Annotated in this window: 50 protein-coding genes (1 of these 50 cut by a window edge); 28 read left to right on the top strand and 22 right to left on the bottom strand. The window is 49.6% G+C overall.

Going from position 1 to position 57,671, the window contains the following annotated elements; translation table 11 throughout:
* Positions 1-219: the 3' portion of a thymidylate synthase gene (locus CRO57_RS09470; protein ID WP_097153007.1), read on the top strand. The gene continues 576 nt to the left of window position 1, outside the view; 219 of the gene's 795 nt are visible here — the last part of the coding sequence; its start codon lies off the left edge, out of view; it ends in the stop codon at positions 217-219.
* On the top strand, positions 219-743 hold the full coding sequence (locus CRO57_RS09465) for a dihydrofolate reductase (protein WP_097153006.1): 525 nt from the start codon (positions 219-221) through the stop codon (positions 741-743). The genes CRO57_RS09470 and CRO57_RS09465 overlap by 1 nt, the downstream gene beginning before the upstream one ends.
* Before the next feature lie 16 nt (positions 744-759).
* Here CRO57_RS09465 and CRO57_RS09460 read toward each other — a convergent pair whose 3' ends face one another.
* Entirely contained in the window at positions 760-999 is a 240-nt protein-coding gene (locus CRO57_RS09460) for a TfoX/Sxy family DNA transformation protein (protein WP_170956008.1), read from the bottom strand.
* A 332-nt stretch (positions 1,000-1,331) separates the two neighbouring features.
* Between CRO57_RS09460 and hflK the strand changes: the two genes are divergently transcribed.
* The 4 genes from hflK (at position 1,332) to CRO57_RS09440 (ending at position 5,242) form a co-directional block, all read left to right on the top strand.
* Positions 1,332-2,456 (top strand): FtsH protease activity modulator HflK, encoded by a 1,125-nt coding sequence (gene hflK, locus CRO57_RS09455; RefSeq protein ID WP_097153004.1) that lies wholly within the window; start codon positions 1,332-1,334, stop codon positions 2,454-2,456.
* Between the two features lie 2 nt (positions 2,457-2,458).
* A complete protein-coding gene (gene hflC, locus CRO57_RS09450; RefSeq protein ID WP_097153003.1) occupies positions 2,459-3,343 on the top strand; it encodes a protease modulator HflC in 885 nt (294 codons plus the stop codon).
* A 22-nt stretch (positions 3,344-3,365) separates the two neighbouring features.
* Positions 3,366-3,554 carry a DUF2065 domain-containing protein gene (locus CRO57_RS09445; RefSeq protein WP_097153002.1) on the top strand — a complete coding sequence of 63 codons (189 nt, stop codon included), beginning with the start codon at positions 3,366-3,368 and terminating at the stop codon, positions 3,552-3,554.
* A 176-nt stretch (positions 3,555-3,730) separates the two neighbouring features.
* On the top strand, positions 3,731-5,242 hold the full coding sequence (locus tag CRO57_RS09440) for a Do family serine endopeptidase (RefSeq protein ID WP_097153001.1): 1,512 nt from the start codon (positions 3,731-3,733) through the stop codon (positions 5,240-5,242).
* 72 nt (positions 5,243-5,314) lie between these two features.
* Here CRO57_RS09440 and serB read toward each other — a convergent pair whose 3' ends face one another.
* Complete coding sequence (gene serB, locus CRO57_RS09435; RefSeq protein ID WP_097153000.1) at positions 5,315-6,208, bottom strand: phosphoserine phosphatase SerB; 894 nt, start codon at positions 6,206-6,208, stop codon at positions 5,315-5,317.
* A 71-nt stretch (positions 6,209-6,279) separates the two neighbouring features.
* Here serB and miaA point away from each other — a divergent pair, with 71 nt between their 5' ends.
* The 6 genes from miaA (at position 6,280) to CRO57_RS09405 (ending at position 12,995) form a co-directional block, all read left to right on the top strand.
* Entirely contained in the window at positions 6,280-7,230 is a 951-nt protein-coding gene (gene miaA, locus CRO57_RS09430; protein ID WP_342068276.1) for a tRNA (adenosine(37)-N6)-dimethylallyltransferase MiaA, read from the top strand.
* Positions 7,231-7,498: 268 nt separating this feature from the next.
* The gene (locus tag CRO57_RS09425) at positions 7,499-9,268 is read left to right on the top strand and encodes an acetolactate synthase 3 large subunit (RefSeq protein ID WP_244580042.1); all 1,770 of its coding nucleotides are present in this window, start codon (positions 7,499-7,501) and stop codon (positions 9,266-9,268) included.
* 39 nt (positions 9,269-9,307) lie between these two features.
* Positions 9,308-9,850: an acetolactate synthase small subunit gene (gene ilvN, locus CRO57_RS09420; RefSeq protein WP_097152998.1), complete on the top strand. Its 543-nt coding sequence runs from the start codon at positions 9,308-9,310 to the stop codon at positions 9,848-9,850.
* A 39-nt stretch (positions 9,851-9,889) separates the two neighbouring features.
* Entirely contained in the window at positions 9,890-10,645 is a 756-nt protein-coding gene (locus CRO57_RS09415) for a pyridoxine 5'-phosphate synthase (RefSeq protein ID WP_097152997.1), read from the top strand.
* A 170-nt stretch (positions 10,646-10,815) separates the two neighbouring features.
* Entirely contained in the window at positions 10,816-11,835 is a 1,020-nt protein-coding gene (ilvC, locus tag CRO57_RS09410; RefSeq protein WP_097152996.1) for a ketol-acid reductoisomerase, read from the top strand.
* Positions 11,836-12,077: 242 nt separating this feature from the next.
* Complete coding sequence (locus CRO57_RS09405; RefSeq protein WP_097152995.1) at positions 12,078-12,995, top strand: PhzF family phenazine biosynthesis protein; 918 nt, start codon at positions 12,078-12,080, stop codon at positions 12,993-12,995.
* A gap of 83 nt (positions 12,996-13,078) precedes the next feature.
* Here the strand turns inward: CRO57_RS09405 and CRO57_RS09400 are convergent, their stop codons facing one another.
* The gene (locus CRO57_RS09400; RefSeq protein WP_097152994.1) at positions 13,079-13,609 is read right to left on the bottom strand and encodes a hypothetical protein; all 531 of its coding nucleotides are present in this window, start codon (positions 13,607-13,609) and stop codon (positions 13,079-13,081) included.
* Positions 13,610-13,731: 122 nt separating this feature from the next.
* On the opposite strand from CRO57_RS09400, the gene CRO57_RS09395 reads away from it, so the two are divergent.
* Complete coding sequence (locus CRO57_RS09395; RefSeq protein WP_097152993.1) at positions 13,732-14,403, top strand: hypothetical protein; 672 nt, start codon at positions 13,732-13,734, stop codon at positions 14,401-14,403.
* Between the two features lie 364 nt (positions 14,404-14,767).
* Positions 14,768-16,309, top strand: coding sequence for a 2-isopropylmalate synthase (locus CRO57_RS09390; protein WP_097152992.1), 1,542 nt, complete (start codon positions 14,768-14,770; stop codon positions 16,307-16,309).
* A 296-nt stretch (positions 16,310-16,605) separates the two neighbouring features.
* Here the strand turns inward: CRO57_RS09390 and CRO57_RS09380 are convergent, their stop codons facing one another.
* Entirely contained in the window at positions 16,606-18,318 is a 1,713-nt protein-coding gene (locus CRO57_RS09380; protein WP_097152990.1) for a methyl-accepting chemotaxis protein, read from the bottom strand.
* 397 nt (positions 18,319-18,715) lie between these two features.
* Positions 18,716-19,186, bottom strand: coding sequence for a GIY-YIG nuclease family protein (locus tag CRO57_RS25365; RefSeq protein WP_170956007.1), 471 nt, complete (start codon positions 19,184-19,186; stop codon positions 18,716-18,718).
* Positions 19,187-19,320: 134 nt separating this feature from the next.
* On the opposite strand from CRO57_RS25365, the gene CRO57_RS09370 reads away from it, so the two are divergent.
* Entirely contained in the window at positions 19,321-19,557 is a 237-nt protein-coding gene (locus CRO57_RS09370; protein WP_097152988.1) for an HP1242/YdcH family protein, read from the top strand.
* Between the two features lie 34 nt (positions 19,558-19,591).
* On the opposite strand, the gene CRO57_RS09365 is transcribed toward CRO57_RS09370, so the two are convergent.
* Positions 19,592-20,539, bottom strand: a complete 948-nt coding sequence (locus CRO57_RS09365; RefSeq protein ID WP_141401211.1) for a DMT family transporter — start codon at positions 20,537-20,539, stop codon at positions 19,592-19,594.
* 153 nt (positions 20,540-20,692) lie between these two features.
* Between CRO57_RS09365 and CRO57_RS09360 the strand changes: the two genes are divergently transcribed.
* From CRO57_RS09360 to CRO57_RS09340, 5 genes are all read left to right on the top strand, one after another.
* Entirely contained in the window at positions 20,693-21,622 is a 930-nt protein-coding gene (locus CRO57_RS09360; protein WP_097152986.1) for a DMT family transporter, read from the top strand.
* A gap of 409 nt (positions 21,623-22,031) precedes the next feature.
* On the top strand, positions 22,032-23,327 hold the full coding sequence (locus CRO57_RS09355; protein WP_097152985.1) for an OmpP1/FadL family transporter: 1,296 nt from the start codon (positions 22,032-22,034) through the stop codon (positions 23,325-23,327).
* Between the two features lie 176 nt (positions 23,328-23,503).
* On the top strand, positions 23,504-24,313 hold the full coding sequence (locus tag CRO57_RS09350) for a UDP-2,3-diacylglucosamine diphosphatase (protein WP_097152984.1): 810 nt from the start codon (positions 23,504-23,506) through the stop codon (positions 24,311-24,313).
* On the top strand, positions 24,313-25,311 hold the full coding sequence (locus CRO57_RS09345) for a glycosyltransferase family 4 protein (RefSeq protein ID WP_097152983.1): 999 nt from the start codon (positions 24,313-24,315) through the stop codon (positions 25,309-25,311). Before CRO57_RS09350 ends, CRO57_RS09345 begins: the two co-directional genes overlap by 1 nt.
* Before the next feature lie 101 nt (positions 25,312-25,412).
* A complete protein-coding gene (locus tag CRO57_RS09340) occupies positions 25,413-26,393 on the top strand; it encodes a threonine ammonia-lyase (protein WP_097152982.1) in 981 nt (326 codons plus the stop codon).
* Positions 26,394-26,450: 57 nt separating this feature from the next.
* On the opposite strand, the gene CRO57_RS09335 is transcribed toward CRO57_RS09340, so the two are convergent.
* The 5 genes from CRO57_RS09335 to CRO57_RS09315 form a co-directional block, all read right to left on the bottom strand.
* Positions 26,451-27,053, bottom strand: a complete 603-nt coding sequence (locus CRO57_RS09335; protein ID WP_097152981.1) for an ABC-type transport auxiliary lipoprotein family protein — start codon at positions 27,051-27,053, stop codon at positions 26,451-26,453.
* Positions 27,054-27,156: 103 nt separating this feature from the next.
* Complete coding sequence (locus CRO57_RS09330; RefSeq protein ID WP_097152980.1) at positions 27,157-28,554, bottom strand: MlaD family protein; 1,398 nt, start codon at positions 28,552-28,554, stop codon at positions 27,157-27,159.
* On the bottom strand, positions 28,555-29,379 hold the full coding sequence (locus tag CRO57_RS09325; RefSeq protein WP_425291277.1) for an ABC transporter ATP-binding protein: 825 nt from the start codon (positions 29,377-29,379) through the stop codon (positions 28,555-28,557).
* Positions 29,369-30,544, bottom strand: coding sequence for an MlaE family lipid ABC transporter permease subunit (locus CRO57_RS09320; RefSeq protein ID WP_097152978.1), 1,176 nt, complete (start codon positions 30,542-30,544; stop codon positions 29,369-29,371). The genes CRO57_RS09325 and CRO57_RS09320 overlap by 11 nt, the downstream gene beginning before the upstream one ends.
* A gap of 182 nt (positions 30,545-30,726) precedes the next feature.
* Positions 30,727-31,932: an MFS transporter gene (locus tag CRO57_RS09315; RefSeq protein WP_170956006.1), complete on the bottom strand. Its 1,206-nt coding sequence runs from the start codon at positions 31,930-31,932 to the stop codon at positions 30,727-30,729.
* A 116-nt stretch (positions 31,933-32,048) separates the two neighbouring features.
* Between CRO57_RS09315 and CRO57_RS09310 the strand changes: the two genes are divergently transcribed.
* Positions 32,049-33,797, top strand: a complete 1,749-nt coding sequence (locus CRO57_RS09310; protein WP_097152976.1) for a protein phosphatase CheZ — start codon at positions 32,049-32,051, stop codon at positions 33,795-33,797.
* A gap of 202 nt (positions 33,798-33,999) precedes the next feature.
* Here the strand turns inward: CRO57_RS09310 and CRO57_RS09305 are convergent, their stop codons facing one another.
* A complete protein-coding gene (locus CRO57_RS09305) occupies positions 34,000-38,850 on the bottom strand; it encodes an apolipoprotein A-IV repeat region-like domain-containing protein (RefSeq protein ID WP_097152975.1) in 4,851 nt (1,616 codons plus the stop codon).
* A gap of 644 nt (positions 38,851-39,494) precedes the next feature.
* Between CRO57_RS09305 and CRO57_RS09300 the strand changes: the two genes are divergently transcribed.
* From CRO57_RS09300 to CRO57_RS09290, 3 genes are all read left to right on the top strand, one after another.
* Entirely contained in the window at positions 39,495-39,818 is a 324-nt protein-coding gene (locus CRO57_RS09300; RefSeq protein WP_097152974.1) for an Hpt domain-containing protein, read from the top strand.
* 186 nt (positions 39,819-40,004) lie between these two features.
* Positions 40,005-40,325, top strand: a complete 321-nt coding sequence (locus tag CRO57_RS09295; RefSeq protein ID WP_097152973.1) for a 2Fe-2S iron-sulfur cluster-binding protein — start codon at positions 40,005-40,007, stop codon at positions 40,323-40,325.
* A 148-nt stretch (positions 40,326-40,473) separates the two neighbouring features.
* Positions 40,474-41,136 (top strand): class I SAM-dependent methyltransferase, encoded by a 663-nt coding sequence (locus CRO57_RS09290; protein ID WP_244580067.1) that lies wholly within the window; start codon positions 40,474-40,476, stop codon positions 41,134-41,136.
* 11 nt (positions 41,137-41,147) lie between these two features.
* Here CRO57_RS09290 and CRO57_RS09285 read toward each other — a convergent pair whose 3' ends face one another.
* The 6 genes from CRO57_RS09285 to CRO57_RS09255 form a co-directional block, all read right to left on the bottom strand.
* Positions 41,148-42,293 carry an MFS transporter gene (locus tag CRO57_RS09285; RefSeq protein ID WP_342068279.1) on the bottom strand — a complete coding sequence of 382 codons (1,146 nt, stop codon included), beginning with the start codon at positions 42,291-42,293 and terminating at the stop codon, positions 41,148-41,150.
* Between the two features lie 167 nt (positions 42,294-42,460).
* The gene (locus tag CRO57_RS09280) at positions 42,461-43,573 is read right to left on the bottom strand and encodes a DmpA family aminopeptidase (protein ID WP_097152970.1); all 1,113 of its coding nucleotides are present in this window, start codon (positions 43,571-43,573) and stop codon (positions 42,461-42,463) included.
* A 44-nt stretch (positions 43,574-43,617) separates the two neighbouring features.
* Complete coding sequence (locus CRO57_RS09275; RefSeq protein ID WP_097152969.1) at positions 43,618-44,796, bottom strand: vWA domain-containing protein; 1,179 nt, start codon at positions 44,794-44,796, stop codon at positions 43,618-43,620.
* A 287-nt stretch (positions 44,797-45,083) separates the two neighbouring features.
* Positions 45,084-46,178, bottom strand: coding sequence for a YcjF family protein (locus tag CRO57_RS09265; RefSeq protein WP_097152967.1), 1,095 nt, complete (start codon positions 46,176-46,178; stop codon positions 45,084-45,086).
* Complete coding sequence (locus CRO57_RS09260; protein WP_097152966.1) at positions 46,175-47,728, bottom strand: YcjX family GTP-binding protein; 1,554 nt, start codon at positions 47,726-47,728, stop codon at positions 46,175-46,177. Before CRO57_RS09260 ends, CRO57_RS09265 begins: the two co-directional genes overlap by 4 nt.
* A 93-nt stretch (positions 47,729-47,821) precedes the next feature.
* Complete coding sequence (locus tag CRO57_RS09255) at positions 47,822-48,397, bottom strand: SixA phosphatase family protein (protein WP_097152965.1); 576 nt, start codon at positions 48,395-48,397, stop codon at positions 47,822-47,824.
* Between the two features lie 176 nt (positions 48,398-48,573).
* On the opposite strand from CRO57_RS09255, the gene CRO57_RS09250 reads away from it, so the two are divergent.
* Positions 48,574-49,869 (top strand): NAD(P)/FAD-dependent oxidoreductase, encoded by a 1,296-nt coding sequence (locus CRO57_RS09250; protein WP_170956004.1) that lies wholly within the window; start codon positions 48,574-48,576, stop codon positions 49,867-49,869.
* 82 nt (positions 49,870-49,951) lie between these two features.
* On the opposite strand, the gene CRO57_RS09245 is transcribed toward CRO57_RS09250, so the two are convergent.
* Positions 49,952-50,794: an AAA family ATPase gene (locus CRO57_RS09245; RefSeq protein ID WP_097152963.1), complete on the bottom strand. Its 843-nt coding sequence runs from the start codon at positions 50,792-50,794 to the stop codon at positions 49,952-49,954.
* A gap of 290 nt (positions 50,795-51,084) precedes the next feature.
* On the opposite strand from CRO57_RS09245, the gene CRO57_RS09240 reads away from it, so the two are divergent.
* From CRO57_RS09240 to CRO57_RS09230, 3 genes are all read left to right on the top strand, one after another.
* The gene (locus tag CRO57_RS09240) at positions 51,085-52,449 is read left to right on the top strand and encodes a flagellar hook protein FlgE (protein ID WP_097152962.1); all 1,365 of its coding nucleotides are present in this window, start codon (positions 51,085-51,087) and stop codon (positions 52,447-52,449) included.
* Positions 52,450-52,572: 123 nt separating this feature from the next.
* Complete coding sequence (gene flgK / locus CRO57_RS09235; RefSeq protein WP_097152961.1) at positions 52,573-54,441, top strand: flagellar hook-associated protein FlgK; 1,869 nt, start codon at positions 52,573-52,575, stop codon at positions 54,439-54,441.
* A gap of 32 nt (positions 54,442-54,473) precedes the next feature.
* Positions 54,474-55,976 (top strand): flagellin, encoded by a 1,503-nt coding sequence (locus tag CRO57_RS09230; RefSeq protein WP_141401209.1) that lies wholly within the window; start codon positions 54,474-54,476, stop codon positions 55,974-55,976.
* A 233-nt stretch (positions 55,977-56,209) separates the two neighbouring features.
* On the opposite strand, the gene flaF is transcribed toward CRO57_RS09230, so the two are convergent.
* The 3 genes from flaF to CRO57_RS09215 all read right to left on the bottom strand — a co-directional run.
* Positions 56,210-56,584, bottom strand: a complete 375-nt coding sequence (gene flaF, locus CRO57_RS09225) for a flagellar biosynthesis regulator FlaF (protein WP_097152959.1) — start codon at positions 56,582-56,584, stop codon at positions 56,210-56,212.
* Positions 56,526-56,960 (bottom strand): flagellar biosynthesis repressor FlbT, encoded by a 435-nt coding sequence (gene flbT, locus CRO57_RS09220; protein ID WP_097152958.1) that lies wholly within the window; start codon positions 56,958-56,960, stop codon positions 56,526-56,528. Before flbT ends, flaF begins: the two co-directional genes overlap by 59 nt.
* A 122-nt stretch (positions 56,961-57,082) precedes the next feature.
* Positions 57,083-57,671: flagellin (locus CRO57_RS09215; protein WP_280176168.1), on the bottom strand; the 589-nt coding region annotated here is incomplete at its 5' end.

The raw sequence follows: 57,671 nt of genomic DNA, 5'->3' as shown, positions 1-57,671 counted from the left end.
GACCTGAAACCTGGTGACTTCGTTCATACTCTGGGGGATGCACATCTCTATTCCAATCATTTCGAGCAAACGCGTTTGCAATTGACCCGTGATACCCGCTCTTTACCGAAAATGAGGCTCAATCCAGAGCGAAAAGATCTGTTTTCTTTCGTATATGAGGATTTTGAGTTGAGCGATTATGACCCGCATCCGCATATTGCCGGTGAGGTGGCCGTGTAATGGTGCAGGAAAATAGCCAGCCCAAAATAGTATTTCATTTTGCCGTGGCCGATAACGGGGTGATTGGCAAGGATAATGACATGCCCTGGCATGTCTCATCCGATTTGAAACGCTTCAAGGCTCTGACTATGGGAAAGCCGTTGTTGATGGGACGGCGTACTTTTGAAAGCATTGGGCGACCCTTGCCGGGGCGTGCGAATGTGGTCATTACCCGTGATGAGACTTTCTCTGCCAAAGGAATTCTGATTGCCTCATCCATTGAGAATGCGATGGAAATTTGTGAACAAGATGCCGATGTGAAGGGCGTTGACGAGATCGCAGTGATTGGCGGCGGGTCAATTTATAAAGCTCTTTGGGATCGGGCTGATCGTCTCTATGTCACCCATGTTCATGCAGAACCTGAAGGCGATACCTTTGTTCCAGATATTGATGAGCAGGTATGGAAGCAGATCTCCAAAGATGAAACGATGCAAGGGGAGCGGGATAGTGCGCCCATGACTTTTGCCATTTATGAGCGTCGATAGAGCGGGATTGGTTTTGTTATTTGCGTTCGGCTAGCTCTTTTTTCAGCTGGTCCTTGATTTCTGCTGGCAGATAAATGCAGTTCATGTCCAATAATGCGCCTTGCAGCGCCCACAACATCATGAGCGTGGTTTTTTGAGGATGGCGGGCCTTTAGCTCAAGATAGACATCGAGTATGTCATGCTTGCGCAGATCTTCTTCAGTATGAATCTCCAGCTCCTTCAACCATTTTTGACTTTGTGGCCCAAGATTCATCATTTCTCCCACCGAGCGTGAGTGAGGGGAAGGATTCGGATGATCGGCAGTTCTTTGATTGTGCATGATTGATGCTTGCTTTGGTTCTTTGGGAAGCCATTATTGTCGGGCAACTCCCTGCTGTGTTCAATATTGGGCTATTATTCACCAAAAGTGGCGAGTTTGTCCCTATTTCCTCTTGATTTTCATCTCGCTGCTCACCACTTTGTTTTCACGAACGAAATTTGCACAATGGCTCGAATGATGCTGCATGCCTTGTAACCGCTTCTTTACAACCGCGGATATAAAAGAGCACAAACATTTGGGTCAATTGGTTCCTAACATAAGGATAGACTATGCCTTGGAGCAATCAGAATGGCGGTGGCGGAGGCCCCTGGAAAGGTGGCGGTAACAATGGTGGACCTTGGGGACAAGGACCACAGAATTCCGGCCCCAATCCCCCAGATCTGGAAGATATGATCCGCAAAGGTCAAGAGCAGCTGAAACGTGCTTTTCCTGGCGGAGGCCAAGGTGGCGGTTCTCTTGGTGGCAAGGGCATTGGCCTGATTGCTATCGGTGCTGCAGCTTTGTGGCTGGCAACCGGCTTTTATACCGTCAAGGAAGGTGAGCTGGGTGTCGAGATGGTTCTTGGACAGCCTTTTGGCGTGTCAACCTCGGGTTTGAACTATAATCTGCCATATCCAGTTGGTCGTGCAGAGACCGTCAATGTGGATCAGATTCGCGATATCACCATTGGATCGCGTGAATTCACGTCCAATCGTGGCACCAGCCGTCGGGATGTACCCGAAGAAAGCTTGATGCTGACTGGTGATGAAAACATCATTGATGTGGACTTCAAGGTTCAGTGGAACATCAAGGATCCCGAGCAATATCTGTTCAATGTTGCCAGTCCTGATTTGGCTGTGAAACAGGTTGCAGAATCGGCAATGCGTGAAGTGGTGGGGCGGAACACCATGGATGAGATCCAGACTGGTGATCGTCCTGCTGTTCAGTTGGCCGCGCAGGAATTGACCCAGAAGATGTTGGATACTTATAAAGCTGGCATCAACATCATTCAGGTTCAGTTGCAGGATGTCGAGCCACCTGAACAAGTGATTGATGCGTTCCGCGATGTGCAGGCGGCGAAGGCCGATAATGTCCGTCTTCAGAACGAAGCACAGGCCTATGCCAACAAGATTGTGCCGGAAGCAGAAGGTCGTTCCGCACAGATTTTGGAAGCTGCAAACGCCTATCGTGAGCAGACTGTGGCTGAAGCTCGTGGTCAGGCAGATCGCTTTATGAAAGTTCTGGGCGAATATGAAAAAGCCCCGGATATCACTCGCAAGCGTTTGTATCTGGAGACCATGGAAAAAGTCATGGGTTCTTCTGACAAGATCATTCTGGATAACAAGGGCGGAGAAGGAAGTGGTGTTGTGCCATATCTGCCGCTTAATGAATTGACCAAGAAGGCGGGGAACTAAGCATGTCTGGTAAAGCTATTTTCAGTCTTTTTGTTGCCGGTCTTGTTGCGATTGGCGTTTATATGTCTGTCTTTATTGTTTATCCAATGGAGCAGGCTGTGATCACCCAGTTTGGCCGTATTGAAAAAGCGGTTGCTGATGCGGGTGTGTATTTCAAGATACCGTTCATTCAACGCGTGGAATATCTTGATAAGCGGGCGCGTTATCTGGAACAGTCCGAACGTGAGGTTATTGCCTCCGACAAAAAGCGTCTGGTGATCGATTCCTTCGCTCGCTACAAGATTACAGATCCAATCCTGTTCAAACAGAAAGCCAAAACCCTGATCAACCTCGAAGGTCAGTTGAACGGCTTCATGGATTCGTCTTTGCGTGATGGTGCGGCTGATCTGGATTTCCGTGATATTGTTCGTGACAAGCGTGATCAATTGGTGGAAGCGATTCGTGACTCGGTCAACATCAAGACCAAACGTCTGGGTGTTGAGCTGGTCGATTATCGTATTCGTCGTGCTGATCTGCCTCGCGAGAACTCCGATGCTGTTTATCGCCAGATGCAGACAGAGCGTCAGCAGGAAGCCAATGGTATTCGTGCCGATGGTGAGAAAGTTGCTCGTCAAATCCGGTCTCGTGCTGATCGCGATGCGACTGTGATCATCGCAAATGCCAAGCGTGACTCTGAAATCACTCGAGGTGAAGGCGATGCGGAACGGAATGCTATTTTCTCCGCTGCCTATGGTAAAAATGCAAGTTTCTTTGAGTTTTACCGTACCATGCAGGCATATGAACGCAGCCTCGCAAAAGGAGATACCCGTCTGGTTCTGTCTCCAGAGGGTGAATTCTTTGACTTCTTTGGCGGCGCGCAAAAACAATCTGCTCCTGCGGCGCAGTAAGGTCAGCAAAGGATAGGCTTTGATGACTGAGCTGGGCCTGGCAATCGGGCTGGTATTGGTTCTGGAGGGATTGATTTATGCAATTGCTCCAGACTCAATGAAGAGGATGATGGTCGAGATGTTGACCATCCCTTCTTCCAATCTGCGTCTTGGAGGTGTGATCGCCATGGCGTTGGGAGTTGTGATTGTCTGGCTGATCCGATCTTCATAAAAATGGGGCCTGCGGCTTAAATGAGCTGCAGGCCTTTTTGCGTGATGGTTCAAGCTTTGACCTTGCGAAATGCCCATTATTTGACGTGGGTTTGATCGGGATTTGAGTTGACTGACCTTTTTTCTGTCATTCAGACATGACACGATAGGGTGAAGGTAATATAGGATATTAAGTCTATGAGAAGCAGCTGCGATATCGATCACAATCGTTCGGTGGACAAGAAAGCTCTTTGGCTCGCACGTTGGGCGAGAACCACCATTGCTGCTATCGGACTTGGTTTTCTTGGCGCTGTATTTGTTGCTCCGGCCGTTGATGCTCATGAGACTGCGCGCGGACCGAAATCGGTGGCCGATCTGGCTGATCAGTTGATGGGAGCTGTGGTCAATATCTCGACCACGCAAGTGGTCGAAACACGGCGTGGTATTCCTATCCCCCAAGTGCCGGAAGGATCTCCGTTCCAAGAATTTTTCGAAGATTTTTTTGAAAAAGATGGAGCTACAAAAAAGCGCAAACAAAAGGTTCAATCTCTTGGTTCGGGTTTTGTGATTGATCCGTCCGGTTTGATTGTGACCAATAATCACGTCATCTCTGATGCTGATGAAATTTCGGTCAAGTTTTCAGATGGCAAACAGCTCATTGCCAGGATTCTGGGGCGTGATAGCAAGACCGATCTGGCCATTTTGAAAGTAGATAGCGACAAGCCTCTGCCAACTGTCAAATTTGGACCGTCGGAGACCATGCGGGTAGGGGATTGGGTTATGGCCATTGGTAACCCTTTTGGGTTGGGTGGTTCTGTTACCATCGGAATTGTGTCTGCCCGTAACCGCGATATCAATTCCGGACCTTATGACAATTTCATTCAAACGGATGCTGCGATCAATAGAGGCAATAGTGGTGGTCCATTGTTTGATATGCATGGCAATGTAGTCGGTATCAATACCGCGATTATTTCACCTACTGGTGGGTCAATTGGCCTTGGTTTTGCCATTCCTTCCGAGATTGCCCAGCATGTTCTGGATCAATTGAAGGAATATGGTGAGACGCGTCGTGGTTGGCTTGGTATTCGCATTCAACAGGTAACAGAAGATCTTGCTGAAGGGTTGGGGCTTGATGAAGTGCGTGGAGCATTGGTGTCCTGGGTGAACGAAGAAGGACCAGCTTATGCTGCCCAAATTCGTCCAGGTGATGTTGTGATTGGCTTTGACGGGCGTGACATTGATACCATTCGGGATCTGACCCGTATGGTTGCGGACACCAAGATCGGTCGCAAGGTTAAAGTTGTCATCATTCGCAAGGGCAAGAGGCAGACTTTGACTGTTAAAATCGGCCATCTTGAAGCGAGTGAAGATTTGCAGAGGTTGAGCAGAAAAGAACAATCCAGTCCCATACTATTGGGAATGAGTTTGACATCTCTTACGGAGGCAGAGCGTAAGAAACACGGTCTTGGAGCAACCGTTGAAGGGGTTGTGGTGGAAGCTGTGGAACCAGGTAGTCAGGCTGCTGAAAAGGGCATAGCTGCTGGCATGGTAATCGTGGAGATGGATCAGGAAATCGTCTCTACACCAGAAGATGTGGCCAAGCGGGTTCAAGCCCACAAAAGTGAAGGTAAGCAGACAATTCTCTTCTTGCTGGCGCGACCTGATGGTGGGGAGTTGGTGTTCGTCCCACTTCGATTGCCAAAGGAATAGATATCTGGACATGGATAAAAGAAAAGGGGCCGATTAGCCCCTTTTTAGGTCCGAGTTGAATCTTTCGCTCTATCAGTTGGTGACGAACTCTTCGGCTTTATATCCCTGTAGGAATAGCAACCCGGTCAGATCGCCATGATCGATGACGAAGCGAGCTTGAGCAGCGACAGCTGGTTTGGCATGCAAGGCCACTCCGGCTCCAGCGTCTTCAATCATCGCCAAATCGTTGGCACCGTCACCGACGGCCATTGACTGATTCAGATCGAGATTGAGCTCTTTCGCCAATTCATGAAGGCGTTGCCGCTTTGCGTCCTTGCCAAGGATCGGCATGCCAACTTCACCGGAGAGTGTCCCATTTTCCTCAATTAGCAGATTGGCGCGATCTTCATCAAAACCGAGTTCTGCTCGTACACGGCAAGTGAAGTGAGTGAAACCACCAGAAACCAATGCGCAATAAGCGCCATTGGCCTTCATGGTCTGGATCAAGGTCTTGCCACCTGGCGTGTAGGTGATACGGTTTTCAAACAGCTTGTCGACTACGGACAGATCCAGACCTTTGAGAAGGGCTACGCGCTCTTTCAAGGCTGGCTCAAAATCGATTTCTCCACGCATGGCACGAGCGGTGATAGAGGAGACACTATCTTTCAGGCCAACTTCATCAGCAAGCTCATCAATGCATTCCTGTTGGATCATGGTTGAATCCATATCAGCCAGCAGCAGCTGTTTGCGGCGCCCGTCAATCGGTTGCAGTGTCAAATCGACCGGAGTCCGAGCAAGGGCAATTTTGACTTCCGCCTGCAAATTGGCAAAGTCAGGGTGTTCTGGAATGATAAAATCAACTGCTACATCCTGCATAAGCCAGGAAATTGTGTGATCCACCTTGATGAGTGACTGAATTTTGGCCACAAGATCGGATGTGATGACTGGTCTGGCTGGTGCGCTGATGGCGGTCAGAACAAAAGACATGGAACCCCGCAATGCTCAGAATGCCATAGGCATCTGGCCTGGTTGATTGATTTGGCAAATGGACGAAAATGATGACCCACTCCATCCCTGATGCTGTGTTGATAGCGGGACCGACCGCCAGCGGCAAGTCTTCTTTGGCGTTGAGGATTGCGCAAATGGTTGATGGGGTGATTGTCAACGCTGATAGTATGCAGATCTATGACGGTTTGCAGATCCTGTCTGCACGTCCGTTCGAAGAGGAAATGTCGGGTGTTGAGCACCGGCTCTATGGGTATGTAGATCCAGGTGAGCGTTTTTCTGTGGGGCGTTGGCTGGATGATGCGGTGGCGCAGATCAAGGATATTCGTACCTCAGGTCGATGTCCTATTTTGGTCGGAGGGACAGGACTGTATTTCAAGGCCCTGTTGCAAGGTTTGAATGATATGCCGGATGTGCCTGCCGAGATCCGAGAATATTGGAAAGTAGAACAGGAACGGCTGGGCGAAGCCGAAGCCTTGCATGAGTTGTTGACCGAGCGAGATCCGGACATGGCTGCAATATTAAAGCCTGGCGACACACAGCGCATCTTGCGTGCATTGGAAATCTATGACGCAACGGGAAAGTCCTTGCTCTATTGGCAGGCGCAAAGTGCCATGCGCCATGATGTAAATGTTGTACAAGATGCGTGGCGGCTGGTCCTCTGTCCTCCTCGTGAAGTGGTATACAAAAAAATTGAGGATCGGTTTGATCAAATGGTTGAACTGGGAGGTATCGATGAGGCCAATCATATGTGCGCGCTCGGAATTGATCCAATCCTGCCAGCCATGAAGGCAATCGGGGTGGAACATCTCTCAAACCATAGCAAAGGTAAGATGACGCTTGATGAAGCCATCACTTTATGCAAGCGTGATACTCGGCGCTATGCCAAGCGGCAGATGACCTGGATCCGCAACCAGATGGGTGATTGGCCGGTGTTTGAGACCGCAAATGCTGCATTTGCTCATTTTGAAGCGCGGATGCAGCAAAATAGACGTGGAAATTAGCCTAAAGTCTGGTCTAATCGTTAAAAACCACGGCTTTATGACTTGACGAATTATTTGAAGCTCATTAGGTTGCTTCGCGAAATGAATGGAAACGAAAAGTCGATTATGCGAAATATTCTTGTCATTCTAGTGAGTAGGCGCGCTGCTGTGATGGTTGGGTAACCATTGCAAATAGTAGTGCGCATCTAGGGCCTCTGACGGGCCCTTTTTTATTGGCGCAAGAATGATAAGACATGTGGACTGTTGGCAGTTTTGAGGAATGGAATAAATGACACGGCAGATGACAGGCGCTGAAATGGTTATTCAAGCTCTGAAAGATCAGGGTGTTGACCATGTCTTTGGCTATCCCGGTGGGGCTGTTCTCCCGATTTATGATGAGATTTTCCAACAAGACGAGCTACAGCATATTCTGGTGCGCCACGAGCAGGGTGCAGGCCATGCCGCTGAGGGATATGCGCGCTCAACTGGCAAGGTTGGCGTGATGCTGGTGACTTCTGGTCCTGGTGCGACAAATGCTGTAACCGCCCTTGCTGACGCATTGCTTGATTCCATTCCTCTGGTCTGCATTACCGGTCAGGTTCCGACTGCTTTGATTGGCTCGGATGCGTTTCAGGAATGTGATACATCCGGGATTACCCGTCCTTGCACCAAACACAATTATCTGGTTCGCAATGTCGAGGAATTGTCCCGTGTTCTGCATGAGGCATTCTATGTCGCTCGTTCCGGCCGTCCAGGTCCTGTAGTAATTGATATTCCAAAGGATGTTCAGTTTGCGGAAGGTACCTATCATGGGCCAACAAATGTCAGTCACAAGACCTACCATCCTCAGGTAAAGGGTGATCTGGATAGCATTCGTTCCGCAGTGGATATGCTTATGGAGTCCAAGAAGCCGATCATTTATTCCGGTGGCGGTGTGATCAATTCTGGTCCGGAAGCCTGCCAAATGCTGCGTGAACTGGTTGCCTTGACCGGCGCCCCGATCACTTCAACTCTGATGGGGCTTGGTGCTTATCCTGGCACTGGTGACGAATGGCTCGGCATGTTGGGTATGCACGGCACTTATGAAGCGAACATGGCGATGCATGATTGTGATGTCATGTTGTGTATCGGTGCACGTTTTGATGATCGTATCACCGGCCGTCTGGATGCCTTCTCACCAAATTCAAAAAAGATCCATATTGATATTGATCCATCCTCGATCAACAAGATTGTTCGTGTGGACCTGCCAATCGTTGGTGATGTAGGCCATATTCTGGAAGACATGGTTCGTGTTTGGCGAGCCTCTGGCAAGACGCCAGACAAACAGGCGCAGGCTGACTGGTGGGAGCAGATCAAGATCTGGCGCAAGCGCGACTGTCTGGCTTATCGCCCGAACGACGATATCATAATGCCGCAATATGCCTTGCAACGCTTGAATGAGAAGATCAAAGGAAAGAATACCTATATCACTACCGAGGTTGGCCAGCATCAGATGTGGGCTGCCCAATATCTGCAGTTTGAAGATCCGAACCGTTGGATGACATCTGGTGGTCTTGGCACCATGGGCTATGGTTTCCCTGCCGCGGTTGGTGTTCAGGCAGCTCATCCTGATGCGTTGGTGATTGATATTGCGGGTGATGCTTCCATTCAGATGAATATTCAGGAATTGTCGACAGCCATTCAATATGGTCTGCCAGTCAAGGTTATGATCCTGAATAACGAATATATGGGCATGGTGCGTCAGTGGCAGCAATTGCTCCATGGTAACCGTCTGTCCAATTCCTATGTCGAAGCCCTGCCTGATTTTGTCAAACTGGCCGAAGCCTATGGTGCGAAAGGCATTGTATGCGACAAACCGAGTGAGCTGGATGCAGCGATTGATGAGATGATTGACTATGACGGTCCTGTTATTTTCGACTGTCGTGTAGCGAAACTGGCCAACTGCTTCCCGATGATTCCATCAGGTCGTGCCCATAACGATATGCTGATGTCTGATGAAGCAGAAGACGAAGACAAAATTGCAACTGCGATTGGCGATGCCGGCAAAAAGCTGGTTTGATCTGATCCCGACAATGACAAATTAAGAAGGAAGAAGCAGATGCAACAAGGTTCTGCCTATTTCATTGAAGAAGTCTCTACTGTTCAGGAAACGCATACGCTGTCGCTGTTGGTGGATAACGAGCCAGGTGTTCTGGCTCGCGTGATCGGTCTGTTTTCCGGTCGTGGTTATAATATCGATTCTTTGACGGTGTCCGAAACATCGCACGAAGATCATCTGTCGCGCATCACTATCGTGACAACGGCTACTCCCCAGGTACTGCAGCAGATCCGCTCTCAGCTGGGCCGACTGGTTCCGGTGCATGAAGTTGTGGATTTGACGGCCAATGGCCATAAGCCGTTGGAGCGTGAATTGGCGTTGGTCAAAGTGGCCAGCACAGGCGACAAACGCGTGGAAGCCTTACGCTTGGCGGATGCCTTCCGGGCAACCGTGATCGATGCAACGACTGATCATTTTGTTTTTGAGCTGACCGGGCGACAAAACAAGATTGAACAATTCATCAAAATCATGGAACCTCTGGGGCTTGTTGAAGTATGCCGCACTGGTGTGGTTGCTTTGCGGCGCGGCGCCGATAAAACCTGATTATCTGTGGTTTGATCGGATCAATCCTGTCAGGAGGGGATGCAAATGCAGACTCGTCTTAGTGTAAACGTGAATGCGGTCGCGATGCTGCGAAATCGTCGCGATCTGCCTTGGCCCAGTGTTGTCGGCATGGCGCGAATAGCACTTGAAGCAGGAGCAAAGGGCATTACCGTGCATCCTCGTCCTGATGAACGGCATATTCGCCGTCAGGATTCCCGTGATCTGATCACCATGATCCGTGAGGAGTTTCCGGGGAAGGAACTTTGTCTTGAGGGCTATCCTGATGAGGTCTTTCTGGCTTTGAATGAAGAGATCAAACCTGATCAGGTTCTGTTTGTGCCGGATGACCCGATGCAGAGCACTTCTGATCATGGTTGGGATTTTGAAGCCAATGAGGCTTTGCTCAAGAATGTTATTGCGCGCGTGAAACGCGCTGGCATTCGTGTGTCCCTCTTTGTGGATGCTGACCCAGCACAACCGGCCAAAGCCGCCAGAGTGGGGGCTGACCGGATTGAGATTTATACCGGTCCATATGGTGGTTGTTATGATGATCCGATCAAGGAAAAAGTTTGTCTGGATGATGTCGTGACAACGGCCGTGGCAGCTCGTGAAGCTGGCCTTGGTGTGAATGCAGGGCATGATCTGACACCAGATAATCTTCCTGCTCTGATAGAACGGGCACCATTCATCAATGAGGTTTCCATCGGGCACGGCTTTACAGCGGATGCCCTGATCCATGGATTTGTTGGGAGCGTGAAGCGTTTTCAGGCTGCCATGGGGGAAATTGACGAGTAACACCTCGCCAAGTGGCTGTTACAGCCGATTTTGGCAGACAATGACACAAATTTGGTCTTGACCTTGGGGCTTGCTTTCTTTAGCTCCAAGTCCAGACTTTGCGGTTTCGACCAATTGAATGGCCGATTGGGTAATTTTGTGACCTGACGCCAAGGGAAAAGGAAAAGATAATGCGCGTATATTACGATCGCGATGCAGATATCAATCTGATCAAAGGCAAGAATGTTGCTATTGTTGGTTATGGCTCTCAGGGCCACGCTCACGCTCTGAACCTGCGTGACTCTGGCGTTGCCAACCTGGCGATCGCTCTGCGTGAAGGCTCCGCAACTGCCAAGAAAGCTGAAGGCGAAGGCCTGAAAGTGATGACCGTTGCCGATGCAGCAAAGTGGGCTGACGTTGTCATGATGCTGACCCCGGATGAGCTGCAGGCTGACATCTATTACGAATCTTTGCATGGCAACATGAAAGAGAATGCTCTTCTTCTCTTCGCTCATGGTTTGAACGTGCATTTCAATCTGATCGAGCCTCGCGCTGACCTCGATGTTGCCATGGTTGCTCCCAAGGGCCCTGGCCACACCGTTCGCGGTGAATATCTGCGTGGTGGTGGTGTTCCTACCCTGATCGCGATTGCTCAGGATGCGACTGGCAATGCACATGATCTGTCCCTGTCTTATGCTTCTGCGAACGGTGGTGGTAAAGCTGGCGTGATCGAAACCTCTTTCAAAGAAGAGTGTGAAACCGATCTGTTTGGTGAGCAGGCTGTTCTTTGCGGTGGTGCTGTTGAACTGGTTCGCGCTGGTTTTGAAACTCTGACCGAAGCTGGTTATGCACCAGAAATGGCCTATTTCGAGTGCTTGCACGAGCTGAAGCTGATCGTTGATCTGATGTATGAAGGCGGTATCGCCAACATGAACTACTCTATTTCCAATACTGCGGAATATGGTGAGTATGTCACTGGTCCACGCATCATCACCCCAGAAACCAAAGCTGAGATGAAGCGTGTATTGACCGACATTCAGGACGGCACTTTTGTTCGCAACTGGATGCTGGAAAACAAGGTCAATCAGGCTTCCTTTAAAGCTGTTCGCGCGCGCAATGCGGCCCATCCAATTGAAGATGTTGGTGGCAAGCTGCGTGATATGATGCCTTGGATCAAGGAAAAAGCTCTGGTGGACAAAGACAAGAACTAAGTTTTTCTTTTCTTTGAGATTTATGAGCCTCGGTCTTGTGACCGGGGCTTTTTCTGTTTGTTAAGGCTTTGCTATCCCTGTTGCAGCTTGATGCATGTATTGAGTGGCATTTTATCGATTTCCATGTGCCGGGCGGGTGACATCCGGATTGATTTCTGGGAAGCTGGTCGGGATTTCTGTCGAATCCGATCGTTGATATTGAATTTTCTGACAATTTTGAGTTTGTATTACTGGAGGCAAGGATGACTGAGCGGCGCTATGTCATTTTGGATGTATTTACCGATGAAGGTCTGTCTGGCAATCCGCTTGCGGTGGTATTGGACAGTGAGGGTCTGTCGGATGAACGCATGCGAGCTATTGCTGCTGAGTTCAATTTGTCTGAAACCGTTTTTGTGTATCCTGCGCAAAACCCGACACATAGTGCTGCTTTGCGTATCTTCACACCTACCTCAGAGTTGCCGTTTGCAGGGCATCCGACTGTCGGTACGTCGGTATTGCTTGGGCTGGAGCGATTCCCTGACTGCAAGGATGAGCAGGATTGCATGATCTTGCTGGAGGAACAGGTCGGTCTTGTTCGTGCCGGTGTGAAGCTGATCGGCAAGCGACAGGGTGAGGCCTTTTTTGATGTTCCAAAGCTGTCTGAACCTTATTCGGCGGCGTTGGGAAGCAAGGATGAGATTGCGGCAGCTTTGGGGCTTCATATTACCGATATTGGCTTTGAAAATCATGTGCCAACAGCTTATAGCGCTGGTGTGCCTTTTGCCATGGTTCCTTTGAAAGATCTGGACGCCATGAAGCGAGCAGCGCCTGTTGCGGCCTCTTGGAATGTGGCTTTTGGCAACCATGCTCACAATAATGCCTATCTGTATACACGTGAGACACAGCGCCATGACAGTGATTTTCATGCACGCATGTTTGGTCCGAGCATGGGCATTGTTGAAGATGCGGCGACCGGCTCGGCTGCCGCGGCCTTTGCTGGTGTGATTTTTCACTTCGACAAGCCGGGGCAAGGTAGTCACCACTATGTGATTGAACAGGGTTTTGAAATGGGACGCCCTTCAATCATTCAGCTCGAGCTGGATGTTGATAACGGTGTGATGGTGCGAGAGCGGATTGGTGGTCGTGCCATTGTCGTTGGTCGTGGAGAATTGTATCTATGAGGTGATAGAATCTCAGAGGTTGGATATGAGAAGGCGCAAGATGAGTTCTTGCGCCTTTGTTGTTTGCATAAATCAGCGCTCTCTCAGTAAGTTTTGATGGGCTGAATTCTGTACTTACCCTGTTTATGGTATGTACGACCCAGGATTATGCAGCGTGGTGGTTTGGATTTCTTGACACGTCCACCATAGGAGGCGCATTCGCGAAAATTGCGAATGATGATCGGTTTGGAGTCCCTTTTGGGCTTGGCAACATTCTGAGGGAAATAGCGACCTTTCCAAAGACAGATACGCGGTCTGGCTTTGACAATTTTTCCACCCGCTTTAACACAGGAGCGGTAAGACGAAATCTTTGGCCGGGGAACAGGACGTTTCTTGGCGCGCGTACAATATGTCTCTCCATTCCAGCGAAGAAAATTGCCGCCATTGCGCAAACAAGCGCGCTGGTTTTTATAAGGCAGAAACTCGGTGCCGGGGGCAAAGGACAAGGCCTGAGCGGAAGATACATGCACCAGTGAAATGATCATCGTACCGAAGATTGCAGTTGCAATGGTGATGCCTTGTTTTAATGAAAATAGCTTGGTCATCCGGGAGAGGGATAAACTGAAAATCTGCATTTCATGTCTCATTCATTGGGGCAAATTGATCAATGGAATAGTTGCATCCGCATTGAGCCATTGCTTTTGGATGATTTTGTGGCGAAGCTGTCTTTTCCTCTCGCTCTAGTCTGGGAATAGTCATGAGCCTTGTTTTCTTTCATACCGCTCAGTCCAATGCTGATTTGTTTTCCAAAGAGCTGCAAAAGCGTGATTTACCGCCTGCGCGTCATATTGTGCGGGCTGATCTATTGAAGAAAGCTACTGAGGCAAGCGTCGAGAATGCGCAAGTCTGGGCTGCAATTGAAGAAGCAATGGTGGACGCAAAAGCACAAGGGGACAGTTTGATCTGTACTTGCTCTACCCTGGGTCCGGTGGCAGATGAGTTGGCGCGTCGTGGGGAAGATGCCGGGCGGAGTGATCATTTCTTGGCCAAAGCTTTTCTCTCTCATGCTCACGCCCAAAATCCACAAGGGCGCTGTGCCGTTGTGATTGTTGCTTCCAGCACACAAGCGGCGACGAAAGACTTGTTCCAACGGGTTCAGCAGGAGTTGGGGGCTTCAGGATTGACCATAGATATAATTCTGGTGGATGAACCATGGAAGCTGTTCATGGCAGGGGATCATCAGGGATATTTGCGAGAACTGGCCAAAGCTCTGGATATATTGGTTCCTGATAATCAGTATTATGAGTTTTTTGCATTGGCACAGGCATCCATGGCTGAGGCACTGGAATTGTGTGAGAATGAGGCTTGCCGTATGGTTTGGACTGTTCCGGGTGCATTTTGCGACCATTTGCTAGTCACGGTTCGCTAAAAGGTGCTGAAAATTTCAAAAAACACACTTGCCGGGATGTTTTCGATCCGTTAAGACTTTTGCTATCAGACTATGAGGGACGGTATATTACCTCCCATAGAGACGTGGGACGCATTCATGACCGCTCCAAAGAGCACAATTGGTCAAATTTCCATGGTTGAGCCAAAAGCTCCCATAGCGTCCGCACGTCCACTATCTGGCCTACTCCTACTTATTTGCCCCTGAGCACCGACAGGCATCGGCCTCGGCCGGCATGCGGGTACTTAGGGGATAAAACATCACAGACCTGACAGGACTTTTTGGGACTGAGGGATCTGGCGGATGAGATAAGGCCAGGCCCAGTCCAATTTTTGGGAACAATCCGATGACTGACAATATTGTAATTTTCGATACCACCTTGCGCGATGGGGAACAGTCTCCTGGTGCTTCCATGACGTTGGAAGAAAAAATCCAAGTCGCGCAGTTGCTGGACGAGATGGGTGTTGACGTAATCGAAGCGGGCTTTCCGATTGCCTCCAACGGTGACTTTGAAGCGGTCTCAGAGATTGCAAAGGTGGTGAAGAATTCCACTGTTTGTGGTTTGTCTCGTGCTGGTTCCAAAGATATTGATCGCGCTGGTGAAGCGATCAAGCATGCTGAAAAAGGCCGGATCCATACCTTCATTTCCACCAGCCCAGTGCATATGAAGTTCAAATTGCAGATGGAGCCGGATCGTGTTTATGAGAAGGTGATCGAGTCGGTCACTCGTGCGCGCAACTGGGTTGATGATGTGGAATGGTCTGCTGAAGACGGCACTCGTACCGAATTCGATTTCTTGTGCCGTTGCGTGGAAGCTGCGATCAATGCGGGTGCCACCACTATCAATATCCCTGATACTGTCGGTTATACAGCCCCTGAGGAAATTACCGAATTGTTCCGCCGCGTGATCGAGAATGTACCGAACTCTGACAAAGCCATTTTCTCCGCTCACTGTCACAATGATTTGGGCATGGCGGTTGCCAACTCGCTGGCAGCTGCAAAGGGTGGTGCGCGTCAGATTGAATGTACCATCAATGGTTTGGGCGAGCGTGCCGGTAATGCGGCCCTGGAAGAGATCGTCATGGCGATCCGTACCCGTAATGACATCTTCCCATATGAAACCAATATCAATAGCCGTTTGTTGACCCGCGCTTCCAAGCTGGTCTCTGCGGTTTCCGCTTTTCCGGTTCAATATAACAAGGCGATTGTCGGTAAGAATGCCTTTGCTCATGAATCAGGCATTCATCAGGATGGCATGCTGAAGAATGCTGAAACCTATGAAATCATGAAGCCGGAAGATGTAGGCGTAGGTGGTACCGATTTGGTGATGGGTAAGCATTCTGGTCGTCATGCCTTCCGTGATAAGTTGGCGGAATTGGGTTATGAGCTGGGCGACAATGCCTTGCAGGATGCATTCAATCGCTTCAAGGATTTGGCTGACCGCAAGAAACATATCTTTGACGAAGATATCGAAGCCTTGGTTGATGACGAAGTCTCGGGTGCTTCTGAAACAGTGAAAGTGATTGCGTTGACCGTGATTGCGGGCACCGGTGGCCTGCAGAAAGCAATTGTGACATTGGATATGGATGGTGAGCATATTACCAAGGAAGCAACGGGCGATGGCCCGGTTGATGCCACCTTCAATGCGATCAAGCAGATCTTCCCGCACGAAGCGACTTTGCAGCTGTATCAGGTAAGTGCTGTGACGGAGGGAACTGACGCACAGGCTGAAGTGTCCACTCGTTTGACTGAAAATGGCAAGACCGTTACAGGGCGCTCTGCGGACACCGACACCATGGTTGCCTCAGCCAAGGCTTATGTCTCTGCGCTGAACAAATTGGTGACCCGACGCGAGAAAAACATGCCAGCCGATGAGCTGACAGTTTAAGTGAATTTGCTTGCGACGAAGCGAATTGAGGGAGGTCTTCTGACCTCCCTTTTGTGTTTAGGGGATCAAGATGATGTGATCTCAATCCCTGATCTCGAAATGAATGGTGAAGGATTTAGTGCTCGTCAAACAGGTGTCGTTGGCCGACGGTTTGGCGATATAATTGATTGTTGAGTGATGAAGCTGAATTTTCTGGAAAATTTTACAATCAGGAATCATGAGATGATTGTAAATCAGAAAGGGCGCTTTCAATGAATGAAAGCGCCCTTGCATGTTTCGATTGAAAGGGAAATAAGTCAGGCTGCCTGTATTTCCTTCAGGAATTGTTCGATTTTTGAACCCAGTAGCTGATTTTGCTCAGCTGAGGATCTTGAAGCGGAAAGGACCTGATTGGCTGATTGATGTGTATCGGTCACTGAACCGTTCACTGTTTCCATTCTCTGGGTTACGAGGGATGTGCCTTCCGAAGCCTGTTGAACATTGCTGCTGATTTCGATTGTTGCGGACCCTTGCTGCTCGACAGCAGCGGCAATTGAGTTGGTATAATCGTTTACCTCGTTCATGGTCTCGGTGATTTTGGCGATCGCCGAAACAGCATCCTTGGATGAGGTTTGAATATCGGTAACCTGATTGGAAATTTCTTCCGTTGCCTTGGATGTCTGGTTTGCCAATTCCTTTACTTCAGCAGCTACGACGGCGAAACCCTTGCCCATTTCACCGGCCCGAGCTGCTTCGATGGTCGCATTAAGAGCAAGCAAATTGGTCTGTTCGGCGATATCTTGAATCAGATTGACGACTTCACCAATTTTCTGGGCCGCCACATCAAGGCTTGCCACTTTTTCATTGGTTTGTCTGGCTTCATCAGTTGTCGTGGAAACAACGGCTTGGGTTTGTCCAAGCTGGCGAGAAATCTCTTCGATTGATGCCGCAAGTTCTTCGGCAGCAGAGGCAACAGCCTGAACATTGCTGGCTGCTTCATGAGAGATATTTGCAGCGTCTGTGGTCTGTTCGGATGTGTTTTCTGCTATCTCACTGAGTTTTTGGGCCGTGGTCTCCATGGTTTGCGAGTTTTCGCCTGTAACATTGAGCACTGACTGAATATTGCTATCGAATTCCGAGATGATGGTTTTCAGCTTGTCTTCACGTTCCACGCGCTGTCTGTCAGTATCGGATTTCTGGCTTTCCAGATCACGGCGCTGTTCATTGTGTTCATTCAAGATCAGGATGGAGTGAGCCATATCACCAATTTCATCTTTGCGATCCTGATAGGGGATACCTTCTGTTGGCTTGTCTTGGGCAATAGCATTGAGGATACCGGTCATGACCGGCAACGGGGCCATCATCTTGCGTGTTGCGACAAGGGCAAGGGCCAGAATTACTATGGCAACAAGAGTTGCCCAAAAAGCCAAACCGGTCGTGATTTCGCTCAGGATTGCTTCCACTTGCTGACGTTCGATCCCTACATAGAGGATTCCGATTGGCTGATTGGCATCAGAGAAAATAGGCTGATAAAGCGTGTAATATGATTTGCCCAGAATAACGGCCTCACCAACAAAGGTTTTACCCGCAGTGACAACCGGATATACGGCGCCTTTCTGGCCGAGTGGGGTGCCAATTGCACGTTTGCCATCGTTTTTCTTGATGTTAGTTGTTTTGCGCCAGAAATCTTTTGTTTTCTCATCCCACGCAAAGACCGTTGCTGTTTCTCCGGTGATGCTTCCTACTCGGTCTATCAGTTCATGTGAAGTGAATTCTGGTATGCTACTCATGGCAATTTTTTCGATTTCGCCATTCGCTTTTCTGGAAACTGTGAGACCTTCCATTGCAGTTTCAAATATTTGTGCGGCGACACGAATGCTTAGCGACTGTTTGGCGATAACATCCTGTTTCACTTTATCGCTGATTTCAAACCATGTTACTGTTGCTAATGACGCCATTGAGAATAAAACTGAGACAATGATTAGAAGCGTCGTTTTTGTTGTTAACTTGATATTTTGCAGTGCGTTCATTTTCTGACTCCCAATATTGTCATAATGGCGAACGGCCGTCTAAATTATGAATATTGTCTTTGCTCTTGATTTGATTTTAGGCGTAATCTTTTAAAATATATTAATCATGCCTGTTTATTTGTTTTCAATTTGAAATTACTATGTATTTTCAATATTATTGGGTTGTTTTGGTTGTATTTTAAATCATAGGTGGTGCGATTTTTCTATCTCATGTTATGTCATCTACTCGCATCCATGAAATTTTCTTGGAAAGAAATATCGTCAGATTAAGCCGGGCGATTTAGCCAACAAACTGGTTGGCAAGGATATGATACATGGCGATGTTGAATATATGGGACCGTAGATTTCAGATAAACTCCGTAAGGGGTGGAAAGCAGACGCCATTGCGGTTGAGGATTTATGTCTCGGTGGTGAGTTCAGACCACTTTAGTAGATGAGACTGGCATTGTTGGCAGTCAGAGCTACCAAACCCGGACACAGGATGATGGAAGTTTGGGAGAGCTTGCAAGTGGGTGATCAGAGCGCACTCACAAGCATTCATCCATGCCCAACCATAGCGATGGGTGGCTTTGGTTGTCAGTTGATCGATATGCCAGCGTCGGGACTTGTCTTTTGCGAGATGTCTTGACAGACGTGCACGCAATCCCCCCGGACCATTGGCGCTGCCCGCATAAACATACCAACCAGGTGACAGTATGCACTTTGTCGGTTTTGCAAGGCGCGTATTGTGTTTCAGATATATCCAAACCAGATAGCTTCCCGATTTATCAGGACAATGTGATTTGTTGCGCCAATATCCTGTGAAATCGGGCTCGTCGAACCCGAGATCTGAAGGGGAAGGAAGGGTTATATCAAGTCGTTTTGGCATGGATGAATAGGCGGTGAAAACCTGCATAAAAGTATTGGGAATTATGCAGTTTTGAGCGTTGATTTGATCTGGTTCAAGGTGTGATTGCAGGAATGATTGCAAACTTGTTTATATAATCCAAGGGAGAAGATTTCATGTCTCATGTACCGCACGAATTGCACGACGAATTCCCCGAGTATGAGCAAAAACTGCATGATCTCAAAGTGAATGATGCGCATTTTGCCAAGCTCTCTGACGAGTATCATGAAGTGAACCGCGAGATCCATCGTATCGAATCTGAAGTTGAGCCGACTTCTGATGTTTATCTTGAAGATCAGAAGAAGAAGCGTCTTATGCTTCTGGATCAGATTTCAAACATGTTGCATGCCTGATCTTCAAGATAAAGGTTTGTTGTTTTATTGGGAATCAGCCTTCAGAAATGGAGGCTGATTTTTTGTTGTCTTGTAGTTTCTGTTTGTTCAGTTTTGCATCTCTGTGAATGATATAGAGAGTTGAAGCAAAGATCAGACCAGCGCCCAGCCAAACATTCAGCTCTGGCCATTCGCCAAACAACACCCAGCCCCACAGAATGGCATAGACAAGGCGCATATAGTCCAGTGGTGCCATGGCAGCAGCTTCTCCTGCCTTGAAGCCTCTTACCATTGCCCATTGTGCGATTACGCTCATAAGGCCGATAATTCCGATCATGGCCAGTTCTTCCATGGTCGGTGGGATCCAGAAATAGATCATGGGGATGATCAGCGCCAAACCAACCAGCAATGCTTGATAAGTGACCATAAGGGCGGGGATTTCATTGCGAGACTGAATACGGATCAAAATCACATTCATGGCAACTGCAGCAGCGGCTAAGATACCCAGGAGTACTTCCTGTGAAATGGAGAAATTTTCACCAGGGTTGGCCACTATCAGAACACCAGCAAAGCCGGTGACCATGGCAAGGCTTCTTCGCAAGCCGATGGTTTCACCCAAAATCAGGATAGCAAACAGCACAACGAAGAAAGAGCGTGTAAAGCCAATGGTGGTTGCCATAGCAAGAGGTAGATAGATCACGGACGTGAAACCCGCCAAAATACCGATCAATGCCAAGGAAGATCGCAGAATCTGCAGCTTGGGCCTATTCAGTCGCCAACTTTGATGTCTAAGTGCGAAAAGGGCTGGTGTCAGGGCCAGAATGATGACGAATTGACGTATGCCAATGATCTGCGTGACGTGTAGGCGCTGCCCGATCAATTTGATCAAAGCGGTGGCAATGCCAAAGCATAAAGTTGCGAGCAGCAAAAAGAGTGCTCCCTGAGTGTCATCAGGAAGTGCGGAAATCTTCTGATCGAATGCCTGAAGGGCGTGGCGGATCATATGGGAGGCCAATACAGGTGAGGAAGGGATAGTCGTTTATGGCATTCCCAATCCAGTCTGTCATGGAGAATTTTCCCAAGAGGAGAAAAAGCTTGTCATGTTAGGCAAATCATGGCGGTATAGAGAGCCCTCACTCTTTAGAGTTCCAATCACATGTCTTCCTTTGCCGGTATCGGGTTGAAATTATTTTCAACCTTTCTGTTCGCCATTATGATTGCCATTATCAAGATCCTCTCAGATGAGATTCCTACTGGTGAGATTGTTTTCTCACGTTGTTTCTTTGCGTTGGTGCCCCTCTTTGTCATGAGCCTGTTTCAGGGGAATCTGGCAGATTGTGTGCGAACTCAGCATCCCTGGCGACATGTTTTTCGCTCTTTTGTTGGGGCAGCAGCAATGTTCAACTGGTTTTTGGCCCTTAAATATCTGCCATTGCCTGAAGCCACGGCTATTTCTTTTGCCGCCCCTTTGCTGGTGGTTGCATTGGCTGCAATCTTTTTGGGAGAAACCGTTCGCATTTATCGTTGGAGCGCGGTGGCGATTGGTTTTGTCGGTGTCTTTGTTATTCTCTATCCGCGTTTGCAGGAAAGCCTGAGCTCCAACGCTGGAGCCAGTCAGGATGAGAATGCGTTGTTTGGTGTGATGGCCGCGATGATTGCGACATTCTTGATGTCCGTTGCTTCCATTCTGGTGCGCCGAATGACGAAGACAGAGACGAATGCGTCGATTATTTTCTACTTTTTCGTTGCGACATCGGTGTTCGCACTTGCCAGCCTTCATTGGGGTTGGGTTCTACCGGATCTGCAAACCTTTGCTCTGCTTGTATTGTCCGGTATTTTTGGAGGGGTTGCCCAAATTGCAATGACCCAAGCGTTTCGTTTGGCCGAAGCTTCCCTGCTCGCACCTTTTGATTATTTCAATATGATCTGGGCGCTGTTGATTGGAATCCTGTTTTTTGACGAGTTTCCCAGTCTGGCCGTTATGATCGGTGGTGCAATTGTCGTCAGTGCAGGGCTATTTGTCATTTTGCGAGAGCGCCGTTTGGGGCAACAGAAATGGAGTGATAGAACACTTCGTTCTCATTAGTTGTGTTTGCGAATAGATTCGCATGTTTATGGCGCAGATAGATATGGCAAACTATCTGAATATTACAGAATTATGGAATGGACTGAAATTTGTGGGGATAAAGGCATGTGCTTTTCTCATGGTGCCCGAACGTCATATCAAGATCTGATCAGTTGAAGTCTATTTTCTTTATCTATTTGTTTTTAAATGTTAAAATTTAAATTCTAACATTGGATTCTTCTGTCGAAATAATGCAATATTACGGTAACTACGAAAGTTTTCGTCATGCTGAAACAGAATGACGCAGGTTGGGCTGAAATGTGGCGGAAGTATGCTTGATTTCCGGAAAGCACTTATGGAATTCTTTTCTTAAACTTTGCTTCGGGTAATAGATAAACCGATTGATGTGGAGTTAGGATAGGGAGGTTCTATGAGAAAACAGTCATCTGGGAACTACATACTTGGTAGTGTTGCTGTACTTGTTGGGGCCTGTATCTTTTCAGCTGCAGTCGGATCTGCCCATGCAGGTGCTTTCGCCATTCGAGAGCAAAGTGCTATTGGTCAGGGAACTTCTTTTGCCGGGATGGCTGCGACCTCTGGTGATTTATCGAACATATTCTGGAATCCGGCTACAATTACCGGTGTAGAGGGTACTCAAACTCAATCCGTTTACAGCGTGATCATTCCAAATTCTGAGCTTTCCAATATTCAGACAACAGGTGCTGCAGCTTCTGGTGATCCGGGGCAGGTCGGATTGTCAGCGTTTATTCCCGGGTCCTATGCCAGCATGCAAGTGACTGACGATTTGTTTCTTGGTCTGTCCGTGAATGCACCGTTCGGACTTGCTACCAAGGCACATCATAACTCAGCGACTTCGTTCCATTCGCGTACAGCTGGAATCAAGACCATTGATGTGAAGGCGACTATCGGTTATCGAGTCAACGAAATGCTGAGCTTGGGTATCGGTTTGGGTGCCCAGTATCTTAAGGTTCGAATGAACTCTTTTCCTCTTGCGAGTGCCGGTGCTCATGCCAAGCATGAGTTGAAGGGGGACAGCATAGAACCTAATTTTACTGCTGGTGTGAATTTTACACCGTGGGAGGGGACCGATATCGGCATCGGTTTCCGTTCAGCCGCTTTTCATGTCGTCGATGGAACCGAGGCACTTCCAAACAATACTGTGACCAATGTAACTGCAAAACTATATATGCCGGAGACGGTTAGTTTGGGCATCAGGCATCGCGTGAATGATGCTTTCACTTTGATGGCTGGGGCAGAATGGACCAATTGGAGCCGCATAGGCACATCCGCAATTAATGGATCCTTGGCCAATACTGCTCTCGCTTTGGAATATCAAGATGGATGGTATACATCTGCGGGTATGGAATATGCTTATAATGATAAGCTGACTCTTCGTACCGGTATTGGCTATGAGTTTTCCCCGGTGCAGGATGCCCATCGTAATTTGCGTCTTCCTGATGAGAATCGTTTTTGGGCGAGTGCCGGTTTCTCCTATCAGTGGAATGAGGAATTGGGTTTTGACTTTGGCTATACGCATATTTTTGTAGAGGACGCGGTTGTTCATGCTGAGAAAACAAGTGCTCCTCCATCTTCCTATCGTGCGGATGCAGAGAGTAGAGTGGATATTATCTCAGCTTCCATGCGCTATCAGTGGAAGACCGAACCGATGTTTGCGGGTGACGATCCGATTGTCCGAAAATACTAGGATCTCTTTTCGGGATTTGTAGAAGGGGCCTTTATGGCCCCTTTTTCGTTTCAATGTGGGAAATAACGGTTTGAAGGGGAATATCTTTCACTGTCACAAAAGTGAGACAGGGTGATTTTAAAAAGGCGGCAGAACCGAAAAAGAGATTCTGAGATTCCTAATGTTGGGAGCGCGCCATGAATGCCTCCGTTGATGAAGGGCTCTATCGCCACCGGAGCCTGTTTCTTTCCGATATCCATCTGGGAACCCGTGGCTGTCAGGCTGACTTGTTGCTGGATTTTCTTAAACTTCATGATGCTGACGTGATTTATCTGGTTGGCGATATTGTCGATGGATGGCGTCTGCGGAAAAGCTGGTATTGGCCGCAAAGTCATAACGACGTTGTACAGAAATTGTTGCGCAAGGCGCGTAAGGGTACGCGTATTGTGTATGTTCCGGGCAATCATGACGAGTTTTTACGCAATTATTATGGTGCTCATTTTGGCGGGGTGGAAGTGGTCGAGAAGATCATTCACGAAACGGCAGATGGGCGTCAGATGCTTGTGATCCATGGTGACCAGTTTGACATGGTGGTGCGCCATGCAAAGTGGCTGGCTCATCTCGGTGATTGGGCCTATAGCGTGGCGTTGGGAGTCAATACACTATTGAATCTTGCACGTCGCAAACTTGGTTTTGGTTACTGGTCTTTGTCTGCCTGGGCCAAGCTGAAAGTGAAGAATGCCGTCAATTTTATTGGCACCTATGAGCAAACACTTTCGCAAGAAGCGATCAAACATCAGGTTGATGGCGTGATTTGTGGTCATATTCATCATGCTGAAATTCATCAGAAATTCGGCATTGATTACATGAATACCGGTGACTGGGTGGAAAGCTGTACAGCTCTCATCGAACATGAAAATGGTCAATTTGAACTGATCCGCTGGGGCGAGCAGGAACAGGCTCAGAATTCTGCCACTGTGAAATTATCCTCCAAGGCGGTAGCTTAATGGACTTGTTGATTGTTAGTGATGCTTGGCATCCTCAGGTAAATGGTGTTGTACGTTCTCTTGATCGTCTAGGACAGGAATTGTGCGAAAAGGGATTGGAGATATCCTATCTGACACCACAATCCTTCAGGACGCTTCCTTGTCCAACCTACCCGGAAATTCGTTTGTCTCTGACCCTTGGTCATAAAGTGCGACGCATGATTGAAGAGGCTCAACCGACCTGTTTGCATATCGCAACGGAAGGGCCATTGGGTTTCTGGGCGCGTCGATATTGTCTTGATCGCAAATTGCCATTTTCAACCTCATATCATACCCGTTTTCCGGAATATGTTGCAGCTCGCTGGCCCATTCCAACTGAATGGACCTATTCCTTGCTGCGATGGTTTCACAATGCCGGGCATTGCTGCATGGTTGCAACACCAAGTCTTCATCGTGATCTGGAGGAACGTGGCTTTGAGAATTTGAGCTATTGGAGCCGTGGAGTGGATCTGGATCTGTTCAAGCCGGAGCGCGCCAATGGTAGTTTGACAGGTGACAATCCGCGTTATCTCTATGTTGGGCGTGTTGCGATCGAAAAGAATATCGAGGCTTTCCTCTCATTGGATTTGCCTGGAACAAAAATAGTTGTTGGAGATGGTCCACAAAAAGCGAAATTGGAACAGTCTTTTCCCGACGTGCAGTTTCTGGGCATGAAAGAAGGCGAAGAGCTGGCCGAAATCTACGCGTCCAGCGATGTTTTTGTTTTCCCGTCCAAGACTGACACATTCGGAATTGTTTTGCTGGAGGCCATGGCATCGGGATTGCCGGTGGCTGCCTATCCGGTTATGGGGCCAAAAGATGTGATTGGCGATGCGCCTGTTGGTGTTCTGGATGACGATTTGGGTAAAGCTATTGAGGGAGCATTGAAGCTGGATCGAGATGCTTGCCGTGCCTATGCGGCGGAGTTCAGCTGGACTGCCAGTGCTGAGCAATTTCGTCAGAACATGCTACCCATGTAAGTATAAGTGAATAGGGAACTTGAGTTGAGGAAAGAAGGGATTTAAGACTTATGCTATCCCTCCTTCGACCTCATCCTGGTCCCTTACACGAGTTTTGCCTCATGCCTGATCTCGCAGATATCTTGAACGCCCAGCAAAAGCTGGAAGGCGTTGCCAGTCGTACGCCGCTCTTGTCATTCCCTTCTCTGAACGAGCAATTGGGTGGCCAGGTGTTTTTCAAGGCGGAATGCTTGCAGAGAAAAGGGGCGTTCAAATTCCGTGGTGCTTATAATGCCCTTTGCAATTTGAGCGAAGCAGAGCGAGCAGGCGGGGTTGTCGCCTGTTCATCAGGCAATCATGCGCAAGGCGTTGCTGAGGCTGCACGTCTGTTTGGTGTCGACGCTGCTATCGTGATGCCCCAGGATGCTCCTTCGGTTAAAGTTGAAGGAACCAAAGCGGCTGGCGCGGAAGTTATCTTCTATGATCGCTATAGCGAAGACCGCGAAGCGATTGCCCGAGCATTGTGCGAGGAGCGTGGTGCATGCTTCATCCATCCCTTCAATGATCCCAATATCATGGCCGGGCAGGGGACTTTGGCTCTGGAGATTTCAGAAGATCTGATATCCATGGATCTGGTGCCTGACAAAGTTCTTGTTCCTGTGAGTGGTGGAGGTTTGGCGGCCGGGGTCAGCGTTGCCATCCACGGCAGTTTTCCCGATTGTAAGATCATCGCGTGTGAACCTGTCGGTCATGATGATTTGGCCGCCTCCCTTGAAGTCGGCCAACCTGTTGAAACGGAAAATACCCGTGATGGTGATGAGCCCTCACTATGTGATGCTCTTCTTGCTCCCCAACCGGGAAACCTGACCTTTGAGGTTTTGAAAGATCATGTAAGTAGCGTTGCTACCGCCAACAATAATGATGTACTGCAAGCCATGGCCTTTGCGATGAAACAGATGCATCTGATTGTTGAGCCGGGAGGAGCCATCGGGTTGGCAGCATTGTTAAGTGGGGCTGTTCAGCTGGATGGTGGTGTTGCAGTGGTTATTCTATCTGGTGGTAATGCCGACCCGGAACTGTTGCAGAAAGTCTTGAGGCTTTAGGAAAGATACTGCTTGCAGTTTTGATTCCGAATTTCATCAGATCAATGGGTTCACGTCCTAGATGACCTTTACGACCCAAGCAACAATTTCCAGCAGAATCTGATCGGCAGCTTTATCCAGTGCGATAACACCGGTTTCAGCGCTGCTCAGATTGGCTGGCTGAGTTGCTATGAAAGTGCGCGAGGCTCTGACCCGCCCGTTGCGGTCATTGATGATTTTGACGGCAAGTATTGCTTTTGCCTGCCCTGAGCCCTGATCAATCAAATCAAACTGGCGTATGGTTGCAGAGATCTTGTAATCCACCACGACCCCTTCGCCGGGTTTGGCGACAGAGCGAACAAGGTTGGAGTTCTCAAAGGATTGTATCAGTTTTTCCTGGATGACACGCGGCAGGCGATCACTCCATTGGGCATCACCAAAATAGGTGATTTCTGATCCACTCGGGCGGACGACGATCATCTCACTATCGAGTGACTTTAATGCAGATGGAACAGGAACCAGTATTTGTGCTGAACTTCGACCTCGTACAGAAGAGAAATCTTCAGGAGCTGAGAGATCGTAAGTGGTCAATTCCTTACCGCCCAACCCGGAACAAGCTACCAGGCTGAAGCATAAGCCCAGAATGGAAATCACGTTTTTTGATTTTGGTCCAAACCGCACTGGCCTGCTACTCCACTGAACCTGTCCGCTCTATTGAACGTGTCTGTTATTATCACCCAACTGCATCTAGCTATAGCGGGTCAAGTCAGGTGTGAATAGATAGTTAATGGCGTCGGTTGTAAGTTTTGACCTTATTACCACCAAAAATGAGAGTAGATGGATCGTTTTCCAGTTTTGAGACTGCCGATTCCAATTTGCGAAGAGTTTGACGAGCTTCCCCTACCATGCCTTCTACATCTCGCAAACCCTTGCCAGAGAAGCGAGCAAGGCCGGAAGATATCTCGTCGGCTCTTGATTCGAATTTTTCTGCGACCTTTCGGATGGAGCGCGCTGCCAATGTTGCTTCTTCAATGAGACCTTTGCCACCTTCGCTGTCTCCGAGCAGGTCGTCTGCTTTGCCAAGCAATCCATCAATTTTCCGGGATGCGATATTCAATCGAGAGGAGATTTCGCGTGCGTCCGTGATGATCTGATTGAAATCCTCAGTACGGGCCGCCATGGTTTGGGAGAAATGATTGATATTGGTGCTGGCCTCTTTTGCCTGACCCAATATGATGGTGATATCATCTGATGAATTATCAAGTGATTTTGCAAATGTATTGAGAGATGCAACAGATTGGGTAACCAGCTCAGGATCAATGCTATCTACCAGTTTGTCGACCTTACCAAGGGAATTGGTCAACTGACCGGAGAATTCATTGATATTCTTTGCTGCGGCTGTGGCCTCGGTCACGACATTTTCAAAGCTATCTGACGTTTTTGCTAATCGTTCGGTGAAGACTTCAACATTCTTGACGCTGGTACGAACGCTGTCCGGCTCCACTGCACCAATCAAATTTTCGGCTTTGGTGCTGAGAGTTTCCAGTTTGGCCGACAAACTGGTCAATCCTTTGGCTGCTGAGGAAGCATCGCTCAGGAAGCTGTCGATGTTGCCGGAATTGTTATTGAGAGCAGCCGTAAAAGCTTCGACATTTTCCAGAGAATTATTGATGCGGCTTTCATTGGTTGTCACGACCGATTCCACTTTGGACAAGACGGTGTCTGCACGGGAAAGGATCTGACGAGCACCCGCCATAAGATCTTCAAAGGCAGAATTTTGTGCAATAAGATCGGGTACAGGCGACATGTCGAAGACGCTGGGCAAATTCTGGCTGCCGCCTTTCATCTCCACATATCCAACACCGGTCAGGCCTTGATAGGACAAAATGATCGTGCTGTCCTGTTTTAGCGGAATAGCGGAATCCACGTTCAATTGTGCGATAACATATTTGGGGTTGGTTGGATCATATGTGAGGGTGCGCACTTCACCGACCTTGATGCCATTGAACATGACAAGACCACCCTTGGTCAGGCCTGCGACCGAGCCTGTAAAGCGTACGGTGAGGTTCTGCGTTGGGCGGGTTTCGTCGTAGCGTGCAATCCAGTAGACGAAGCCGAAGCCAATCGCCGTCATGATGAGCGTGAACAGTCCAATGGCAACAAAATTTGCTTTGGTTTCCATCTATTCGCTTCCATCCCATTGTCGTACCGCACGCGTACCGCAGAAATAACGCTTAACCCATGGATGATCGAAAGTCTGTAATTGTGTCATGGTTCCAGATGTCAGGACTTTCTTGTCGCTTAGAACCGCGACTCGATCACAAGCATTGTATAAGCTGTCGAGGTCATGAGTTACCATAAAAACCGTCAGGCCCAAAGATTTTCGAAGGGTCAGGATCAGATCGTCAAAATCGGCAGCCCCAATTGGGTCGAGACCGGAGGTAGGCTCATCCAGAAAGACCAGGGCAGGATCCAGCGCAAGAGCTCTGGCGAGGGCTGCACGTTTGATCATACCGCCTGATAGTTCGGATGGATATTTGTGAGCTGCATCAGGTTTCAAGCCAACCATTTCAATTTTGGAAATGGCCAGCTCGTCCATCAGGCGCTGGGGGAGCGATAGATATTCTCTCATCGGCACCTGGATATTCTGCAAGACAGTCAGAGAGGAAAAGAGAGCACCGTGTTGAAAGAGAACACCCATGCGCTTCTCGATTGAGATTTGCTCCTTGGCGCCAAGCTGGTCCTTGTCATGACCAAACAGAATCAGCTGCCCAGCTTGTCGTTTGTTCAAGCCAAGGATCGTGCGGAGCAAAACTGACTTGCCTGTTCCAGAGGCACCGACGACTCCCAATACCTCGCCGCGAAACACATCAAGATCCAACCCATCAAGGATGAGTTTGCTACCAAAACCGACGGTGATACCACGTGCGGATAGCAAGGCCTGATCGGTGGGGATAGTCAGGGAAGAAGGCTGCTGCATGACGACTATTCCCGATCTAGAATGCAATGGCTGCGAAAAAGATGGCAAAAATACCATCAACCACAACAACCAGAAAGATGGATTTGACCACTGCGGCTGTTGTTCTGCGGCCAAGGCTCTCAGCGCTCCCGCCCACTTGTAGACCTTCAGAGCAGGAAATCAGGGCGATAATAAGTGCCATGAAGGGTGCTTTTATCAGGCCCACCATGAAGGTGTTGATGGCAACCGCATCACGTAACCATGAAATATAAGCGTCGACAGCAATATCCGAGTATGCCCAGAGTAAGACGCCGGCACCAACAAGGCCGGACAGATTGGCGACCAATCCCAGGAGTGGCAGTGAGATAATGAGGGCTAATACCCGGGGAGTAATGAGTACTTCGGTGATTGAGATGCCCATCACCCGCAAGGCATCTATTTCCTCTCGCATTTTCATAGAGCCAATTTCGGCGGTGAATGCACTGCCCGAGCGGCCCGCTACCAAAATGGCCGTGAGCAAGACACCGACTTCACGCAAGACCAAAATCCCCACCAGATCGATAACAAAGGGTTCAGCTCCGAATTTGCGTAATTGATATGCTCCTTGCTGTGCGACAATGGCACCAACCAGAAAGGACATAAGGGCCACTATGGGCACTGCTTTCAATCCCGTCTGGTCGATATGGTGGGTTATCGATGTGATCCGCAGGCGCCGGATATGAAATAAAGCCCCGAGCAAACCTTTTACGACGCCGCCCATCAAATGTGTGAGGATCTGGATGTCGTGATAGATTTCGACGATGTTGCGTCCTGTTGCTGCCAGAAAAGCTGTTACCGTGCTCTCGGATCGAGTTGGTTTTGGTGCTTCGAAATTGGTTTCCGATACGGTCAGGAAGAGAGTGCGTTGTTCACTGCTCAGGTTTTTCAGAGCGTCCTGGGGAAGCTCAAGTGCACGCATCAGACGAATTATAATCCAGGCACCTGTGGTGTCCAGATTGGTCACTGCGGTCATATCGATGGCAACCGGGCGAACAGGATCGTGAAGAACCTCTTCCACCTGTTTGTCAGTTTCGCTTGCTGTTTCGATCGTCCACTGACCCGATAAGGTAAAAAGAGGACCTTCAGGATTTGCAATAATCTCCAATTGCCCCGAACTGGAGCCGTTATTGGAGTTGGCATCCGAAACGGCGAAGGTGCTGGAAGGGCGCGTCATTTAAGATCCGGTCTTTGCTGTCCTGGTCGCATCAGTCTGACTTTGGCTTTGCTGCACGAGTAATGCAGAAGCTCGTGGCAAGGGTGCCTTATCTAAACGCAAATGCCAATCCCGTATGCGCACTTTCCCATCAAGAAAACGGCGCAGTAGAGCGACTTTGGTATCAGTGGCAGGTTTTTGGGCTATTCCTCAATAAATTCTGATGATTGCCCACCAATTTTTTTAATGGAAACCAGTTTTGCCAGCATTATGAGTATCAGTGAGATCAGACAGAGAGCCATCATCAGATAGAATGCATCTCCATGCCATTGTGCAAAGAGTGATCCTGCGATCATGGTGCCTGCCGCCATGAAAAGACCTGACAGCATGGTCAAAAGCCCCTGTGCGGTACCAGATAGATGATCTTCGACAAATTCAGACAAGAAAAACATGGTGCCAAGATGGCTGGCTGCGAAGCTGGCCGCATGCAGAATTTGAAGCAGGAAATAGCCCTCTACGGGTAAATCCAATGGGAAAAGTCCCCAGCGGATAATTCCGCCTATTGCACCTATCGTTAGTAGTCTTGGCCATGTGAGCCAGATGGACAGACGCTTGGAGAAGGTGAAGAAGACAATCTCGAATATGACGGAAACTGCCCACAGGAACCCGATTTGGGTTTCGCCAATGCCAATTTCTTTCCAGAAAATAGAGCCAAATCCATAGAGCAATGAATGGCTGGCTTGAAGAAGTGCTGTCGCTAGCAGAATGATCCAGAACCCGGTTTGTACAAATTGTTTCAGATCTTTCCATTCGAAGGATGCGGTTTTGGCTAGTGTCTTGCCATCTTCAACTCTGGGGTCCATGGGCAATAGAAAGGACAGAAGGGCAGTTATACAATTACCTGACACCAGCATCCAGATGATGGAGCTTTCACTCCATGTGGCGATAATTGTCCCGCCAACCAGATTTGACAGGATAAAAGCTGCAGATCCCCATAGACGCATACGACCATAATCAAGGTTAAGCCTGCGCACTCCTGCCATGGCCAATGAATCAGACACTGGAACGATGGCTGCCTGAAACAGACTGGATAGGATCATGACCATCATTATCCAGACCAGGGAGTTTGAAAGCAAGATGGCGGCGAACGTGAGGAAGTAGAAGAGGCTGTAAATGCGCAACGTCAATCTTCGATCACCGAGCTTATCGGCAAGGCCGCCCATGATGGGAGTGAAGATCACACGGGTGATCAGAGGTATGGTGAGAACCAGACCTATGGCCTGTGGGCTTAATCCGAGATCTTTCAACCAAAGGGAGAAATAGGGAATATAAATCCCCATTGGAATGAAAATACCACCAAAAAAGACCGACATGCGCCAGCTGTAATCTGAATTTCTTTGCATTTGCATTGCGGGTCTACTCAGCAGAAAATAAACTGTGGTTAAGGATTCGCAGGTAGAATCCTGATCAGAGATGCGGGAAATGGCCGAATTCTCGGCCATTGAGATAGGATACGGTCTGAACCATGAGCAAGCCGACACTACCATCGCCTTTGCGGCAAGAGGACTATCTGGCCATTGAAGCTGCGGTTATGGAAACCGCAAGAGGACGATGGTTCTTATCGGAATATGCTCGCAGAAATCGGAACGCTGATACTGATACTCTATTAGGCGCGATTGATAAACTGGAAAAAACGCTTGTTAAAGAGCGTGCCCCGGGGATGGCAGTCGAGCGCTTGAAGATGGATCTGTCAGATATCGCTCAATCCATTGAAAAGACAAAAGAAGAAATTGCTCAGATCAAGCATGAAGATGATGTGGGAACTGAACGCTTCGTACGGGCTTCCAGTGAACTTGATGCCATAGTAACGCAGACAGAGAATGCGACCGGTGAAATTTTGGGCGCAGCAGAGAAGATTCAGGAATATGCCTGGACTTTGCGTGAACAAGGCGCGGATGAGGGGCATTGCGATTCACTGGATGAGCAAGCGACCAATATCTATATGGCCTGCTCCTTCCAGGATTTGACCGGCCAGCGTATTCAGAAAATCGTGGACGCCATGCGCTATGTCGAAAAGCGCGTGAATGCAATGATTGAGATTTGGGGGCTGGAAGAAGGCGAAATCAATGTGGACGCTGGTGCTGTCCGTGAAGATGACCAACGCCCGGATGCCCATTTGTTGAATGGCCCTGCCCTCGAAGGGGAAGGGGTCGATCAAAGCGATGTAGATAATCTTTTTGGTTCTGTTGAGATAGAAAGCGATCCTGCTGGTCAGGACGATGTCGATGCGTTGTTCGACACCGCTGTTTCTGGTGACAACGTGGAAATTGAAGCGGAAGCCGTTGCCATTGATGAAGCAGGTGAAGTCGATTTCGACAGCATCGATTTTGATAGCATCGATCTGGATGAAAATGCAGCTATCGAGAATGTTTCTCCGACTATCGATGAGCAGAGTTTGGATAATGTGGAAGCGTCTAACGAGATGGGCGCTCCCGATGTAGACCATGATGGTGAGGTTGACGGTGTGGCTGACGTTTTTGCTGCTCCGATGGATGTTGCCTCCTCTGAGGAAGTGATTGATGGGGAGCTGGAAGCTGATGTTTTTGCCACCAGTGCCGATGTAGATGAGCCAGTCGGCACTGAAGAGACTGATTCCAGTGAAGACATGTTTGAAACTGTCGCAGGTGGTGATCTGCCAGAAAATGGTGTGATGGAGCGCAGCGAAAACGGTATCGAATTTGTCGAAACGACCGAGTTGGATTGGGCGGACTCCGTCAGCTTGGAAGATTTGGAGGAATCTGACGTCTTTGCTTCCTCTGCATCTACTGAAACCGAGGATAGTCCTTCTGCCGTTTCAAAAGATGGTTTTTCTTCAGCAGATGCAAATGAAGAGGAAAATGCAGAACTGACAGAAATTACTGAGCCTGAGATTAGCGATGAGGCTTTTGCCTCCATGGAAGAGCTTTCGGAAGAGATTTCTACCGAGGCTGAAAATGATCTTGCATTCAGCGAACAAGAAACACCGATTTCTGCACCAGTAGATGAAGATCAGGTCGAGATGCTCGACGATGATCTTGATATGGTGAGTGGAGATGATAACCAGCTCGTTGCCGAGATGCACAAAGTAGCGGCTGAAATGGACCGTGTTGCAACAGAGATGGGGTTGGAAGGAACTACGAAATCTTCTTCCAATGAGACCGCACAGCAGGGCAATCTGGAATTGGAAGCAGAAGAACCAGCACCGTTGCAGAAGCGTGTAACAGATTTTGGATAAACTTCTTCTATAAAACGAAGAGACCTGATCAATCCTCTGTCACCCTTTGTGGCAGGGGATTTTTTGTGCCTGTTTGTAATTGGCAATATCAATGTATGACAATAAAAAAGGAAGCCAATGGCTTCCTTTTTTAGATCTTGCTCGATGATACCCTGAACGCATTCCTGTTCGAAAACCGCATGCACTGTTCGGAAAATATGCTTTAGCCGAGGCGGCCGGAAGCATGGGCCAGCATCGTATAAACCTTTCCGGTCTCGGATGTCAGATATCCCATGGTTGCTGTACCGTCACGGTCCTTGCGGGTGATGTCATCCAGAATTCGCTCGAAGTCGCCGATATAGCGATTCACGGTGGTCCGGAAATCATTATCTCTCTGATAACGCATGCGAACATCTTCAAAAGTCTGCTGCCCTTTCAGAGTATAAAGACGACGAGTGAAACTTCCTGCCTCGCCACGGCGATAGCCTTCCCAAGCCATGGTCTGGTTGGTCGCATCAATGCCGCGTACGATATCTTTGCTCAATGGAGCCAATATTGCAGCGTCACCTGGTTGTGGCATGGCATCTTCTGGTTGGGAAGAAGCGCGACGCAGCAAATCAGACACCCAGCCACTACGTTCCTCGGATTCCATCGAGTTCTGTGGTGCATATGGGCTTGGGCTGGATGCAATATGGCTATCCTGCAATGGTGGTTGTGATTGCGATTGCTGGATTGGCGGGATCGATGGAGCAGAGCGATTGCTTTGACTGACCGGAGGCAGGGATGAACGCTGTTTTGGAGCGTGATCACTTGGCACCGTATCAAAGTTGTTGCCGTGCCGCTGAACGATTCGGGATAGCTCTTTCAGAGCATCTATCTGTTCGGTAACGACACGACGCATTGCACCAGTTGCTTCCTTGGTTTCCTGTGGCAAATCGGCAAGACCATGCTTGAGTTCAGAACGTGTTGTATCGAGATCACGTCTGATATCCTGCGTGATGGTGCGGATATCAGTTGTTGCCTGTTCGAAACGGTTATTGGCGTCCGAAATGGTCTGGTTCATTTCTTCTGCCATTTCGAGCTGAGCAGCACGCACTGTTTCTGCTGCGCGGCGGCCCTCGGTGGCAGCATTGATGCGCAGCTGTTCCAGCTGATCCATCACATCTTTTGTAACCCCTTCGGTGCTCTGGCTGAGCAACATGCCGACATCGCGAGCCCGACCTTCAGCGGTGTTGAGCGTGGAGCCGATCATATTGGTGAAGTTGTTCAATACCTGCTCAATCGCCTCGGTACGACCAGAAAGTTCTTCTGTAAGGGCGGAGAGGGCGGCTTGTCGCTCCTCTACGCTGCCTTGCAGACGACTGCCGGTGCTTTCCATGAAGCGGGTTGTGTTGGCCAGGGCAGATGCCTGCTCTTCGAATTTCTCGGTCAGAGTGGAAACTTGACCAAGAATATCAGTTGAGACAGAGCGCAGGTCCTGAACATTGCCGGTCAGTTGGTTGGCAGAAGCGCCAGCCTTGTCTGTGACATTTTCAACCACTTCGCGGAACTGATTGGTCTGATTGGACAGGCTTGCCTCAATAGTGGAGAGAGAGCGTCCTGCATTGATCAGCAATTCCTGCAAGGTGTCATTGGCATTTTTCAGGCGGTCAACAATTTCGGTACCATCCGAGCGAAGGAGCTCATTGGTGGAGCTGAGAGATTGCGCCGCATCTTCGGTGGAAGTCTGAATTGATTGAACCAGACGCTTATTGGAATTGTCCAGATTGACGATGGCATCATGGCTGCTTTGAGCAATCGCTTTGACAAGATTGGAAGAAGACCCTTCCAGAGCAGTCCGTGCCTGATCCGTGCTGATGGTGAAGGCTTCTGCTGCACGCTCGGAGCTTGCTGAGACTGCTTCTGCAACAGATTGGCTGGTCTCTGCCAGTTTTTCGACTGCACGGGAGCTGTTCTCGGTGATCGCTTCAATGAGGTTTTCACCAGTTTGTGCCAAGGTTTGGGAAGCTCGCTGGCTTTCCACCGCAAAGCTCTGGGTAAGCTCCCCACCAGTGGCGGACAGGCTATGCAAAATGCTTTCGCCAGCTCGCTGGAATGTAGAGCTGATGGCATCGGAACGACTGTCCAGAGCCTGAATAACAGAATTGCCTTTTTCATCCAGAATGGCTGAAAGTTCCTGAGAACGAGCACCAAGTACCGCGTTGAAGTTCTCGGTCTTGGATGTGATCTCATCGCTTGCGGTTGTCAAGGTAGAGGCGAGGGAGTCGCGAGCCTTGGCACTTTCAGACGCAAAGTTGGTAGAGATTGCCTGCATGCGATCATTGAGAATAGCTTCAATCTGGGCGGAACGGCTATCCAGAGTTTCAGCCACTTCAAAGACCTTGCTGCCAAGCGAGACATTGATCTCGGCCACGCGGTCGGACAAGGTTTCCGTCAGATCATGAGCCTGGCGTGACAGGGTCTCGCCAACCATGGTGAGACGCTGATCCATGGTCTCGGTGATGTCTTCCTGACCCTTGGAGTAGGCGGAGGCCAGATCACGGGTGCGCTCAAGCAGTGTTTCATTGATTTGACGAGCGCGGTTATCCAGAGTGTCATCCAGACGATTGGCGCGTTCATCCAAAGTGGTATTCAAAACGTCGGCTTTGGAGGCAAAGGTCTGGGTCAGGTTGGTGACGTTCTCTTCGAAGCTGCCAAGACGCTTGGAAATATCCTGTTCGAACTCGGACGTGCTGGAGGTCAGGGCTCCGGCTACTTCCTGAGCTTTTGCACTTACGCTGACAGAGAACCCTTCCAGTCGGGTGTCCAGCATGGTTTCGATGTCGCCAGCACGCTGGAAAAGGGTCTCGTCCAGAGTGTTGATGCGTTTGTCAACTGAGCTGGTCAGGTTGTCAAGGCGATCCCCCAGATGAGAGATGAGATTGTTGCCTTTTCCTTCTATGACTTCATCAAAGGCCTGCAGGCGCTCTTCCATTGCTGTGCGAATGCTCTCACTTTTGCCATCCAGAGCGTTGGAGAGTTCGTTGCCAGCCATCTCAAACAGCTCTTTAACCTTGCCACCACGTTGTGCAATGACCTTGGCGATTTCAGTGCCGACCATGGCCATGCGCTCTGTGACTTCAAGAGAACGGCTGTTGAGGGCTTCGGAAGCCTTGTTGGCTGCGTCATCAAGCTGGCCGGCAAAGCTGGCCGAATGCTCATCCAGCAAATTGCCCATCTTGCCGGATTTTTCATCCAGCAAGGAGCCCATCTCAGAAGTGCGCTCTTCGAGCATTTTATTGAGAGAGCCACCTTTGACTGCAACAGTGTCGTGGATGCGCTCAGATGTTGCATCCAGACGTTCGGTCAGCTCGCCACCACGATTTGTAATAATCTCGGCGATGCGAGTGCCGGTTTCGTCGAGTTTTTCGTTGATTTCGGTGCCACGCAGAGACAAGTCCACCAAGAGGCTGTCCCCGGTTCCTTTGAGAGACTCGGATACCGCAGTGGACTGTTCTGTGATGGTTGTGACGATTTCGGTGCCCTGACTCTTGATGCTTGCTGCAACGGCAGAACCGGTCTCTGACATGGATTGGGTCATGTCGGAGCTGATATTGGTCAGGGTTGAGGTCACAGTCGAACCAATGGTGGTCAGATCTTCTGTCAGTTTGTCGCCGGTCTGAGCCATGGAATTGGTCATCTCGGAGGAGATTTCGCTCAAGCTGCCAGTAACTTTGGTGCCGATGTCTTTCAGCTCGCCGGTCAATTGCCCACCAGTAGAGGCCAGTTTGCCTGTAACGTCTTCACCAATGGTTTGCAGATTGGAGTTCATCTCCGCTCCCACAGTGGAGATGTTCTCGGTTACGGTTGCGCCGGTGTTGGACAAGGTACTGGTCAGTTCCTGACCCGCAGAAATGAAGCGATCGGTTACTTCATTACCGATGGAAGCCAACTGACCGGTCAGATCACTGCCGGTGGTTTCCAGGCGATGGGAAATATCCGTACCAGACACATTCAGCTGATCGGTGATGGATTGACCCGCATTGGTCAGTGAGTCGGTTACATTTGCGCCGGTATTGGACAAGCGATCTACCAGATCCGAGCCACGGTTGGAAAGAACATTGACCATGGTCTCGCCTGCATTGGCCAGAGCGATCGTGATCTGCTCGCCTTTTTCAGCCAGAGACAATGTCACGCGCGAACCAGCATCGGAAACGCTTTTGGAAATGGATTCGCTGGTTGTATTCAGTTCATCGGATAGATTGGTGTGTGCGCCATTGATGGAAGCACGCACTCGCTCGGAATTTGTAACGATGGCTTCGCGCTGGGTGATCAGCTCTTCGATCAGGGAGCGAATGCGCAGTTCGTTTTCGTTGTAGGCGCGTTCAAGCGAAGAAACTTCGTTATGCACCATCACTTCCAACTCGGAAGCCCGCGCCAAAGCACGCTCGATACCGTCGCTCATGGAGGCTACTTCGCGGCGGATGGCCTGGCCGACATTGACCACGGATTCCTTGGCAACATCTTCCGGCTCGACCAGACGCATGGCGACTTCGGCCATGGTGTGAGAAACGTGGCGCATTTCCTGGGCCCGCACGATCATGTAGGCCATGGTGAAAAACAGAATGACAGGCAAGAAAATTCCGGCAAGAGAGGCGAGTGCAGTGGGGGATTGCAAAATACCGGAAAAATTGCCTGAAGACAGAGCGTCTGCGCCAAAAGACAGATAGAAGGCGCTACCGCCAAGACCAATCCACAATGCGGCAAGAACAAAAGCGATCCAGTAAGGTGTACCTGACGGAGCCTGACGCAAGGAATAGAGCAGATTGCCAACAGATTGGCGATCATCATTTGCAGGTGCCGGACGTGTTTTGCTGGCTTTGCCGGATGATGGTGGAGCAATAGCGGGCTCTCTGGACGCTTTCAGACTATCCTGAGCAGCTTTTTTATCCGACTCTTGCCGGGCTGCCTCGGTGGGAGATTTATCCGCACCACTTTCCTCTTCGCCAACATCGAAATCCAACTTGAGTGCATCCTCTACCGCTGACAATGCAGCTTCAGTTGGATCCTGAATTTTAGGAGACTTGTTTGCCATATCCGTCACGCCCCATTTCCTACTCGTTACACGTTGTCACAAGTCTGACCTAAATCCAGATAAGGGATGATTGCTGAATTCAAACATCCTGTCTTAATCTGGGGTGCCTCATAGGTCATTTGCAACTGCGCTGTTTGCAGACATGGTGCCATCAGATGATGGTATCGATGTCAAAAACGAACAGCGAATGCTGGCAGGTGAAATGTCCAAATAGACTGCTGCGGATCGGCTGGATGAAATCATGGTCCATCATGCAGAAACGCGGCGGGAATCTGGACAGCTTCCATCTTCCACCGGCATCACTGCATGGTAACCGGGTTGGAAATGCAAAGGAACAAGAAATTTCCGATATTTGGCTCCTTTTCTTCAGACATTGATGATGGTTGCCAAATGGGACGATTGGGCCCGATCAGAGGTTGGTAGCTAAGCGTTTGAATCTCATGTCATAAACGTCTGAGGTCGTTAACCAATCCCGTTTACCAAACCTGATTTGTGGGTGATGCATTTTTTTCGGGAAACTTTTGCTTTTTGGAGGGATTATGGTTAACAGAAATGTCAAAGTTGATTGAGTATGTGTTTTCGGACAACTGGACCAAAACGACGCCTTGGGGTTTTGTGTGGCTTGCGATGAAATTGGAATTGATATGAGTGATGTGATTGATGTGATTGATTGGGCTCACTTGGAGCGGCAAACCATGGGGGAGGCGGAGATTGCCAGAGATGTGCTGCAACTGTTTGTGCAACATCTTGATGAAGCTCTTCAATATATGACAATCGAAGATGTCGAGCTTGCAGCAAAAGTACATAAACTCAAGGGATCGGCACGTGGTGTTGGCGCGTGGAATGTTGCCGAGATTGCAGATCGATTTGTTCAGTCACAAGCAGATGTTACAGTCGATCTGGAAGATTTGAAGCTAGCGATGCGAGTGGCCAAAGGGGCTGCTTTGAACAAGTTGAGCAGTTTTTAACAATAAACAAGTGCTATGGATCCGCTTCGGTAAGCTTGCCTACGGAAAAATACGCTCCCATGCTTTTCGTTTGGCGAAAAGTCCTTTATAGCCATGATGAGACCATAAATTCCCCTGCTGGAAACAGATGGAGAGGACCATTTCCATCCATCACTTGGGGGCACGGATTAAGGTGAGAGTATTTGGATGCCGAAGATTACCTTTATTGCCTTTGACGAGACCAAGTATGAGGTAGACACTCCCAATGGGACCTCTGTCATGGAAGCTGCTGTCAAAAATGGCGTACCTGGAATTGAAGCCGAGTGTGGCGGTGCCTGTGCTTGTGCGACCTGTCATGTCTATGTGGATGAGGACTGGCAAGCCAAAAGCGGCGATCCTGATGCTATGGAAGAGGATATGCTGGATTTTGCTCAGGATGCCGAGCCAAATAGCCGTCTGTCCTGCCAGGTGCAGATGAGCGATGATCTGGATGGTATCGTAATTCGTATTCCGGAATTCCAAGCCTGACCAATCAGATAAAATTTGAGTTTGAAAACCTCGTCACTTGTTAGGGCGGGGTTTTCTTTTGTCTCGGATAGGGTGAATGCGACTTTGTCTCTTTTCTCTCGAGGATTGATCGGTAATCCTGATGGGGCAGGCGGTAGGAGAAGATGTGATGGAGCGTGAAGAGTTGAGGCTGCGAGAGTGCCTTGAGCGTGGTAGCAATCGTTTGGTTCGGGTAATGCCGCGGGCCGTGGATCTTGTTTGCGGGATGAAAATTGTGTCCCGGCAACGACAAAGGATTGTGCCGTTTGCGCAAGGGGATGTGGTTGAAATCGGCTTTGGTTCCGGTCTCAACTTGGCACATTATGATTGGGATCAAGTGCGATCGGTGACGGGGATCAATCCAGATGATGGTCTGCCAAGGCTCGGATGGAAGGCTATCGCACAGCAGGAAAAGCCGATAGAATTGCTGGTAGAGAGTGCCGAGGCCATGTCGCTGCCAGATCAAGTTGCAGATAGCGTTGTTGTGACCTACAGCCTTTGTTCCATCCCTGATGTTGACGTGGCGCTATCGGAAGCGAGACGGATCTTAAAGCCAAATGGCAAATTGTTCTTTTGTGAGCATGGCCTGTCATCCCGACCTTTGGTCGCAAGCCTACAGCATAGTTTGACACCGCCTTGGCGCTGGATGGCCTCAGGCTGTCATCTGAATCGTGATGTTGGCGCATTGGTGCGGGGCGCCGGGTTTGAGCTGGAAACTTATGACATTTATGATCTGGGATTTGGATCCCGTATTTTCGGGACCCATCATGTGGGAGTGGCGGTGAAGAGCTAATGATGCATTGACTACTCTGCCGGAGCTGGACGAGTTATCTTGCCGATCCATTCTCGTCCCTCTTCAGGGTCTGTTGGAACCAGACGGGCGAATATCAGACTGATTGTTGCCATACCTGCACCAATCAAAAAGACAGCGGCAGGACTGACCAGCCAGATCAAGCCAAAAGCTGCCGGGATTACCACAGCGGCGATATGGTTGATGGTGAAAGCAACACCAGCTGTTGGGGCTATGTCAGCCGGATCCGCGATTTTCTGGAAATAGGTTTTCATGGCGATGGACATGGCAAAGAATGCGTGATCGATGACATAGAGCGTTGCCGCCACCCATGGGCTGGAAACAAAAGCATAGGCCACGAAGACACCAATCAGACCAATATATTCAATGGTCAGCATCTTTCGCTCACCAAAACGGCCTATATATTGGCCAATCTTGGGTGCAAAGAGCATGTTGAAGACGCAATTGATCAGAAAAAGGGCAGAGATTTCATGAACATGATAACCGAATTTCTCTACCATCATGAAGCCCGCAAAAACCGTGAAAATCTGACGTCTCGCGCCTCCCATGAAAGTCAGGGCGTAGTAAAGCCAATAGCGCTTGCGCAAGATTAGCTTTTTGTTCTGCGGTACCGTGGTCTGGAATTGTGGGAAGGTCAGCCACAAAAAGATAACCATGACGATGGTGATGCCACCAGCAATTGCGAAAACGGTCTCAAACGAAAGATGCAGGGTTTTCCAGGTGATGAAAATGATGCCATAGGCCGCTATCTGCGCCATGGCAGCAACTGACATGACCTTACCCATCATGGCCGGAGCCTGATCTTTCGGGAACCATTGCAGCGATAAGGATTGATTGGCCGTTTCATAATAGTGAAAGCCAATGGACATCACGATGGTTGTAAAATAGAGGCCCCAAGCTGTTGGAAAATAGCCAGTAATGCCAACACCAATGCCAAGTGCGAGCAAGGCGAGGAGCGCGAACGTCTGTTCTTTCAAGATCAACAACACAAAAATGGCAGTGAATGCCAAAAAGCCGGGTATCTCGCGGATCGATTGCTGGATGCCGATTTCCTTACCAGTGAACCCAATCTCATTCACTGCAAAATTGTTCAGCAAGGTCCACCAGCTGGCAAATGACAGCTGCATGGTTGCACTCATCAGCATGAGCATCAAAAGGGGAGTCTTCCAGGAGCTTGTCCCGGCAGGAGCAGTGGCGTGCATATTGGACCTGAAATCTGAGGAAACAGGGCTGCACTTTACCAAGTCGGCAATCAATCAGTCAAATGAAAGGGTTTGATAGAATTGATGAATGAGATTGATAGTCACTATTGCAAATGCCTGCGAATAATGTCGTGCGGTAGGGCAGGGACGAAATTGTCATCTCTACCTGTTGTGTCTTCATTCGCGATCATGGAATTGATGATTGCTTCTTCTGTCGATTGAACGACTGCGGTGAAGAATGGATCCATTTGTTCATCCGGGATCATGTCCAGGGATTGGACTGAGCAATTATCCGTCTTGGCTGCTGGATGATTGGCCGTTGAGAATGCGAGGAAGATATCGCCTGATCCATGACGGGCGATGCCACCGGTTTTGCTCATGCCGATGCCAATACGACGAGCGAGGCGTTTGAGCTGATGTGGTAGAAGAGGCGCGTCGGTGGCAATAATGCCGATGATGGATGATAGCTCTGGATTGGTGCTGTTCTGGATCATCTGTGGCTTGATCAAGCCAGCTCCGATATTGTTGCCCAGAATGGTCAGTTCTTCTCGTGCGCCAAAATTGGCCTGTACAAATGAACCGATCGTGTAGGTTTTGCCATTGAATTCCACCAAGCGTGATGCAGTGCCTGAGCCGGCCTTGAAGCCAAAGCATTTCATGCCTGTACCGCCGCCAACACTGCCTTCCTCAATCGGGCCGGTGATCGCGCTCTCTATTGCTTCAAACACATGCTCTTTGGTGATGTGAAAGCCATTTATGTCATTGAGGAAACCATCATAGGTCTCCGCTGCCACAGGTAAACCAAAACTATCATTGAATTGCTCAGGCCAGGCTCTAGTGGCCCATTCTATGGTCGCGTCGCGAGTTGTGCCGCAGCTATGGGTGTTGGTGATGGTAATTGGAAGGCCGAATTTGCCGACTTCTTCGATATAGTGAGAGCCAGTTAGCTCGCCATTGCCATTGAGGCTGTGGATGCCCGCAAAGACGGGATCAAAGGTTGCATTGATCGGGCGAGGCAGGATGGCGGTCACGCCAGTGCGGATGGGGCCTTGGCCAACCGATAGAGGTCCGCTTCCCTTATTGAGCGTCACATAACCAACGCGAATGCCTTCCACATCCGTGATGCTGTTCCATTCACCGGTTTTGCCAGAAAACTTCAAACCCAGACCGGCAGCACGTGTCTTGCCAGATGGAGTGGTCAATTTCGGGTTGGTCATGGAGCACTCCAATATGCGGGTTTGAATTGGTTTGAAGGAAAGAGCTAGCGCATCAACTCGCGCATGGCTTGATCGATGCCCTCCAGTGTTAGTGGGAACATCCGATCCTGCATGATCTGTTTGAGCATGCCAATCGAATAGGTGTACTCCCAGTGACGCTCAGGGGTCGGGTTTAGCCAAACCACCTGATTATAAATATCTTGCACCCGTTCCAGCCAGGTATGGCCCGCTTCATCATTCCAATGTTCGACCGAGCCACCCGGATGGGAAATCTCGTAGGGAGACATGGCGGCGTCTCCGACGAAGATGATTTTATAGTCCGAGCCAAATTTATGCAGGATGTCCCAAGTGGACATGCGCTCACTATAGCGGCGGGCATTATCTTTCCAGACGAACTCATACAGACAATTGTGGAAGTAGAAATATTCCAGCTGTTTGAATTCGGTGCGCACTGCCGAGAAAAGCTCTTCGCAGCTTTTGACGTGATCATCCATGGAGCCACCAATGTCAAAGAAGATAAGAACCTTCACTGCATTATGACGTTCCGGGCGCATCTTGATATCGAGATAACCTTTATGGGCGGTGTTGCGAATGGTGCCGGATAGATCCAGTTCTTCCTGGCTGCCGGTGCGGGCAAATTCACGAAGGCGGCGAAGCGCGATCTTGATGTTGCGGGTACCGAGATCCAGATCTCCGTCCAGATCCTTGAACTCTCGCTTGTCCCAAACCTTTACGGCGCGTCGGTGGCGCGACTCGTGCTGGCCAATGCGGATGCCTTCGGGGTTATAGCCATAGGCCCCGAAGGGGGAGGTGCCCGCTGTGCCGATCCATTTGGAGCCACCCTGATGGCGGTCTTTTTGCTCTTTGAGGCGCTCTTTCAAAGTTTCCATCAGCTTCTCGAAGCCGCCCAAGGCTTCGATCTCGGCTTTCTCTTCTTCAGTGAGGAATTTCTCGGCCAGTTTCTTTAGCCATTCCTCAGGGATAGGGGCTTCTTCAACGGCATCAGATACCGTTTCCAGCCCTTTGAAGACGGTGGAGAAGACACGATCAAACTTGTCGAGATTGGTCTCGTCTTTCACCAAGGCGGCGCGGGAGAGGAAATAGAAGTCTTCGACATTCTTCTCTGCCAAATCTGCTTCCAATGCTTCCATCAGCATCAGATATTCACGCAAGGAAACCGGAACTTTGGCGGCCCTCAATTCGGCGAAGAAATGGATGAACATGGTCTGGCCTCACTGCGGGTCTTGCTCGACTGGAAAATAGCACTTGCCAACTGATATGCGGCAAGAGGTTGCCGGTCAAGCCTGCCTTTGGGCGTTTGCTCTCTCACGGCTATTCCTGATCTGGGCGATCAGGGCCTGCGAGGGCGCGTTACTTTTCTTCGTGAACTCTGATCTGAAAAGTCTGCAACTTTTCAGGAGAACACTATGCGCTTGCCTATCGGCCGTCACCAAAGCGTTATCGCTTTGGCGGTTCATTTGCACCACATAGCTACATGCGATCATGTTTGTCAGGTGGGATTACCTTGCTCGTCCTGTTCTGATTGATCCCGAAGTGCCTTGATCACGGCGCCCAGAGTTGGGGCGGGAGCATGTTTGAAGGGCATTGGGCGACATAGAGCAATGGTCGCGAGACCAATTCGCGCGGTGAGAATGCCGTTTAGAAGCCCCTCGCCAAGTTTTGCAGAGAGGCGGGCAGCAAGGCCGTGGCCTACAATCTGTTGAAGCAGAGTTTCGCCGGCTGCCATACCACCAGTAATGGCGAGATGCCCGGCGATATGACCGGAGAGTTTCAGCATGGCGATAAAGCCGGGGCGATTGCCATAGGCTTGAGCAATGGCGCGAACCATTCTTACTGTCTCGACCAGCACCACAATGATGTCAAATAGAGCGCGTGGGCTAAGTGCTGTGACCAATGCTACGCGCTTGGCGGCCTGGTGGACACGATGGTTTGCAGCGGCATCAATCTGACTGATCAGGACTTGTTCTGTCTGTGCCAAAATGGCGTCGGAATCGAATAGATGAGGCAGATCGCTTTTTAGTGTTTGACGTGCTTTGAACAGGGCTGGTTGAGCGCTGTATAGGGAGAGCATCTGGTTGGCGAATCGCGTCGCGCTTTTCTTGTCACCATGATTGTAAAGTTGCTCAGCCTCCGCTCTCAAATGATCGAGTTTTGAGAGGCGTCTGAGGGCTAGAAATTCTCGTCCCAGAAATGCGAGGAGAGTGGTCGCCGCGATGGCCAGAAGAGCGATGCCGGTCCAACCCAACCATTCGAAACGAGCAAAGAGAGTTCGGATCAACTCGTCCAGCCAAAGGCCAAGTGCGAGCAACACCAGACCAGATAAGGCAGACCAGAAAATGGGGGCGAGTGACCAGCTTTTTTTCTGAGTCAAATCAGGGCTCTGTGCCTCTGAGTTGAGAGATTGAGTCGGATCTATTTTCTCTTGCCAAGTTGGCCGAGGTGTCATTGAAAGCTGTGCTTCAGATGGATTTTTAACTGACGGCTGAGGTTGATTTTCGGTCTTGCGATCCAACTTCACCGCGCGTGGTTTGCGGGTTTGTTGGCGCTGGTTCGAGCCGGGAGAATGGGAAGAGGGAGAGGTCATTTAAGGCTGTCTCCAAGCAGGAATTCGAGAGCGCGGTCAAGGCGGATATGAGGCAACGAAAGTGGGAAGCCTTCTGCTGTTTTATCCAGTTCCGGTGGGCGGAATTTTACAAAACACAGGGGGTCGTGATTTGGCGTGTTTTCTTCAGATTTTGATTCATCTTGTGCCTCTAAGTCTGAGCTGTCTGGGTTCCATGGTCCTTCAAATTCTGATTCAACTGCTTTGAAAACTGATTCAGGATTTTTTGGTAAGTCACCGGGAAATAAGGCGAATTCCGTTTTTCCGTCAAATTCATCTTCACCTAGAGATTCACCTTTCATCGGAATGCCGACGAGAGAGGGGAGCTGTTCGCCCTCCATCTCCAATGTGGCTTCTTGGGTTGCTCTTACGGCAGCAATGGCCATGCAAGATATTTCTGCGCCAGCGGCTTCTGCTCGGGTTGCCGCGCGCTCAACGAGACGTTGGAGGATGGCCTCCAAACGGTCGTGAGATGTGTGGTGCAGGTGATCCGCTTTGGTGGCCGCAAAGAGGATCTTATCGATGCGTCGTGAAACCAGATTGCGTAGCCAAAATCGCTTGCCTGGACGGAAGGCTTTGAGGATCTCGGTGATGGTTTCTTCCAGCTCGGCTAGGGTGTCAGATCCTTCATTTAGTGCAGCGAGCAAATCGATCAAAACAACCTGTCTGTCGAGCCGTGCAAAGTGGTCTCGATAGAAAGGAAGGATGATGGAATTCTTATAAGCTTCAAACCGCTTTTCCATCAGTGCCCAAAGTGATTTCCGATCTTTGCTATAGAGGTGATCGGGCAGTGGTGAGAAGGTCAATGCCGGGCTGTCTTTCAAATCACCTGGCATCAAAAAACGACCCGGTGTGAGTAGCGCATAGGCTCCTCGATCCTTCTTGGCACGAAGCAAATAGTCGGTGAAATGGCGAGCTGCTTTCCGAGCAATTATTTCTATCGCTGGCTCTTCATTTTTTGTATCTTTTCGAGTGACGTCTGGTTCATTGGTCAAGCTCACTGCATAGGCTAGCCAGTCGATCGAATGAGCACCATAATTGGGTCTCGCAGCTTGCTCAAATGAACGAGCCGACCATGTGCGATAATCCAGATCCATCAGGGTCAGGTCGAGCAGCCATTCGCCGGGATAATCAACCAGATCGAGAGCCAGTCGACCTCCCTGTAACTTCTGCTTCAGGGTGCCGGTGGATTGGTATTTCAGTCCCAGTCGAACTTGTGAGGTGCGGCTGGTTGAGACGGGCCAGATCCGTTTTTGGGTCAGATCGGCGATATGATCTTCATAGCGAAAACGTGGTGTGAGATCATCTGGCTGCGATGCAATTTCGGCGGAACCAATCCGGCCGGATGAATGCGCTTCAAAGCGAGGCAAACGACCGCCATGGATCATGTTGTGCAAGCTGGATGAGATAAAGATGGTTTTGCCGGAACGGGCCAAGCCTGTTATGCCAACGCGCAGGGTTGGTTCTGTCAAATCACTGGCAAAGTCTGACAAATTCGCTGCGGCGATCCGCGCTTCTTCAAAAAGGCCCATAATCCTGCTTTCCGTTCCACACCTTGTCCTTCATGTAAGCAAGCTGCGTGGGAATTGCAATCAGCAGGAATGTGGGGGAGCTGATCAGTATGTTCACAGTTCTGGTAAGACGGACTTGTCGATTGGTTCGGCTGGTTTGACCTGGTCTTCCGGTGGCAGTAGGTCACGTGGTCTGATGAAGCTGATCAAAGTTGCTTTCTGAGCGCTGACCTCGTTCCAGTTTTCGGCGTCAAAATCCAGAACAGCGAGGGCTCCTGTCGGGAATTTGGTCTCTATGTCATTTATCAACTTCGGGCTTCCTCGACCAATCAAGCGCAGGGCTATTTCCTGCATGCCGGTATTGTGGCCGATGATCATGAGGGATTTGCTATCTTGTGCATATTGGCGCAACAAGACGAGATAATCAGGTGCATGGCCTTCGTAGAGAGCGTTCAGTAGTTGGATGGAGGTATCGGAAGACAAGCCCGGAAGAATGCCGGCCAGTGTTTGACGTGTGCGCATGGCTCCAGAGCATAAAATGCGTTCTGGTTGATAGTTGTGCTTGGTCATATATCGAGCCAGATTTGGCATGTCATTACGGCCCCGTTTGTTGAGCGGGCGATCGTAATCCGCCAGAGCGGGATTGGCCCAGGATGACTTGGCGTGTCTGAGCAGATAGAGCCGCAGCATGGTGAAAGGTCCTTTGCGGGTTAAGGAGTGAGTGCTGGTTTGTTGTGTATGGTGCAGGTTAGCTCATCTGGTCAATGCCCAGAAAGCAAGATAGGCTACTTCCTACGGGCTGAATGCACCACGACTCAGCTTTCCCACCTGTTTTGTTTTCATATATCGAGATGGACTGCATTTGCATGACAAACCATTCCTATATCGACAGTTATTATCATGACACCATCGTTGCCAATGGACCAGCCCTGCCGTTGGAGGCGGGTGTGGAAGTGGATGTCTGTGTCATTGGCGCAGGCTTGGCTGGCCTGACTGCAGTGAGAGAATTGTTGCAGCATGGAAAGTCGGTTTGTCTATTGGAAGCTCATCGTGTTGGGTGGGGAGCATCTGGTCGTAATGGTGGCTTTGTCTCTGATGGTTATGCGGAAGGCACGCTAGCGCTGGAGAAAAAATTGGGCTTTGACCATGCCAAGGCACTTTTCGATCTATCCTGTGATGGCACGCGCTATGTACGTAGGGCCATTGATGAGCTGGATGCGCCCGAAGTGCCAGTGCAGGAGGGTTGGTTACGCGTTCTGCGTCATGATGGGGCAGAAGAGGGTCTGAAGCGGTCTGTTGAACGCCTCGTGGAGGCCTACGGCGCTTCCTACAGCTTCTGGGATAAAGAGCGTGTCCGTGAAACTCTGCGTTCTGAGCGTTATTTTCAAGGGATGGATGATTCTGGGGCTTTTCATATTCATCCGCTGAATTATGCATTGGCTCTGGCTGATGATATCAAGTCCAAGGGTGGCATCATTGCTGAAACGTGTGCGGCCCAGCAATTGAACAAAGATGGTGCTGGTTGGCGTGTTGCGACGTCACAGGGGCGTGACGTGAAGGCTGGTAAGATTCTTCTCTGTGGTAGTGCCTATATGGAGAAGCTCTATCCAAAGTTGGAGCGATCAATTTTGCCGGTGGCCACTTATGTGGTGACATCAGAATTGATGCCGGAGAAAATTGAGACTGCCATTCGGTATCGCGGTTGTATCGGGGATACCCGACGGGCAGGGGACTATTATCGTTTGGTGGATGATGGTCAACGTTTGCTTTGGGGTGGTCGTATCACCACCCGCAAATCCGAACCTGTGCAGCTGGCTGATATGCTTAAGAAAGACATTCAGTCTATCTATCCGCAATTGGAGGACTTCAAGATCGAGCGTGCCTGGGCTGGTTTGATGGGCTATTGCGTTCACAAGATGCCGATCATGCGTGAAATGGAGCCGGGTATCTGGGCGGCGACCGCTACAGGCGGCCATGGTTTGAATGCGACTGCGACGCTGGGCATGGTGGCTGCGGAAGCCATGGCTGGTGTTGGCGATCGCTACAAACTGTTTGAGCCATTTGAAGCGGCGTGGGGTGGTGGTGCTGTGGGTCGATTGGGGACCCAGCTTGCCTATTGGGGCATGCAGGCAATGGATTGGTGGGACGAAGTTCGTTCCTGAGCGATCTGTCTGTTATTGCTGACAACCAAATACAAAATGCCCGGTTTGAACCGGACATTTTGTTTCCTGACATGTTCGCCAATCAGCGCTGGCCACGGGCCATGAAGGCGAGGCGCTGGAACAGATGAACGTCTTGTTCGTTTTTCAGCAATGCGCCGTGCAAAGGCGGAATAGCCTTCTTGCTGTCCGTTTCGCGCAAGGTTTCCAGATCTATGTCTTCATTGACCAGCAGCTTGATCCAGTCCAGAAGCTCTGATGTGGAGGGTTTCTTTTTCAGACCTGGTACCTCACGGATGGAATAGAAGCTGGAAAGAGCCTGCTGAAGAAGGCGGGACTTGATGTCAGGGAAATGCACCTCGACGATGTCGTGCATGGTCTCTTCGTCCGGGAATTTGATATAGTGGAAGAAACAACGACGCAGAAAGGCGTCGGGGAGTTCTTTTTCATTGTTGGAAGTGATGATGATGATCGGGCGTTGTTTGGCCTTTATCCGCTCACCGGTTTCATAGACATGGAATTCCATGCGATCGAGTTCTTGCAAAAGATCATTTGGAAATTCAATATCGGCCTTGTCGATTTCGTCGATCAACAATACGGGGCGTTTGTCGCTGACAAATGCATCCCATACCTTGCCTTTACGGATATAGTTGGCGATGTCCTTGACCCGCTCATCACCCAGCTGGCTGTCTCTCAGGCGTGATACCGCGTCATATTCATACAAGCCTTGTTGCGCTTTGGTTGTCGACTTGATGTTCCATTCGATCATTGGTGCATCAAGAGCGTTGGCGACTTCCTGAGCCAGAACAGTTTTGCCGGTGCCGGGTTCTCCTTTGATCAGGAGGGGGCGTTCCAGAGCGATGGCGGCATTTACCGCGATCTGCAGATCTTCTGTCGCGACGTAATTGGCGGTGCCTTCAAAACGCATGAGGTAACCTTCTTAATTCCTGGATATGCCCTATGCGGGCTGATTGTGGCAGACCCTATTGCGCTCATTGTGAGATGGCAAGGGTCCAAAGGGTGGTCGCAATTGCCTAGAGGGCGGTAATTTTTTCCCCCTTTGAGGGTTGGTGGAAGATATTTCCTGCTTAATAGAAGGTTAAATTTAATGTAACTAATTGATATATATTATTTAAAAATAATTTACCAAGTTGGCCCGTTCCTTGCTGTGTTACTCAACAACCTTGTGTGTATCAGATTTGTAAAAAAGGATGAGAGATGGGTCTTTTTGCTGCTTTGAATGCCTCTGTGAGTGGCTTGCGTGCGCAGTCGAACGCTCTGGAGAATATTTCCGGTAATATCGCGAACTCTCGTACGACCGGTTTCAAACGCGTCGACACGTCTTTTGTTGACCTTGTTTCCAACTCCAATACTTCGATCAACGCGCAGCGCTCCGGTGCAGTCCTGTCGAATTCACGTCAGACCAATACCGTTTCAGGTGTAGTTCAGCGTTCCGATACCGGTACGCATATGGCTATTTCGGGTGATGGCTATTTCGTTGTCCAGAAGAAGATTGGTGAAGCTGACGGGCGCCCGATTCTGGAGGAGGTGCCTTATTATACGCGTCGCGGTGATTTTTCGCTCGATAAAGATGGTTATCTGGTCAATGGCGCTGGCTATTATCTCAATACCATTGAATTGGATGATACGACCGGAAACCCGGTTGGGTCTGTTCCAACTGTGCTGCGTGTCGATAATGATTTCATGGAAGCTGACGCGACGACCGAAATTACCTATAAAGGTAACCTTGCCAGCTATCCACAGACAACCAATGCTGACAAGAATGTTGTTGGTTCAGAATTGATGAACCCGGCCAATTATACCAATGATCCGACCGTTGGTGGTGCTGGTTTTGTACAGGCAGCAGATGAAACGCGGTTTCTAGCTGACTCCATTGCCGGCGGAGCGATTACTGCCTATACGGCAAACGGTTCCACTGCTTCGGTGCAGATGCGTTGGTCAAAGACCTCGACCAGCCCTGATACCTGGAACCTGTTCTACTTGACTGACAGCACCGCTACTGGTGCCAATGCCAAATGGCGCAACGTTGGTCAGAACTATATTTTCAATGCGACGGGTGAACTGAATCCGCCACTGGCGAGTGTCACAGTTACCAGTCTTACGATTGATGGTGTGAATCTGGGCAATATCAGTCTGAACCACGGCGGTGACGGCATGACCCAGTTCTCCAACTCCAACGGCAATGCCAAGGTCAATATCTCGCAAAATGGTGCGGCTGCCGGTGAATTGCTGGATGTGAAAATTTCTGATACCGGCAAGATTGTGGCCAGCTATTCCAATAGTAAGACCCGAAATATTGCTGAAATTCCATTGGCCTCCTTTAATGGTGATAATTATCTGGCTCGACAAGATGGCGGTGTGTTCCGTCAGACAGAGGAATCTGGTCAGGCCATTTTGGGGGCAACCGGATCGATTGAAGGATCTGCGACGGAAGCCTCCAATACTGATATTGCGGAAGAATTTTCCAAGATGATCGTAACCCAGCAGGCCTATTCGGCCAATACGCGGGTTCTGACAACTTCCAAAGATATGTTGCAAGAGATCATGCAGGTGATCAGATAACGCCTTGATGGGGTTTCCAAGGGCTTTGGGCGCCCTTTTGAACGGTGTGTAAGACAAGAAGACCAGTCCGGCATGCTGTCGGGCCGGTGAGGATGGTACCATTCTGGTGCCGGTGAGGAAGATATGTCGCTTAGCAATGCTATCAATTTGGCAACATCGGGCCTGACGGTCACTCGTCAGGAGCTGGATGTTGTTGCGGGTAACATCGCCAATGCCCAGACACCGGGCTACACCTCCAAGACAACCGCTCGCAAGACGGCTATCGGTGATGGTCGAACAATTGGCGTTTTGTCGAACGGGACCAAGCGCAGTCTTGATATGCATGTTCAAAAGCAATATTGGCGTGAAAGTGCGGCGACTGAATATACCAAGTTGATGAGCACTTATTTGCATCGGGTGGATCAAACTTTTGGTGAACCGGGAAGTGCGAATGCACTGGATACTGGTATCAATAATCTGACCAAATCCATGCAGGCGCTTGTAACAAGCCCGGATAGCCAGGTGGCGCGAGAAGACATGCTCTCGCATGCGGCCCTGTTGGCCCAGCAGCTGAATACAGCCAGCAATGATATCCAGACCATGCGTCAGGAAGTTGAAGGCGCCCTGAATGATGCGGTTGAGACAATCAATCATTCTCTGGAACAGATCGAACGATTGAATGATCAAATTCAGCGATACTCTACGGACGGGAGCGAGCCGTCAGCACTGTTGGATGAGCGGGATAGCTATATCAACAAGGTTGCTGGCTTGGTGGATATTGAAGTCCAACACGGCACGAACAACAATATCCGTATCAATACCACCAGCGGCACAACCTTGTTTGACCGTGAAGCGGTCAAATTGGAATTCAACGCCAATCCAAATGTTACGGCCGAGTCCAAATGGGATTCTGATTCCAGCAAATCCTCATTGGGATCGATCATGCTGGTCTCTGATCATGGCAATCGAATCGATCTGACATCGGATAAATCCTTCCAGTCCGGCAAGGTCGCAGCTCTTGTGGAGATGCGTGACCAAACACTGGTTGAGGCGCAGGCTCAATTGGATGAGATTGCGGCGGGTTTGGCGACAGCCTTGTCCAACAAGCAAGTTGATAGCACAGATGCCACCGTTGGTGCACAGACTGGCAAGGCGGTTGATTTGGCCGGACTCCAGTCTGGTAACCCGATCACTCTGACCTATAAAGACAATGGTACAGGTCAGACGCACACTGTGACCTATATGCGCGTGGACAGTGCTTCATCCCTGCCATTGAGCAATGATGCAACCAGCCGCATTGATGACCGGGTCGTCGGGATCAATTTTTCAGGCGGCATGGCCAGTGTGGTGTCGCAAATTCAGGCTGATCTGGGTGCCAATTTTACTGTCAGTAATCCGTCCGGCGACAATTTGCAAATTGTCGATGATGGGGCTGCCAATGCGGTGGACGTCGTTGCCCTGAGTGCATCGGTGACGGTGACTGGCCTTGAAGATGCTTCGGGAAAATTGCCGCTCTTTGTTGATGGCGGGCAGGGCAACAAGGTTTTTACCGGTGCAGTGGAAGGTACACATCAAAAGGTTGGTTTTGCGAGCCGGATTGAAGTCAATATCTCGCTGAAGAATGATCCGGCCAAGCTTGTGCAATATGGTGCAGGGGTTGGTAATGCAGATCAGACACGCCCCAAAGCCCTTTATGATGCGTTGGAGAATACCAAATATGTATTCTCCTACAAGACGGGGATCGGGTCGGCGGCTCAACCTGCGGAGATGAGCGTTAGTGATTTTGCCCGTCAGGTCATCTCCTATCAAGGTGGACAGGCGGAGACAGCCAAGACACGCCATTCCGGTCAGCAGATTGCCATGAACAATGTGCAATCGCGCATGGATGATATATCAAAAGTTGATACGGACGGAGAGCTGGCCAAGCTGATGGAGTTGCAAAATGCCTATTCAGCCAATGCCCGGGTTCTGACCGCCATTCGAGAAATGCTTAATGCTTTGATGAGGGTCTAGGCGACCTTGCTGTTGGATTATAGGTGATTGACATGATTGGTACTGTTTCCGGCTATTCATCAACCATGATGGTGCAAACGCTGCAGAAGAACCGGGATGATCTTCAGGATGCCATGCGCCAGATCGGTACCGGTCGTGCATCGACGACTTATGGTGGTCTTGGCAATGATCGCGGACTTGCTTTGGATTTGCGGCATGAGATCTCACAGATCGACATGTTCAAAAGCAATATCGAGCAAATGCAGACACGTATCAAGGTCATGGATGACTCTTTGAAGCGCATCAATGGTATCGGCACCGAGGTTCGTGAATCTGCTCGGACGACCGAATATAATATGACGTCCGAAAACAAGTCCATGGCGCAGATTTCATCTACGACCCTGATGAAAGAGATGCTGGGGTTGCTGGATACGGAAATTAACGGACGGCACTTGTTCGCGGGGAAGAATACCGATAAAGCCCCGACGCTGGATTATGATCAGATCATGTATGGTCATAATGGTCAGCAAGGATTGATTGACGTTACCAATGAACGGATTGCCGCTGATAAGGGTACTGATGGATTGGGCCGTCTGGCACTGACCAATACTGCTGCAAATGTATCTTTGGATGAAGCTGCGACCGTATTCGGCCTCAAACTGAACAGTGTCAGCAACGGTCTGACCGGTGCAAGTGTTACAGGTCCTACTGGTGATCCGGCAACATTGGATGTCGATTTTGCCAGCAAGCCCAATGCAAACCAGGAATTGGTCTTGACCTTTGATCTGCCAGGAGGGGGAAAGCACTCGATTACCTTGAAAGCGTCAGACAATCCAACCGAATTGGGTGATGGTTATTTTCAGGTAGGGACGGATCCCAACGGGAATGCGGCTTCCTTGAAAACAGAGCTGGAAGCTCAGTTGAAAAAAGTTGTTACGGCGGAAGGAGAGGCGGCATCCCGAGTGGCAGCAGCCTTGGATTTCTTCAGTACCGGTAATGGTGGGGAACCAAAACGTGTGGTTGGTAGTCCTCCTGAAACAGCAACTACACTGGATACGGCTACCGTTGCAGGTAAGCCAACCGTGAATTGGTATGTTGGCGACAATGGTACTGATAGTGCGCGTGGAACGGCCAAGGCGCAAATAGATACGAATCTTGAAGTCGAATATGGTGTGCGTGCTAACGAGAAAGGTTTTGCTCGCCAGTTGGCTTATATCGCTGCCTATTCCATACCAGAATATACGACAGATGGAAGTGTCGACAAGAACCGCTACAAGGCGATGACCAGTGCCGTGGCGGGTGGCTTGTCCATCAACCAACAGCAACAAACGGTACAAACCATCCAGTCAGAGCTTGCCATCACCAACAAGATGGGAACACAAACCAATGATCGTCACAAAGTAACTGAAAACATGATGAAAACCATGTCGGATGGCATTGAGGGTATCAATAAGGAAGAGGTGGCTGTGAAAGTGATGAATCTGCAAAACCGGATGCAGATGACCTATCAGACCACTTCCATATTGTTCAATCTGAGTTTGTCAAAATATATCTAGACCGCAAAGCCAACACTTGAACTATTGAATTCCAAACTGCGAACAAGAATGCCTGTTTTGGTTGCCAACTGGCCAGCTATCGATATGGTAGCTGGCCTTTTATTTTGCTGTCATATTTTGGATTTTGACAGCTGGAGGTGAGAGAGGCTTGAAAAGCGGTGGTATGGAATTTGTAAAACAAAAGGGCGCTCCAAAATTGGATCGCCCTGATATATTTCGGTTTTTGCTTGAATTCAAGCCGGGGTAGATCTGAGACCTTCTGCAATATTCTTATTGATATTGATCAGGCTGTCGACTGACTTGTTTTCTGGATCTGTCATGATTTCGAGAGTGTGGTTGAAGGTAAAAATACCGAGATTAACCAGATTCTCTCTAACGGCTTTGGGCATTCCGTGATTTTCATCGAGAAGCTCGCCGACAAAGATCGTCCAGAGCTTGCGGTTGAAAGTCAGTGCTTCATCCAGCTCATCGCTCTTCAAACCGTTGGCCTTTGCGCGATTCAGTTTGGCTGCTGCTTGTAAAAGAAGATTTGCTTCCAATTCACGGGGGTCACCCGTCTTCTGGCCGGTGTCCTGATAGGCTGTTGCTGCTGCTGCCTGATTGTACATCCCGAAGTAACTCCTCTTCATACCTGATGAGAGCTTTTGCCTCTTTAAGTGCAGCATAGAGAGAATTGGTTAATATTTTATTATTTATGGCATCAACGAGTGTTAATGCGCTGGGCGCAGCCTGTAAAAACTGATTCACCAAAGTAAAATACAATTCTTTATGTTTGGCGATATCTTCGCCGAGATACATCAATTGCACACACAAATAAATGCGTTTGGCGGGGCTGTTGGCAGTCTCTGATGTCAGAATATCCTTTTCACGCATGATGGGGGCTTCACCATCTACGAAGATGCGTGCACGGCTATCTCCATTGGTGATGACACTGTTGCCGATGATGATACGTTCACCTGGTCGAAGTTCAATTTTAAGCGACATGAGGACGTCCTTGCCATTTTGCGGTCTTTTGCGCAAAGCTGTCTGACTGATAAAGCAATCAGGAAACCAAGGCAAAAAAAAAGGCGGGGTAACCCCCCGCCTTGATTGTTTTATATGTCCGATTAAGCCCGGAGGAACCGCGTAACGGCCTGGTCTGCCTGAGATGCCAGAGACAAGGCTGTTGTGGACAGCTGCTGACGGGTCTGCAATGCCAGCATGTTCGCACCTTCCTCGTTGGAATCGGCCAGAACCAGAGCATCGGCACCTGTTTGCAAGGTGTTGATGCTTTCCTTGGTGTAATCCTTACGGATTTGCACGGTGGAAAGGTTCGAACCGAAGGTAGAGGCCTGCTTGCGCAATGTCGTCAGAGCTTCTGATAGAGAATCCAGCTTGAGGTTGGATTCATCTGCACTCAAGGAACTTGCATCGCTGATTTTCAATCCGCTTGATGTCAAGTCAGCAGACTTGATGACCAGTTCGGATTTCTTGTCATCACGATGTTCGTTGAAGGCCACCGTCAAATCACTTCCGGTACCATTGATCAGATTGATGCCATTGAAGCTGGAGTCAGCTGCAAGCTTGTCAACCTGTTTCAGGATGTCGTTGAACTGTGTTACCAGCTCAGCGTTATCGGCATCGGAGGTAGAGGCGTAGTTGGTGATGGTGAACGTATCTGCATCGCCAGATGTTGCACCAGCGGTATAGGATACG

The sequence above is a fragment of the Cohaesibacter gelatinilyticus genome (assembly GCF_900215605.1).
Taxonomy (GTDB): Bacteria; Pseudomonadota; Alphaproteobacteria; order Rhizobiales; family Cohaesibacteraceae; genus Cohaesibacter; species Cohaesibacter gelatinilyticus.
The sequence above is the reverse complement of the archived record's forward strand: the minus strand, read 5'-3'. Positions and strand labels throughout refer to the sequence as shown.

Coding starts and splice junctions, on each gene's coding strand:
- CRO57_RS09465 (WP_097153006.1), top strand. CDS start 219: ATGGTGCAGGAAAATAGCCAGCCCAAAATAGTATTTCATTTTGCCGTG.
- CRO57_RS09460 (WP_170956008.1), bottom strand. CDS start 999: ATGATGAATCTTGGGCCACAAAGTCAAAAATGGTTGAAGGAGCTGGAG.
- hflK (WP_097153004.1), top strand. CDS start 1,332: ATGCCTTGGAGCAATCAGAATGGCGGTGGCGGAGGCCCCTGGAAAGGT.
- hflC (WP_097153003.1), top strand. CDS start 2,459: ATGTCTGGTAAAGCTATTTTCAGTCTTTTTGTTGCCGGTCTTGTTGCG.
- CRO57_RS09445 (WP_097153002.1), top strand. CDS start 3,366: ATGACTGAGCTGGGCCTGGCAATCGGGCTGGTATTGGTTCTGGAGGGA.
- CRO57_RS09440 (WP_097153001.1), top strand. CDS start 3,731: ATGAGAAGCAGCTGCGATATCGATCACAATCGTTCGGTGGACAAGAAA.
- serB (WP_097153000.1), bottom strand. CDS start 6,208: ATGTCTTTTGTTCTGACCGCCATCAGCGCACCAGCCAGACCAGTCATC.
- miaA (WP_342068276.1), top strand. CDS start 6,280: ATGACCCACTCCATCCCTGATGCTGTGTTGATAGCGGGACCGACCGCC.
- CRO57_RS09425 (WP_244580042.1), top strand. CDS start 7,499: ATGACACGGCAGATGACAGGCGCTGAAATGGTTATTCAAGCTCTGAAA.
- ilvN (WP_097152998.1), top strand. CDS start 9,308: ATGCAACAAGGTTCTGCCTATTTCATTGAAGAAGTCTCTACTGTTCAG.
- CRO57_RS09415 (WP_097152997.1), top strand. CDS start 9,890: ATGCAAATGCAGACTCGTCTTAGTGTAAACGTGAATGCGGTCGCGATG.
- ilvC (WP_097152996.1), top strand. CDS start 10,816: ATGCGCGTATATTACGATCGCGATGCAGATATCAATCTGATCAAAGGC.
- CRO57_RS09405 (WP_097152995.1), top strand. CDS start 12,078: ATGACTGAGCGGCGCTATGTCATTTTGGATGTATTTACCGATGAAGGT.
- CRO57_RS09400 (WP_097152994.1), bottom strand. CDS start 13,609: ATGCAGATTTTCAGTTTATCCCTCTCCCGGATGACCAAGCTATTTTCA.
- CRO57_RS09395 (WP_097152993.1), top strand. CDS start 13,732: ATGAGCCTTGTTTTCTTTCATACCGCTCAGTCCAATGCTGATTTGTTT.
- CRO57_RS09390 (WP_097152992.1), top strand. CDS start 14,768: ATGACTGACAATATTGTAATTTTCGATACCACCTTGCGCGATGGGGAA.
- CRO57_RS09380 (WP_097152990.1), bottom strand. CDS start 18,318: ATGAACGCACTGCAAAATATCAAGTTAACAACAAAAACGACGCTTCTA.
- CRO57_RS25365 (WP_170956007.1), bottom strand. CDS start 19,186: ATGCCAAAACGACTTGATATAACCCTTCCTTCCCCTTCAGATCTCGGG.
- CRO57_RS09370 (WP_097152988.1), top strand. CDS start 19,321: ATGTCTCATGTACCGCACGAATTGCACGACGAATTCCCCGAGTATGAG.
- CRO57_RS09365 (WP_141401211.1), bottom strand. CDS start 20,539: ATGATCCGCCACGCCCTTCAGGCATTCGATCAGAAGATTTCCGCACTT.
- CRO57_RS09360 (WP_097152986.1), top strand. CDS start 20,693: ATGTCTTCCTTTGCCGGTATCGGGTTGAAATTATTTTCAACCTTTCTG.
- CRO57_RS09355 (WP_097152985.1), top strand. CDS start 22,032: ATGAGAAAACAGTCATCTGGGAACTACATACTTGGTAGTGTTGCTGTA.
- CRO57_RS09350 (WP_097152984.1), top strand. CDS start 23,504: ATGAATGCCTCCGTTGATGAAGGGCTCTATCGCCACCGGAGCCTGTTT.
- CRO57_RS09345 (WP_097152983.1), top strand. CDS start 24,313: ATGGACTTGTTGATTGTTAGTGATGCTTGGCATCCTCAGGTAAATGGT.
- CRO57_RS09340 (WP_097152982.1), top strand. CDS start 25,413: ATGCCTGATCTCGCAGATATCTTGAACGCCCAGCAAAAGCTGGAAGGC.
- CRO57_RS09330 (WP_097152980.1), bottom strand. CDS start 28,554: ATGGAAACCAAAGCAAATTTTGTTGCCATTGGACTGTTCACGCTCATC.
- CRO57_RS09320 (WP_097152978.1), bottom strand. CDS start 30,544: ATGACGCGCCCTTCCAGCACCTTCGCCGTTTCGGATGCCAACTCCAAT.
- CRO57_RS09315 (WP_170956006.1), bottom strand. CDS start 31,932: ATGCAAATGCAAAGAAATTCAGATTACAGCTGGCGCATGTCGGTCTTT.
- CRO57_RS09310 (WP_097152976.1), top strand. CDS start 32,049: ATGAGCAAGCCGACACTACCATCGCCTTTGCGGCAAGAGGACTATCTG.
- CRO57_RS09305 (WP_097152975.1), bottom strand. CDS start 38,850: ATGGCAAACAAGTCTCCTAAAATTCAGGATCCAACTGAAGCTGCATTG.
- CRO57_RS09300 (WP_097152974.1), top strand. CDS start 39,495: ATGAGTGATGTGATTGATGTGATTGATTGGGCTCACTTGGAGCGGCAA.
- CRO57_RS09295 (WP_097152973.1), top strand. CDS start 40,005: ATGCCGAAGATTACCTTTATTGCCTTTGACGAGACCAAGTATGAGGTA.
- CRO57_RS09290 (WP_244580067.1), top strand. CDS start 40,474: ATGGAGCGTGAAGAGTTGAGGCTGCGAGAGTGCCTTGAGCGTGGTAGC.
- CRO57_RS09285 (WP_342068279.1), bottom strand. CDS start 42,293: ATGAGTGCAACCATGCAGCTGTCATTTGCCAGCTGGTGGACCTTGCTG.
- CRO57_RS09280 (WP_097152970.1), bottom strand. CDS start 43,573: ATGACCAACCCGAAATTGACCACTCCATCTGGCAAGACACGTGCTGCC.
- CRO57_RS09275 (WP_097152969.1), bottom strand. CDS start 44,796: ATGTTCATCCATTTCTTCGCCGAATTGAGGGCCGCCAAAGTTCCGGTT.
- CRO57_RS09265 (WP_097152967.1), bottom strand. CDS start 46,178: ATGACCTCTCCCTCTTCCCATTCTCCCGGCTCGAACCAGCGCCAACAA.
- CRO57_RS09260 (WP_097152966.1), bottom strand. CDS start 47,728: ATGGGCCTTTTTGAAGAAGCGCGGATCGCCGCAGCGAATTTGTCAGAC.
- CRO57_RS09255 (WP_097152965.1), bottom strand. CDS start 48,397: ATGCTGCGGCTCTATCTGCTCAGACACGCCAAGTCATCCTGGGCCAAT.
- CRO57_RS09250 (WP_170956004.1), top strand. CDS start 48,574: ATGACAAACCATTCCTATATCGACAGTTATTATCATGACACCATCGTT.
- CRO57_RS09245 (WP_097152963.1), bottom strand. CDS start 50,794: ATGCGTTTTGAAGGCACCGCCAATTACGTCGCGACAGAAGATCTGCAG.
- CRO57_RS09240 (WP_097152962.1), top strand. CDS start 51,085: ATGGGTCTTTTTGCTGCTTTGAATGCCTCTGTGAGTGGCTTGCGTGCG.
- flgK (WP_097152961.1), top strand. CDS start 52,573: ATGTCGCTTAGCAATGCTATCAATTTGGCAACATCGGGCCTGACGGTC.
- CRO57_RS09230 (WP_141401209.1), top strand. CDS start 54,474: ATGATTGGTACTGTTTCCGGCTATTCATCAACCATGATGGTGCAAACG.
- flaF (WP_097152959.1), bottom strand. CDS start 56,584: ATGTACAATCAGGCAGCAGCAGCAACAGCCTATCAGGACACCGGCCAG.
- flbT (WP_097152958.1), bottom strand. CDS start 56,960: ATGTCGCTTAAAATTGAACTTCGACCAGGTGAACGTATCATCATCGGC.